51 protein-coding genes and 1 pseudogene (2 of these 52 running past the window's edge) are annotated in these 57,671 nt (G+C 39.4%); 40 read left to right on the top strand and 12 right to left on the bottom strand.

The window, feature by feature from the left end; genetic code table 11:
• The 5 genes from G6053_RS22755 to G6053_RS22735 all read left to right on the top strand — a co-directional run.
• A protein-coding gene (locus G6053_RS22755) for a hypothetical protein (protein ID WP_165308609.1) crosses the window boundary here: on the top strand, nucleotides 1–1,330 show its end. It extends 1,766 nt beyond the left edge of the window; 1,330 of the gene's 3,096 nt are visible here — the last part of the coding sequence; its start codon lies off the left edge, out of view; the stop codon is at nucleotides 1,328–1,330.
• Nucleotides 1,331–1,332: 2 nt separating this feature from the next.
• The gene (locus G6053_RS22750; RefSeq protein WP_165308608.1) at nucleotides 1,333–1,794 is read left to right on the top strand and encodes a hypothetical protein; all 462 of its coding nucleotides are present in this window, start codon (nucleotides 1,333–1,335) and stop codon (nucleotides 1,792–1,794) included.
• A gap of 250 nt (nucleotides 1,795–2,044) precedes the next feature.
• Nucleotides 2,045–3,571, top strand: coding sequence for a hypothetical protein (locus tag G6053_RS22745; RefSeq protein ID WP_165308607.1), 1,527 nt, complete (start codon nucleotides 2,045–2,047; stop codon nucleotides 3,569–3,571).
• A 4-nt stretch (nucleotides 3,572–3,575) separates the two neighbouring features.
• The gene (locus G6053_RS22740; RefSeq protein ID WP_165308606.1) at nucleotides 3,576–4,037 is read left to right on the top strand and encodes a hypothetical protein; all 462 of its coding nucleotides are present in this window, start codon (nucleotides 3,576–3,578) and stop codon (nucleotides 4,035–4,037) included.
• A 264-nt stretch (nucleotides 4,038–4,301) separates the two neighbouring features.
• Complete coding sequence (locus tag G6053_RS22735; protein ID WP_165308605.1) at nucleotides 4,302–4,487, top strand: hypothetical protein; 186 nt, start codon at nucleotides 4,302–4,304, stop codon at nucleotides 4,485–4,487.
• A 69-nt stretch (nucleotides 4,488–4,556) separates the two neighbouring features.
• Here the strand turns inward: G6053_RS22735 and G6053_RS22730 are convergent, their stop codons facing one another.
• Both G6053_RS22730 and G6053_RS22725 read right to left on the bottom strand, forming a co-directional pair.
• On the bottom strand, nucleotides 4,557–7,061 hold the full coding sequence (locus tag G6053_RS22730; RefSeq protein WP_165308604.1) for a hypothetical protein: 2,505 nt from the start codon (nucleotides 7,059–7,061) through the stop codon (nucleotides 4,557–4,559).
• A gap of 33 nt (nucleotides 7,062–7,094) precedes the next feature.
• Nucleotides 7,095–7,577, bottom strand: coding sequence for a hypothetical protein (locus G6053_RS22725; RefSeq protein ID WP_165305118.1), 483 nt, complete (start codon nucleotides 7,575–7,577; stop codon nucleotides 7,095–7,097).
• Between the two features lie 451 nt (nucleotides 7,578–8,028).
• Between G6053_RS22725 and G6053_RS22720 the strand changes: the two genes are divergently transcribed.
• Nucleotides 8,029–8,481: a nuclear transport factor 2 family protein gene (locus G6053_RS22720; RefSeq protein WP_165308603.1), complete on the top strand. Its 453-nt coding sequence runs from the start codon at nucleotides 8,029–8,031 to the stop codon at nucleotides 8,479–8,481.
• Between the two features lie 675 nt (nucleotides 8,482–9,156).
• Here G6053_RS22720 and G6053_RS22715 read toward each other — a convergent pair.
• From G6053_RS22715 to G6053_RS22705, 3 genes are all read right to left on the bottom strand, one after another.
• Nucleotides 9,157–9,552 carry a cyclic-phosphate processing receiver domain-containing protein gene (locus tag G6053_RS22715; protein WP_206531800.1) on the bottom strand — a complete coding sequence of 132 codons (396 nt, stop codon included), beginning with the start codon at nucleotides 9,550–9,552 and terminating at the stop codon, nucleotides 9,157–9,159.
• Between the two features lie 178 nt (nucleotides 9,553–9,730).
• Complete coding sequence (locus G6053_RS22710) at nucleotides 9,731–10,297, bottom strand: metallophosphoesterase (RefSeq protein ID WP_165308602.1); 567 nt, start codon at nucleotides 10,295–10,297, stop codon at nucleotides 9,731–9,733.
• A 13-nt stretch (nucleotides 10,298–10,310) separates the two neighbouring features.
• The gene (locus G6053_RS22705; RefSeq protein WP_165308601.1) at nucleotides 10,311–11,207 is read right to left on the bottom strand and encodes a WYL domain-containing protein; all 897 of its coding nucleotides are present in this window, start codon (nucleotides 11,205–11,207) and stop codon (nucleotides 10,311–10,313) included.
• Nucleotides 11,208–11,348: 141 nt separating this feature from the next.
• On the opposite strand from G6053_RS22705, the gene G6053_RS22700 reads away from it, so the two are divergent.
• The 8 genes from G6053_RS22700 to G6053_RS22665 all read left to right on the top strand — a co-directional run bounded on the left by G6053_RS22700 (nucleotide 11,349) and on the right by G6053_RS22665 (nucleotide 24,864).
• Entirely contained in the window at nucleotides 11,349–11,711 is a 363-nt protein-coding gene (locus tag G6053_RS22700) for a hypothetical protein (RefSeq protein ID WP_165308600.1), read from the top strand.
• 364 nt (nucleotides 11,712–12,075) lie between these two features.
• Complete coding sequence (locus tag G6053_RS22695; protein WP_165308599.1) at nucleotides 12,076–13,830, top strand: DUF262 domain-containing protein; 1,755 nt, start codon at nucleotides 12,076–12,078, stop codon at nucleotides 13,828–13,830.
• Nucleotides 13,817–16,234, top strand: a complete 2,418-nt coding sequence (locus G6053_RS22690) for a DUF262 domain-containing protein (protein ID WP_165308598.1) — start codon at nucleotides 13,817–13,819, stop codon at nucleotides 16,232–16,234. The genes G6053_RS22695 and G6053_RS22690 overlap by 14 nt, the downstream gene beginning before the upstream one ends.
• A 206-nt stretch (nucleotides 16,235–16,440) precedes the next feature.
• Entirely contained in the window at nucleotides 16,441–18,000 is a 1,560-nt protein-coding gene (locus G6053_RS22685) for a type I restriction-modification system subunit M (RefSeq protein WP_165308597.1), read from the top strand.
• Nucleotides 18,001–18,034: 34 nt separating this feature from the next.
• The gene (locus tag G6053_RS22680) at nucleotides 18,035–19,078 is read left to right on the top strand and encodes a virulence RhuM family protein (protein ID WP_165308596.1); all 1,044 of its coding nucleotides are present in this window, start codon (nucleotides 18,035–18,037) and stop codon (nucleotides 19,076–19,078) included.
• Entirely contained in the window at nucleotides 19,071–20,231 is a 1,161-nt protein-coding gene (locus G6053_RS22675; protein WP_165308595.1) for a restriction endonuclease subunit S, read from the top strand. Before G6053_RS22680 ends, G6053_RS22675 begins: the two co-directional genes overlap by 8 nt.
• 15 nt (nucleotides 20,232–20,246) lie before the next feature.
• A complete protein-coding gene (locus G6053_RS22670) occupies nucleotides 20,247–23,396 on the top strand; it encodes a type I restriction endonuclease subunit R (protein WP_165308594.1) in 3,150 nt (1,049 codons plus the stop codon).
• A 46-nt stretch (nucleotides 23,397–23,442) separates the two neighbouring features.
• A complete protein-coding gene (locus G6053_RS22665) occupies nucleotides 23,443–24,864 on the top strand; it encodes a hypothetical protein (RefSeq protein WP_165308593.1) in 1,422 nt (473 codons plus the stop codon).
• A gap of 292 nt (nucleotides 24,865–25,156) precedes the next feature.
• Here G6053_RS22665 and G6053_RS22655 read toward each other — a convergent pair whose 3' ends face one another.
• The 4 genes from G6053_RS22655 to G6053_RS22640 form a co-directional block, all read right to left on the bottom strand.
• Complete coding sequence (locus G6053_RS22655; RefSeq protein WP_165308592.1) at nucleotides 25,157–26,338, bottom strand: hypothetical protein; 1,182 nt, start codon at nucleotides 26,336–26,338, stop codon at nucleotides 25,157–25,159.
• On the bottom strand, nucleotides 26,325–27,344 hold the full coding sequence (locus G6053_RS22650) for a nucleoid-associated protein (protein ID WP_165308591.1): 1,020 nt from the start codon (nucleotides 27,342–27,344) through the stop codon (nucleotides 26,325–26,327). Before G6053_RS22650 ends, G6053_RS22655 begins: the two co-directional genes overlap by 14 nt.
• Before the next feature lie 119 nt (nucleotides 27,345–27,463).
• A complete protein-coding gene (locus G6053_RS22645; protein WP_165308590.1) occupies nucleotides 27,464–28,339 on the bottom strand; it encodes a GIY-YIG nuclease family protein in 876 nt (291 codons plus the stop codon).
• A 10-nt stretch (nucleotides 28,340–28,349) separates the two neighbouring features.
• Nucleotides 28,350–28,865 carry a hypothetical protein gene (locus tag G6053_RS22640; protein ID WP_165308589.1) on the bottom strand — a complete coding sequence of 172 codons (516 nt, stop codon included), beginning with the start codon at nucleotides 28,863–28,865 and terminating at the stop codon, nucleotides 28,350–28,352.
• Nucleotides 28,866–29,793: 928 nt separating this feature from the next.
• Here G6053_RS22640 and G6053_RS22635 point away from each other — a divergent pair.
• Genes G6053_RS22635 through G6053_RS22620 form a run of 4 tightly spaced genes read left to right on the top strand, consistent with a single transcriptional unit; the run spans nucleotide 29,794 to nucleotide 36,239 of the window.
• The gene (locus G6053_RS22635) at nucleotides 29,794–30,177 is read left to right on the top strand and encodes a hypothetical protein (protein ID WP_165308588.1); all 384 of its coding nucleotides are present in this window, start codon (nucleotides 29,794–29,796) and stop codon (nucleotides 30,175–30,177) included.
• Nucleotides 30,178–30,187: 10 nt separating this feature from the next.
• Entirely contained in the window at nucleotides 30,188–31,633 is a 1,446-nt protein-coding gene (locus G6053_RS22630; protein WP_165308587.1) for a TlpA disulfide reductase family protein, read from the top strand.
• Between the two features lie 2 nt (nucleotides 31,634–31,635).
• Nucleotides 31,636–34,854 (top strand): SusC/RagA family TonB-linked outer membrane protein, encoded by a 3,219-nt coding sequence (locus G6053_RS22625; protein ID WP_165308586.1) that lies wholly within the window; start codon nucleotides 31,636–31,638, stop codon nucleotides 34,852–34,854.
• A complete protein-coding gene (locus G6053_RS22620; protein ID WP_165308585.1) occupies nucleotides 34,851–36,239 on the top strand; it encodes a RagB/SusD family nutrient uptake outer membrane protein in 1,389 nt (462 codons plus the stop codon). Before G6053_RS22625 ends, G6053_RS22620 begins: the two co-directional genes overlap by 4 nt.
• A 55-nt stretch (nucleotides 36,240–36,294) precedes the next feature.
• On the opposite strand, the gene G6053_RS22615 is transcribed toward G6053_RS22620, so the two are convergent.
• Both G6053_RS22615 and G6053_RS22610 read right to left on the bottom strand, forming a co-directional pair.
• Nucleotides 36,295–36,675 (bottom strand): hypothetical protein, encoded by a 381-nt coding sequence (locus G6053_RS22615; RefSeq protein WP_165308584.1) that lies wholly within the window; start codon nucleotides 36,673–36,675, stop codon nucleotides 36,295–36,297.
• Between the two features lie 108 nt (nucleotides 36,676–36,783).
• Entirely contained in the window at nucleotides 36,784–37,407 is a 624-nt protein-coding gene (locus tag G6053_RS22610; protein WP_165308583.1) for a hypothetical protein, read from the bottom strand.
• Nucleotides 37,408–37,719: 312 nt separating this feature from the next.
• Between G6053_RS22610 and G6053_RS30960 the strand changes: the two genes are divergently transcribed.
• The 19 genes from G6053_RS30960 to G6053_RS22520 all read left to right on the top strand — a co-directional run bounded on the left by G6053_RS30960 (nucleotide 37,720) and on the right by G6053_RS22520 (nucleotide 51,552).
• Nucleotides 37,720–37,848, top strand: a complete 129-nt coding sequence (locus G6053_RS30960; RefSeq protein WP_277603184.1) for a hypothetical protein — start codon at nucleotides 37,720–37,722, stop codon at nucleotides 37,846–37,848.
• Nucleotides 37,849–37,921: 73 nt separating this feature from the next.
• On the top strand, nucleotides 37,922–38,869 hold the full coding sequence (locus G6053_RS22605) for a hypothetical protein (protein ID WP_165308582.1): 948 nt from the start codon (nucleotides 37,922–37,924) through the stop codon (nucleotides 38,867–38,869).
• Nucleotides 38,870–38,919: 50 nt separating this feature from the next.
• Nucleotides 38,920–39,981, top strand: coding sequence for a histidine kinase (locus G6053_RS22600; protein WP_165308581.1), 1,062 nt, complete (start codon nucleotides 38,920–38,922; stop codon nucleotides 39,979–39,981).
• A 28-nt stretch (nucleotides 39,982–40,009) separates the two neighbouring features.
• Nucleotides 40,010–40,759 carry a LytTR family DNA-binding domain-containing protein gene (locus G6053_RS22595; protein ID WP_165308580.1) on the top strand — a complete coding sequence of 250 codons (750 nt, stop codon included), beginning with the start codon at nucleotides 40,010–40,012 and terminating at the stop codon, nucleotides 40,757–40,759.
• 33 nt (nucleotides 40,760–40,792) lie between these two features.
• Nucleotides 40,793–41,098: a hypothetical protein gene (locus G6053_RS22590; RefSeq protein WP_165308579.1), complete on the top strand. Its 306-nt coding sequence runs from the start codon at nucleotides 40,793–40,795 to the stop codon at nucleotides 41,096–41,098.
• A gap of 352 nt (nucleotides 41,099–41,450) precedes the next feature.
• The gene (locus G6053_RS22585) at nucleotides 41,451–41,978 is read left to right on the top strand and encodes a hypothetical protein (protein ID WP_165308578.1); all 528 of its coding nucleotides are present in this window, start codon (nucleotides 41,451–41,453) and stop codon (nucleotides 41,976–41,978) included.
• A 512-nt stretch (nucleotides 41,979–42,490) separates the two neighbouring features.
• A complete protein-coding gene (locus tag G6053_RS22580) occupies nucleotides 42,491–43,135 on the top strand; it encodes a DUF6266 family protein (protein WP_165308577.1) in 645 nt (214 codons plus the stop codon).
• Between the two features lie 152 nt (nucleotides 43,136–43,287).
• Nucleotides 43,288–43,824, top strand: a complete 537-nt coding sequence (locus G6053_RS22575) for a DUF6266 family protein (RefSeq protein ID WP_165308576.1) — start codon at nucleotides 43,288–43,290, stop codon at nucleotides 43,822–43,824.
• A 28-nt stretch (nucleotides 43,825–43,852) separates the two neighbouring features.
• On the top strand, nucleotides 43,853–44,239 hold the full coding sequence (locus tag G6053_RS22570) for a hypothetical protein (RefSeq protein WP_165308575.1): 387 nt from the start codon (nucleotides 43,853–43,855) through the stop codon (nucleotides 44,237–44,239).
• Complete coding sequence (locus tag G6053_RS22565; protein ID WP_165308574.1) at nucleotides 44,158–44,763, top strand: CHAP domain-containing protein; 606 nt, start codon at nucleotides 44,158–44,160, stop codon at nucleotides 44,761–44,763. Before G6053_RS22570 ends, G6053_RS22565 begins: the two co-directional genes overlap by 82 nt.
• 70 nt (nucleotides 44,764–44,833) lie before the next feature.
• Nucleotides 44,834–45,289, top strand: coding sequence for a hypothetical protein (locus G6053_RS22560; protein ID WP_165308573.1), 456 nt, complete (start codon nucleotides 44,834–44,836; stop codon nucleotides 45,287–45,289).
• 136 nt (nucleotides 45,290–45,425) lie between these two features.
• Complete coding sequence (locus G6053_RS22555) at nucleotides 45,426–45,980, top strand: TetR/AcrR family transcriptional regulator (RefSeq protein ID WP_165308572.1); 555 nt, start codon at nucleotides 45,426–45,428, stop codon at nucleotides 45,978–45,980.
• Nucleotides 45,981–46,050: 70 nt separating this feature from the next.
• On the top strand, nucleotides 46,051–46,806 hold the full coding sequence (locus tag G6053_RS22550; protein ID WP_121122600.1) for an SDR family oxidoreductase: 756 nt from the start codon (nucleotides 46,051–46,053) through the stop codon (nucleotides 46,804–46,806).
• Between the two features lie 92 nt (nucleotides 46,807–46,898).
• Nucleotides 46,899–47,249 (top strand): DoxX family protein, encoded by a 351-nt coding sequence (locus G6053_RS22545; protein ID WP_165308571.1) that lies wholly within the window; start codon nucleotides 46,899–46,901, stop codon nucleotides 47,247–47,249.
• A gap of 2 nt (nucleotides 47,250–47,251) precedes the next feature.
• Complete coding sequence (locus G6053_RS22540) at nucleotides 47,252–47,686, top strand: DUF687 domain-containing protein (RefSeq protein WP_241254809.1); 435 nt, start codon at nucleotides 47,252–47,254, stop codon at nucleotides 47,684–47,686.
• A 19-nt stretch (nucleotides 47,687–47,705) separates the two neighbouring features.
• Nucleotides 47,706–49,079, top strand: coding sequence for an aldehyde dehydrogenase family protein (locus tag G6053_RS22535; protein ID WP_165308570.1), 1,374 nt, complete (start codon nucleotides 47,706–47,708; stop codon nucleotides 49,077–49,079).
• Nucleotides 49,080–49,114: 35 nt separating this feature from the next.
• Nucleotides 49,115–49,774 carry a potassium channel family protein gene (locus G6053_RS22530; protein ID WP_165308569.1) on the top strand — a complete coding sequence of 220 codons (660 nt, stop codon included), beginning with the start codon at nucleotides 49,115–49,117 and terminating at the stop codon, nucleotides 49,772–49,774.
• A 7-nt stretch (nucleotides 49,775–49,781) separates the two neighbouring features.
• Nucleotides 49,782–50,798: a bestrophin family ion channel gene (locus G6053_RS22525; RefSeq protein ID WP_165308568.1), complete on the top strand. Its 1,017-nt coding sequence runs from the start codon at nucleotides 49,782–49,784 to the stop codon at nucleotides 50,796–50,798.
• Nucleotides 50,799–50,814: 16 nt separating this feature from the next.
• A complete protein-coding gene (locus G6053_RS22520) occupies nucleotides 50,815–51,552 on the top strand; it encodes a hypothetical protein (RefSeq protein WP_165308567.1) in 738 nt (245 codons plus the stop codon).
• On the opposite strand, the pseudogene G6053_RS30955 reads toward G6053_RS22520, so the two are convergent.
• Nucleotides 51,527–51,694, bottom strand: a pseudogene (locus tag G6053_RS30955) (PepSY-associated TM helix domain-containing protein); the annotation flags it as partial. The gene G6053_RS22520 and the pseudogene G6053_RS30955 sit on opposite strands and share 26 nt — an antisense overlap.
• 658 nt (nucleotides 51,695–52,352) lie before the next feature.
• Between G6053_RS30955 and G6053_RS22505 the strand changes: the two are divergent.
• The 3 genes from G6053_RS22505 to G6053_RS22495 form a co-directional block, all read left to right on the top strand.
• Complete coding sequence (locus tag G6053_RS22505) at nucleotides 52,353–52,916, top strand: RNA polymerase sigma-70 factor (RefSeq protein WP_165308564.1); 564 nt, start codon at nucleotides 52,353–52,355, stop codon at nucleotides 52,914–52,916.
• Nucleotides 52,917–52,984: 68 nt separating this feature from the next.
• Nucleotides 52,985–54,121 carry a FecR domain-containing protein gene (locus tag G6053_RS22500; RefSeq protein ID WP_165308563.1) on the top strand — a complete coding sequence of 379 codons (1,137 nt, stop codon included), beginning with the start codon at nucleotides 52,985–52,987 and terminating at the stop codon, nucleotides 54,119–54,121.
• 178 nt (nucleotides 54,122–54,299) lie between these two features.
• Nucleotides 54,300–57,671 carry the 5' portion of a SusC/RagA family TonB-linked outer membrane protein gene (locus tag G6053_RS22495; RefSeq protein ID WP_165308562.1) on the top strand. Its footprint extends 210 nt past the window's final position, so only the first 3,372 of its 3,582 coding nucleotides appear in the window; the start codon lies at nucleotides 54,300–54,302; the stop codon falls past the right edge of the window.

Here is a 57,671-nt window from a genome sequence, read left to right as displayed (position 1 = left end):
GCAAGTGGAAGAGGTCTGTGATGTGACCAGTTCGCAATATGATCAGGAAAAATGTATCAATTATCGAAGGCTGGCGGATCTATTTATGTATATCGGTATAGTAAATGGGGTTCTTGATGTTGTTGCGACGCGTAAGGTTAAAAATGTAGCAAAAAAGATTTTGGACTCTCCGATCGCAAATACCCTGGATATTGATGTCTATAAAATCTTGAAAAGGTTTGCGGAACCACTTGGTGATGCTATCGAAGCAACCAACACCTTTTGGCTGTATGTACGGGATCCGAAAAATAAAGAGCTGCTTACTCAAGGATTTATTGATCTGTGGGAAAATACGAATATTTGGACGGAATCCCTACGAACTAAGTTTATTACGGATTTCTCAACTGAAGTGGCTCAACTGCGTTATTTTCAGACCGAAGAAACGCTGGCACGCTGGCGACAGCTCGCGACCAGGGATATCCCATTGTCTGGCAATATAAAGTTTTTGCAGGATCCGGTAGCGGCCAATCGTTTGGTGGAGCTTTTCGATAGCCCTACGCTTAAAAGTGTGTATAATACTCTGTTGGATTCACATGCGAGACCAGATTCGATAAATATGTTTTTGAAAACATATGGAGGAGAAGGTATTGTCGAATTTGAGAAGTTTGCCTCAAAATCAGATCTAGTACACTCTTGGTTCCGATATTTTGATGATGAAAAAATAAAACCGTTCTTTTTTAAATTAAAAAAAGATGGAATGTTTAAATTTGTTGAAAGGTATGGTTATGAAGATGTTACGAGTGAGGTCTTTATGCTAATAAAAGGTAGTCCTGAGAAACATATAAGTCATTTAATGTCATTTTCTGATGCTACTCATAATATCAATTATTTTAATAAGCGAAGGGCTGAAATGCTTCCGAATGTATTTAGAGATCGTGGTGGTAGTGGTGGACTTTATGGAATTCAAGAAGTGGATAGTTTTATTGAATTAGAATTGCGTTTTGGCGGAGAAGCTCGAGCTTCTTTTTCGGAAGAAGCCGGAGATGTAATTATGCAAGGAGGAGTTTTACATGGCTTAAGCTTAGATCCCATGGGTATTTCAAATTCGGCTATTCCTGCTTGGGAATTTAGGTTCACGAAGCAATTTAATAACTTCAAAATTTCTATTGATAGACATTTTCGCAAGATTTACAATCCAAAACCAGGGAAGCCATCTTTAGATAAAGTGGTTATTGATTTCAACCATATGGATCAGATTTCTCCAACATTGAAAACGGAAGTTATGGATTATATAAATAGTAAGTATCCGGATTACAATAATGACATGTATTTAATTAAGTTAAATTTTTAGTTATGGCAACAACATTTATAGATTACAAGGATGATAAGGGATTCTACATCGCAGAAACCTTTATGCAATTGGTCACTCACTATATTTATGAGGAAGCTAAGAAAGAGCAATATATTTTTTCCAATAAAGAGGATATTTTGGAAGATATGGAATGGGATATTAATGGCATTCATGCTGGATATTTAGTATTAATGTGGCACGAGTATTTTAACGGAGCTCCAGATGAACAGGTAATGTTACAGGTTCTTGGAAATGTTAAGAAAACATTGCAAAATAAAGGACCACAAATTTCTGTTGCTGAGCTAATGTCTATCAAAACAGAAGATCACGTATTGAAATATATTCTTGATAAAAAACCTTTTCCGACAGCCGAGTTGATCAGAGTGATAGATGCTTTGATCCAGATGTTGGAAGGAACATGGGAATCTACAAATTATGATATGGATCTAAATTGGAGGTATTAGTGGTTAACCTATTCTTGTAAATCGTATAATTCAATTTTGGCCCAAGACAGGTGTTCTTGGGCTTTTTTATTGATTTGAATAATTTGACCTCCCCCCGCAAAAAAGGATCAGCTTGCTGATGAAGACATCAAAGAAAAAGATTTGAATAACATTCTTTGCATAAATTACAAAACAGACACCGCATTTCTTTTTTTTAACGATACCAATTATTATTTCGAATTTGTGGACAATCAGATTCTTGTTAAGCCAGATGACAGTTCAGCTTTACTTGAAGAGCAATCGCTACATATGTATCGGTGTTGATATTGCTCTTACGTTAGCGCCGATAGGCAATCTTAGTAAATTGAAACATATAACCAGATTGACAAAGTTTGGACGTGCAATAGCCGGAAAAACGATTGTAGAGGGGCCGGGAGAGGTGTTGTTACGGCTTGAGTTGGCTCAGGGAGTCATTTCGGCAGTCGAGATCACAGCAGGATTGGCATCTATCTATTACAACTATGCGAAGCAAGTGGAAGAGGTCTGTGATGTGACCAGTTCGCAATATGATCAGGAAAAATGTATCAATTATCGTAGGCTGGCGGATCTATTTATGTATAACGGTTTAGTAAATGGGGTTCTTGATGTTGTTGCGGCGCGCAAGGTTAAAAATGTAGCAAAAAAGATTTTGGACTCTCCGATCGCAAATGCCTTGGATATCGATGTATATACGATCTTGCGGAAGTTTGCGGAACCGCTTGGTGATGCTATTGAAGCAACCAACACCTTTTGGGTGTATGTTCGGGATCCAAAAATAAGGAGCTGCTTACCCAAGGATTTATCCGAAGTTGTACAACTACGTTATTTTCAGACCGAAGAGATGCTCACGCGTTGGAGACAGCTCGCGACTAGGGAAATCCCCTTATCCGGCAATATTAAGTTTTTGCAGGATCCGGTAGCAGCAAATCGTTTGGTGGAGCTTTTCGATAGTCCGACATTAAGAAGTGTGTATACAGTTTTGTCGGACACAAAAACTAGGACCGAATCTTTGACAGCATTTTTGAGGAAATTTGACGATCTTGGTGCTACGTACTATCAAAAATTTGCTGATGATACTAATGTAGTGAAATCTTGGTTTAGATATTTTGATGAGCCCTTATTGAATCTCGCATTCCTGCAGCTAGAAAGTGAAGCAATGCTTAAGTTTGTGGAAAGATATGGAAAATGCTCAGAAGAAGGTTTTCAGATGATCAAATATAACGCGAAAGTACATATTGCTCGTTTATTGGAGTACCCTGATGCAACACACCATTTAGATTATTTGAATAATAGACGAGCGGAAATGTTACCTCCCGGATTTAAGGAGGCTGATAAAGGTGATTTTTTTAATCTCCATGAGATAGACACTTTTATTGATGTTGAAATTGCATATGGTGGTAAATCAAGAGCCTCTTTAAAGAATGAAGCAGGAGATATAATTATGTTAGGAGGCAATTTTAATGGTCAAAGTTTAGACCCGTTGGGTTTAGCATATAGTGCAATTCCGTCATGGAATTATAGATTCACTAAGGAATTAAATTCATTCAAAAAATCATTAAGCCGACATTTTGGGAAAATAAGTAATCCTAAAGGCAGACCACCTTTAAATAAAGTGGTGATAGATTATAAATTTATGGATGAAATATCAGTCTTAATAGGAGAGAACCCGAACTATTTGCGAGAAGAGGTAGACCAATATATTTTATTGAATTTTCCACAGTACAATAATAGCAATTTTATAATAAAAATAAACTACTAATAACATGGCAAGGACATTTATAGATTACAAAGAAAATAAGGGGTTTGAGATTAATGAATCTTATATGCAACTGGCTTTTTGTTATATTTATAAAGAGGCAAAAAAAAGTCACTATATTTTTTCAAATAGAGAGAATTTATTTTATGACTTTGAAGCAAGCATCAATGGACATAGATACGGATATTTCGTTCTGAATTGGGACGAAGAATTAGTTTCAAATATAGACGAACAAATAATGCTTCAAGTTTTACAAAATGTAAAAACTGCATTACAAGTTAAAGGGACTTATATCTCGGTAGCAGAACTACAATCCATTCCCACTGAAGATAAGGATTTTAAGAGATTATTTAGTCGTAAACCATTTCCTACCGTGGAGTTGGTCAAAATAGTTGATGCACTTATTAAAATGTTGGAGGGCAATTGGGACTCTACAAACTATAATATGGAAATCAACTATTCTTATTAATAAGTTTTGAAAGTAAATTTTGATGATATTGAAATAGGTAATGTTAACGCAGGAGGCGGAAATATGTACTATTATAATGATGAGCCTTTTTCGGGAACTATTGTAGAATATAATGCTGAAGGTGTTTAAATTGGAGAGTATAATTAATACATTCTCATAAACCATATCATATAAGCTTTTTAGCCCGAGACAGCTGTCCCCGGGCTTTTTTATACCTACTTGATTCCAGTAAGCAATTTAACCAAACGTCGAGCTATCTTCTGATTGATAAAGTTTGGACGTGCACCAGCCGGAAAAACGATTGTAGAGGGGCCGGGAGAGGTGTTACTACGGCTCGAGTTGGCGCATGAAGTCGTTTCGGCAGTCGAGATCACAGCAGGATTGGCATCTATCTATTACAACTATGCCAAGCAAGTGGAAGAGGTTTGTGATGTGACCAGTTCGCAATGATCAGGAAAAGATAAAAAAGCAGCGATCCAATTTGGATCGCTGCGGGTGTACTGCATTTGGGCAGCATTGTTATACCAATTCCCTCAGGTTTGCTTCGGGTGTTGTTTCTGAATAATATTCATTGTCACCTCCTGCTTCCGCCGTCGTGTAGGGTCTGTAACTGATTCTTGAGATCTCCAGGTTTAAGGTGGAAAAATCTGCAGGATGCCCTGCCCAAGCTCGGTTAGGGTCGTAAAGCCATGGTGTTTCCGAAGACCGCGCAAATGCCGACGGAAACCAGGCTCCAAAGGTTAGCCTACCGGGAATATAAGGCACAAAGGCCCGGTTTTCCCTCACCAGCACGTCATCAATCCAGAGCTGCGTTTTATCCTTAAACCATTTAATGGTCCATTTATGAAACTGCTCATCAGCATAATTGTGCTCTGTCTTGGTCAGTAAGGCCAGGTATTCTTCATATACATCGTAAGACGACTTGTCTGAAGAGAAGCCCTTGCCCGAATCCTTTTCCCCAATCCAGTTGTTAAACTTCAGATTCGAATAGGACGGTTGATCGCTCGGCTCCCAATCGTCGGATTCCTTTACCCAGGAACTTCTTTGGTTTGGCAGACTCGGATCTATCAGTCTAAAAAGGCCTATGTCGTCGGTAGTAGCCCCAGTTTGCACTGCAATATGAAACTTGGTATCCATAGCTTTTGGATCAAAGTAACAATTTGCCAGCTCAGCCCAGTTTTCCACAACACCCATTGTCAGATGCGACGGTAACTCCATATCTATCTCATGGTTGATCACCATATAGCTGTCTTCTCCGCCGTATGGTTTTCCGCCCTTATCGATCCAGTGTTGCCACAAGGGGTCAGTTGGATAAAACTCCTGGTAGTGAAAGACCCATAAAGCTAGACAGTAGCCGTAGGATTCCTTCGGGATTTTCATCCAGGTAGACCACTCGCCATACCCACAATAGGCTTTGCTCACAGCGACCGCACCAACACGTGTCTTCCAAGCTTGTCCGTTCAATGGATCTTCGGGATGATCGTGCACTTTCGGTACGCCATAGCCTGAATAGGAAGAATCCCTTGCTGGCCGGCCTACACCTTGTACTTCACCATTGTAGCGATCACCGTGGGCTTCAAATTGTACCGTCCTGTCGTCAGGATTAAAATAGATTAGATTTGCATTTACACCACCATTTGCACCGCCCCATTGACCATGGAGTCCGTAAAATGTGTTTTTAAAATCATTGACCCTGTCAGCAAATGCACCTTGGGAAAAATCAATGTCAAAGCCAGTTGTAATCTTGTTAAATTCTTGTATTTGAATACCTGTTTTTAAATTGAGTTTGTTTCCCTGATAGTTCTGTATCCAACAATCATAGGTGCCGGGAATCAGCGTTTCGTCTGGAGGTACAGCAAATGACAGTTGCACATCATCGAGTTTTTTGCGCCAGATCTCGGGCAACTGGATGGTCGTGCTCTCACCATTTTTCTGAAACATGACTTTGGGTGTCTGACCCCATGGATCCGAAAGTTTATTTAAGTTTTGGTTAGTCATTGTCGCCGACGGACTGTAGAAAAATCGAGATACCAGAAGCCCTGCCGTGGTTACACCAGCCGTAACGTCTCTGCCTAGATAAATGGCAGGTTCAGCCGTAGTGACCATCGAATGGGTGATTTGACTTATCGTAGGGAAATTAATATTGCCCGTAGGGTGGTAGAGATAGCCGGTGTTTGCTGATGGGGTTCCTGGAGAGATCTTGATACCCAACATATACCATCGGCCCTGAACGACCTGACTGGCGCTGCTTGCTATGTTGGTAACACCATTTTTGGTCGCCGAGACAACGATGTACCGCCCTGTATGGCTAATCTTAAATTCATTCTGAGCATCATTCACCGTATGGAGAATAACTTTATCATTCTGATCTTCTAAATGAAAGAAAAAGAAAAGGGAATAACTCTTGTCCGAATTATTGCCAAAGAGATCATTAGCACGGATCTGTGCATCTCTATTGGTATTTACATCATTAAATTTGGCGTATTTGCTGCCATCAAAATAGAAGCCCTGTAGCTTTCGGTTGCTGATGGTCGCTTCTGCCACAGTCTTAAAAGATATCCCGTCAACAGGTACCATATTGCCAAAATTCTGTTCCACTTCCCGATAATTTCCATCAAAATTGAAGAAGAACCCGCCTTTAGTATCCGCGAGGGTGGCCTTCATCAGACCTGGATAATACCAGTCGATGGTCTGACCCTTAAAGAAAATCTTGTCTGCATAAGGGTTGTTACCACTGGAGACGTTGAGGGCAGTCCGAAAGTTTTTTGTAAATACCTTCTCAGGATATGCCTTATTCGTGAAACGGAGACTATAGTCTGTGTTTTCCAGCAAGGAAAGAATCATAAAACCATCGGTATTATTTCCTTCCATATCCGTCTGATAATTCGGATGGATCATCGTAAATGAAGAGTCCGGCTCATTTGCCAGTTTGAGTTCCAGTATAAAAATCTGGGGCGTTGACGCTGGACGGTCAAAGCTGAGTTTGGGAATTGTATATTTTATTCCTATTGTTTCAATTGCCATGATACGTTTTCTAAATGTTGTTCGAAAATTTTATTATTTAAAAGTTTTGATTTCCGCGGCCAGGATATTGGGGATGATAAGCTCATCGGGGAGAACCACAATGGGAATCTTGATCCATTTGCCAGCTGGCAGCTGTATAAACTGGCTTTCCTTTGCTAGATCTACGATGCAGGTTCCTACGGGAAGCTGGCCGAAATATTGGTGGAAAGCCGCATTGTTTTCATCAGGAGGTGTGACCTCTACCCGTAGTGCCGTTCCTGCCGTTAAACCGGCCAGTTTTTCTTTTTCGGCCAGTGTAAAGTCCGATGTAGAAAGTCCTTTTCCTGGGACTTTATCTACTTTTTGTTCAAGTACTAGAGCCTGTTCCGCAAGTTCCTGCGCGAGGCGATCGCGCAAGAGTTTGATCAACTCGCGCAGCTTTTTCCCCTGTGTCTTATTCAATGCAGGGTTGTAAGGCAGATTTGATTTGATGATCTCATCAATATACTGGTCATCAAGAAGTGTTATCTGTTCCATAAATTATTAATTTAACTGTTGTGTAATCATTACTTTCTGAGTGTCGATATCGGAGTCTCGCGAATGGCGAGATCACCGTTGCCATCTGTTTTATAAGTCATGTTTTTTAATAAAAGATATTGTCCCATAACAACTTATTTGTCGTATAGGCAAATGTAAGCCGGTTTTGGAGACCAGCTCTTTAAAAAAGGTTGTATGTTATCGGTAGATGATGTTTACCGAAAACTAAGCCCGATAGACTCGTTTCCTACTTGTTATTTCCCCTTATCAATTGTTTTTTCGGGACTTTTCTGTACATCCCCATACTTTCCTTACGCTCACCTCCCCATTTCCACCATTCACCGAGTTTTCCTGATCGTTGGTCTAAAGCCCCTAGGCTAGAGGCGTATTGTGTCGTAGTTTTGAGTCAACAAATAAGAACAAAAAACTAACACAATAAAATAAAGACATTATGAACACGCTAGTAAAAACATTCGTAGCAGCAGCCTTAATCGCAGTATCTACTTTCGCAATGGCAGCTGAAGGCCCAGGTTCAAAAACAGTAAAAGCAAACGTTAACCTTTCCACGGCAGACTTCGCACTAGATCACTATGTTGCGGTTACGACAGTGGGGGAGTCGGCAGGCGTAGAGCAATTATTTGCTGAAGATTTCAGCCAAAAGGTTCAATCGGCAAATGCAAAGACCAACAGCCGCGATCAAGTGGTTAAATACCTGAAAAAACAAAAAGGGGAGAAACTAAATTGTGTAGTAAGCACTGATATCATTGAGGAGTCAGCGGATTACATGGTTGCTAAAGTGACGCTAAAATTTGAAGACTTTACTAAGACTGATCTGGTGACTTTGGTACGTGAAGGTAATAACTGGAAAGTCTCCAGTTCAGTCAACTCCTATAAATATAAATAGTCTCTAATAACTAGTGGTCAGCTCGTTTACAAAAGTTGATCACTAGTGAATCATATGTTTATTTAAGGCCACCTCGTGAGATGTGGCTTTTTTACGTCAAAAGGGCCTGATTCTCATCAGACCCTTTCTCTTAGCGTTTTATTGTACAGTAATTTTTATGTTTCCTATCGTTTCCTCTTTTTTGTTTCGTCATCCAATGTTTTTAAAGACAATTGGATTTTCACTGTACGACGCCAATTTTTATGTCGGCCCTTTCTTTCGAAAGGTAACTAATTGCCGTTTGTATAATAAGAACAACAGCTGAGTTGAAATAGTTTTATTGGAGTGAATAATTTTTGATAACTTGAGCTGACCTATTTACAGTGTATGTTAGCTGTATGAATTGGAGAGTAAATGAATAATATGAAAAAAAATACAACGCGATGGATTATTATAAAGTATTCTTCGATACTAATTTTTTTTTATACAGTTTTGGATCTTGTTAGCGGGGAAATTAAGCCTTCTGAAATTCCATTACATATACTTAACCTTATCATACGCCTTTTTGTAACTATTTTTATTTGCTATATTTTATTTTATATAGCTGTAAAAATATTTCGACTAAAATAGCTTATATGGCGATAGCGATTTTTTACCACAGTGCAGTTGTTATCTATTTAACCTCTAATGCCTTGATTAACCTTTATCAATGGCTTTAATAAAATTGTTCCAGTAAGCTAAGATGTTTGCTTTGCCTACAGGGTTTTGGGAATGACATAAAACCTGTGGGAAAACCTGAGATTGTTGTTCAATAATAAAATCAACGATATACTTTACAGCATCATAACCCGATTCTGCTTCAGTGTTGTCAAGATTTACTCCCAGATCATGATCAAAAGAGATGATGGAAGGAATCCCGTTTTTGGATATATAGGCTACAAAATCTTGATAATTACGAATAACGGTCCAATTGGTTAGAAGATATGGGACTAATTCTTCCTTTGATATATAGTGTGTCAGATCCGATGGGAATCTTATATCATCCAAAAATATGCCCTTAGTGTGATGCTCCATTGACTTCTCTAATTCCATGTTTAAATATAGCTTATAGAAGCGTTATTTCGAATAGTTGCTTTTTGAACCGATGTTCGTTTATGTGTTTCAGTTGTGTCGTGGATATACCCATAATTGGGAGATAGATTGGTCATAAATGCTTTAAAGCCATTTTTTTAATCGAAAAGCTAGGAGTAAGATAAATAGTAAGAATAGGTCATTTAAGTAGCTTCAATAGCTCATACAACGAAGCGTTGACAAACTGAATAGCCTTAACCTTCATCTTACCATAGCCTGCATGATTATGACCAAAAATATGGTACTTCGGTGATCGCGCTGTCACAAACTCACGGATTTCATCGCTACCACAGCCATTGTCCAAGATACCAAGTGGGGGATAGTGTGACACCATAATATCAATTTTTACGTCCGACTCGATATGGTGATAAGAAGGAAAACCGCTGATGCCCATGATCTGCATATCATTTATCCTAATCGAACTGTCGTTTAGCCAATGGATACCTTCGGGTATCAATTTTTTGCTTCGCAACGGTTCCAGTTCGAACGGTAGATCATGATTCCCATGAACAAATACTTTGTGCGGTATGGAAAGCCCCACATACCACACAAAGAAATCCGAGAGCTGATCCATATCACCTGCATCGCAGATATCGCCGCAATGGATGACGATATCAATCCCCTCCGGAATATCTAGCTGGCGATGCATCCCATGCGTGTCAGACAGCGATAAAACGGTTTTCTCTTTTACTTTAATAATATGCATAAAGGCTGTTTATCTAGGACTGATGTTGCAATGCTTTACGGTATTCCTCTTTTATGCTATCTGCTAGGCTTTGGGGGGCAATGACTTTGACTTCGGCACCTACGGAAAGCAGTTCCATGACAAAATCGTGCGTGACATAGATGTTGAGTTTTACACGGAGCTCTTCGTCGTTGTCGACCAATATTTCCTGCGTATGGTGCAAAGGCAACGACTTGATGTAATTGCCCTGAAATTCGGAATAGGAAAGAATCACTTCCTCAATGCGTTGGTCTTCGCGCGGAAGTATAATGCCGAAGCTATGTTCAAAAAGCGTTTCGGGATCTATATCCACTGATTTGAATTTTCCAGCCTTTACAACTTCCAGAGCTAAGATCCTGTCCAATGGAAATATCCGAAGACTATCCTTGTCCAAATCCTGCCCAATGACGTACCAGCGGTTGCGTACTTCTTTAATAAGGATGGGAAATAACCGACGGTGCTCTACCTCGGTTTCATAATATTTGCAATAATCGAAATAGAGTGCACGGTCATTGTGAATGGCATACACAATATCTCCCAGATACTCTGTACCCCGGGGCCTGCGCTGTTCAAAGACAATTTTTTTAGAACTATTATTTCCCAGGCGCATCAGGTTGAATACGTCAAATGCATCCAGTGCACGTTCCGCTTCTTCGGTGTCCTGCTGGATGAAGTATTGTTTTTTCGAACGGTTGTTTTCGATCGATATCCCATATAGGGAGCTGATATCCGCAATATCGCGTTGAAACTGACGCTGGCTGACGGTTAGGTTGTACTCGAGCAAAGCTGATTGCTCTTGTAGGATACGATCAATCTCTATCCAGGAAAGCGGCTTGTGACGCAATTTGCTGATGACTAATTTATGGCGTAATATGGTTTCTCTAACAGACATGATTAAGCTTTTGACAAATATAAGCTGAGAGAACGACAAAATATGGCGCTTTGTATTGAGACGGAAAAAATAATCCTGTTTTTAATATAGCGACGTCCTTTGGCCGTACCTCAGGCTAAGTTTGGACCAAACAATTATTTTATGGAAAAAGAAACCAACCAACAGAACATCGTACAACGGGAGCAACAGATTTTGGCCAATAGCGGAACAGGCATCGGAACTGCATTATGGAAAGCAACAAAGTCATTTATCAAAGTCTCGTCCATGGCAATTGTAGCCTTTAGTTTGAGCTTTCATGTGGTGCCCGACCATGGTTATCGGATATTCCCAAAGGAACGATTATCCTTTGCGTATACTGTGATAACATCATCAGATGTAAATTATCTGATAGATCGGTACAATGAAGCAGCAGGTATGGATCGCATATTGATTCGGCAGGAATATATCTACCAACGGCTATCTGAAGTGGGTATTATCGTTTCAAAGGAAGAAGATGGAGAGTAAATATCGGGCGGCCTCAACTTTCTGGAACCCGATCAGGTCGTAAGATCATATTGCTCACAATTTTCTGGTAGCGGCATACTTTGGCGTTATTGGTATATATATGGAGAAGTTAATCTAGCGTTTCGTTTTTGTTGTAAAACAAATGATATTATTTTTATCTACATAAATATTTATTAATTTACGCATATTATATTACTCTAATGAGCCTATTTTAATTACTGTAAATCACGTCTGGCGGTGAATTTGCCCGTCATGGAAAAAGTAACGAGAGTGGAAGTATCCTGTCGAGATTACGAACTGTTGCTAATGGCTGTCTTAAGGTTAGTGTAGGCTTCGAAAATCAAATTATAACCAAACTATATTAATGACTCAAAAACAGATTGACGTAGATAAGATAGATTTGTTAAATCTTCAAAGTTTAGCAGATGTTAATCCTATATTTTATGTTGCAGATTATCAAAGAGGATATAGATGGGATTACAAACAAGTAAACCAACTGATGAATGACATCCATCAAAATCCAAAAGGGAAAACCTATTGTCTACAACCTATTATGCTTACGAAAAGAGATCATTCCGATCACTTATTAGAAGTAATAGATGGACAACAGCGCTTAACCACTCTGTACATACTTCTTAAGGTATTAAATAATCGGTTAAAATCTTTTGCAATTCCTTTTAGTATAGAATATGCTACTAGGTTAACTTGTATTGACTTCCTGAAAAATATTAATCGACATAGTTTTGTCAATGTGGTAGATCAAATAGAAGAAAGTTGGACTGCAATAGATAAAGCAGAACAAAATGTCGATAACTATCATATTTTTTCAGCGTTCCAGATCATAAATCTATGGTTAGAAACAAAGAAAATTGACGAAAATGTTTTTTTGGAAAAAGTATTGCAAGACATCAAACTGATTTGGTATCCTGTAGTCACTACAGAAAATATGAACGCTAAAAAAATGTTCAGAAATATCAATAGTGGTAAAATCAGATTAACAAGTTCTGACTTGATAAAGGCTCTTTTTGTGCTTAAATACCAAGGGCTTCAACTTCCTTTGTCACAGCGAAACCAACTGAAGCAAGAATTTTCAAATCAGTGGAACGAAATTGAGAAACAGCTCAACGAAGATAATTTTTGGTTTTTCATAACTAATCAAAATCAAGTTAATTATTCGACTCGCATAGGATTGCTGTTTGATTTGGTTACACATTCCACAAAAAACTCAGATTCCTATAGCGCTTATACGAAATATGCTGAGGGGACTGTTCCATTAGAATGGATGAAAATTGTGGACGTTTTTAGGAAGATTCATGAATGGTCAACTGATGAAAAGTACTATCATAGGATTGGTTTTTTAGTCAATTCCGATCGAATGTCTTTTGCAGATATCATTGAAATGTACGAAAAGTATCGGAAAGAGTCTAAATCACGTTTTTATAGGGCTTTAGAAGATGAAATTAAAACATTTAGAGAATTTTTTGTATTAGAAAACATTAACTATAATAGTCATCGTGAGTTATGTAAGCATGTCTTGTTATTGTATAACATCCTAATTTTCGAAAAGGATTTTCCTGCTCAAAAATTTCCTTTTGATAAGTATGTGAATGAAGAATGGAGCTTAGAACATATACATCCTCAAAATCCACAAGATTTTAGTCATATCGAAGATGTAAAATTTTGGTTAATCGATACAAAAAAAATATTAGACCAAAAGCATAATAACCTTGGCGAGAAATTACCAGTAATGGATAAGATAGAGAGTTTCCTGGAACAAATAACTAAAGAGAACTGCTCTTATAATAAAGAACTAAGAGAAAATATTCGAGAAATTAAAGATTTGTTGGAGGTAGAAGTTGCTACACATAAAATAAATAATTTGGCATTGCTTGATAAAGCGACCAATAGTAAACTTGGTAATGGTTTATTTAAGAATAAACGCGAAATAATATTGAAAATTGAAGGCGCTAACCAAGAAAATTATGTCCCGTATGCAACCGTCAACTGTTTTGTGAAAAAATATACGGAGAAAGACTCCTTACAAAATGAATTCTGGAGCGAAGCTGACGCAACTTATTATTACCAAAGCATTAAAGAGATCATTTATGGAAAACAGTAAATTCACTTTCAAAGAGCTTCTGTCTCAAAAAAAAGTGGAAATTCCTATTCTACAGAGAGACTATGTTCAAGGAAATTTAAATGATAAAAAAGCAACTGCTATCAGATTAGATTTTGTCGAGGACTTAATTAATCATCTGTCACAACCTAGCGCTACGCTCATGCCCTTAGATTTTATCTATGGTAAATTAGTAAATGACGATTTGAGTGAGGAGCAAGAAAGACAAGAAGAGCATTTAGAAAGTCTACTTTCTACTGTAAGCGAATATGCGGAAAAAAATGGTTATGAGATTCAACGGAATTTTAAACGCATCAACCGCTTTGGCTCAAAAAATATATTCATTCCTTTTGATGGCCAACAGCGCCTCACCACACTTTTTTTATTGCATTTTCTGGTATATGCGAAACGCAACGAAGACATATCTTTTTTACGCCATTTCACTTATAAAACGAGAGTTAGTTCTCGAGATTTCTTAGAAGCTCTGTTGTCAAGTAGTGCGGAGTTTAGATCCAATGATATTTGGGAAAAGTCATTTATAGAATACGTAAAAGATCGAAATTGGTTTTACGATTTTTGGAAATACGACCCAACTGTGATGAGTATGTTGGTTATGATAGAGGCTTTCCGTAAAAAGCTGACAGAATTTGAAGATTTAGATAATGTTGTTGAAATAGTGTATAAAAATTTAGAAAGTAAAAATGCCTTGTCTTTTGACTTTTTAGATATAGACGAGCACCAGCTGGATGACAAACTCTATGTTAAAATGAATGCCTCCGGAAAGGAGTTAACGGATTTTGAAAAATTCAAGTCTTGGTTGATTGAATACACAGAAAATCCGAAGAACGCGATGGGCGAATTCCAAATAGATTGGGAAAATAATTTGGATACAAAATGGTACGACTTATTTTGGGATGCTGACAAGCTTAAAACTGATATGCGTTTATATCAGTTTATCAATATACTGCTTGGCTATAGCTATTTTAGTGATGAGCCAGCGATTGATAAAGAAGAAGGTAAGGTCGATTTAAAAGATAAAAGATTCATTTACCAGCAATTAAGTGGCAACGAATCGATACCTTTTAGATTTTATATAGAACATAATATTATAGAAAAAGATCGTCTATATTTCATCTGGTATAATCTAAAGATGTTTTGTGATGATGCTAATTACAGCGCATTCGAAAATTGTATCAGAAAAGTTTGGAACTCCACATTTATAAACAATTGGAATGAAAAAGAGTCATTTAAAACTTATGTTATTAATAACATAAATAGTTTAAACTTATTTCATCAGACCTTTCTGTTTGCTATATTTCATTTTATCGATTGTTTAAACAAATCATCGGCAGAATTGAATGAAAACAATTTTTATGGTTGGTTAAGATTAATTCGAAATCTAATTTATAATTCGAGAATTGATGATGACATTCGTTTTTTCGATGCTATTCAAAGCATTAAGACCTTCGGAAATAAATGCCTTGATATTAAAAATAATTTACAAGATGAAAAATTCATGGACTTTTTTCCAGAGCGCCAGCGAGTGGAAGAATTTGCAAAGAATCAAGACTACTTTACAGCTTGGCAAGAAGATTTGATAAAAGCAGAAAACCACGGCTATTTCTATGGTCAAATTGGTTTTTTGATAGAGTTAGCAAAAGATGAAGAAAGACCAAACTTGGATAAGTTTCAATATTTGTATCAACAATTCGCGGAAATATTTAGTGATGAGAATTTAAATAGTAATTTTCTCATAGTAAGGACCCTTTTGAGCATTAGCAAAGAATGGTTATCAGTCGATGGAAGTAATAGATGTTTACTATATCTATCAGATAGAGCTAATGCAAGGGATAGAGATGAGAACTGGCGGAGACTGTTTAATGATCAAGGCAAAAGACACATATTAATTGAACTTGCAGATCTATATAAAGATTTTGGAGATTTGACGAACATAATAGAAATCAGGAAACAAAATATATTTGACTGGCGGAGGTTGTTAATAGAATATCCAGATGAACTAAGATATTGTAAACAGGGATTAATAAACTATTTAAAAGAAGGAGATTACATCCGTTTATTAGGTCAGTCTAGATTAAGTCATTATCACCGCGAATTGAGAACTTCTATTTTATTTAATTATTTTTTAAAGGAGAAATTTTCTTTAAAAAATGAAAGCTATGGTGAAGTGAAATCGGACGAAGACTGTGTTATTTTATTTCCAATAGGAGAAGATACAATTCAAATTTATTTTGATCATGATGAATTAGAGTTTAAATTCTTTTCAAATGCTAACGATAGCAGAGAATATATCAGTAAAACTGAACTTCAAAATTTAAATATTGATTTATTTCAGCAACTTCAAAACATGGAGCTTTATCTATCAACATCATTAAACCAACCACAATAAAATAGAACGTGACTTTAACCGCTAGGGAAAAAGCAGGGAAGAAAGAGGGATATTGAAATATCTATATATTACGGTTTACCATATTAAAAACGTACTTTTTTAAGTATATTTAAAGCGATTATTAACATTGCTTTAATCATAAAAAACACATACTTAAAAGCTGGCTATGTACAGCTTTTTGATGAATAAAATATTAAATATTTCAGATGACAAGAGAACAAGAAAGAGACGAGTTGCACCGAGCGATATGGCAGATTGCTAATGATTTAAGAGGAAGTGTAGATGGGTGGGATTTTAAATCCTATGTGTTAGGTATCTTGTTTTACCGTTTTATATCTGAAAACCTAACCTCTCACATCAATAAAGCGGAATGGGAAACAGGAAATACCGATTTTGATTTTGCAAAAATATCTGATGAAGAAGCTGAATTTGGTCGAAGAGATACCGTTTCGGAGAAAGGGTTCTTTATCCTACCCTCTGAGCTGTTTCAAAATGTACAGCGCAATGCAGAAAAAAATTCCAACTTAAATGTGGATTTGCATCGCATTTTCAAAGACATTGAATCATCGGCTAACGGCACAGATAGCGAAGATGATTTAAAAGGCTTGTTTGACGATGTCGATGTCAATAGCAATAAATTAGGAGGAACAGTTGAACAACGAAATAAGCGTTTAGCCAAAATTCTAAAAGCCATAGCTGGCCTAAAATTAGGCGATTACCAAGATAATAATATCGATGCCTTTGGTGATGCATATGAGTATCTAATGACCATGTATGCAAGTAACGCTGGTAAATCAGGAGGTGAATTTTTTACACCCCAAGAAGTTTCTGAATTGTTGGCTGAAATTACCGTTGTTGGCAAGACAGAGGTCAATAAAGTCTACGACCCAGCCTGTGGGTCGGGATCTTTACTGCTGAAGTTTGCTAAAGTGTTAGGAAAAGAGAATGTACGTCAAGGTTTCTATGGGCAAGAGGTGAATATTACAACCTATAACCTGTGTCGTATCAATATGTTTTTGCACGATATTAATTTCGAAAAATTCAATATTGGTCACGGGGATACCTTGATGGATCCGATGCACTGGGATGATGAACCTTTTGATGCGATTGTCTCTAATCCACCATACTCAATTAAATGGGAAGGTGATGCTAATCCATTATTGATCAACGACCCACGCTTTTCACCAGCAGGTGTGTTGGCCCCCAAATCTAAAGCCGATCTAGCTTTTACTATGCATATGCTATCTTGGTTGGCAACTTCTGGGACAGCTGCTATAGTTGAATTCCCTGGTGTGTTATATAGAGGTGGTGCAGAGCAGAAAATCCGTAAATATCTTATCGACAACAACTATGTAGATACTGTTATTCAACTACCCGCCGATTTGTTTTTTGGAACAACGATAGCTACTTGTATTATCGTGTTGAAGAAAAGTAAAAAAGATAATGCGACTTTGTTTATAGATGCTTCCGCTGAATTTGTACGTGGTGGCAGCAAGAACAAATTAGCTGATGCCAACCGTAAAAGAATTTTAGACACTTTTATCGCTCGTGAAAGTGTAGATCATTTTGCACGATTGGTACAGAATAGTGAAATTGCTACGAACGATTACAATATTGCGGTCAGCTCATATGTGGAGCAAGAAAACACTACAGTAGCTACAGATATTAAGGAACTAAATCAACGCATTACCGAAATTGTAGCTCGCCAGCATGAATTGCGTACGGCTATTGACGCAATTGTGAATGATTTGGAAAATAAGGGTTAATGGTAAACGTATTTCAGCATCTGAAAGTTAAGGTATGAATAAAAAAAAATCAGACACTAGAATAGATGTACGATCTTCTGCGGCAGAATATTTAACATTTATCGCAGCTACGGGCGAAAGTGACGTAAATGTTGTTTACGCTGATGAAAATATTTGGCTGTCTCAAAAGATGATGGGTACACTTTATCAAGTAGATGTAAGAACCATTAGTGAGCACCTTCAAAAGATATTCAAAGACAAGGAACTTGAGGAAGACGCAGTTATCCGGAAATTCCGGATAACTGCGTCTGACGGCAAAAATTACAATACGCAGCACTATAACCTTTCGGCCATTATTGCTGTTGGATATAAAGTCAATTCGGAGCGCGCGGTACTCTTTCGCAAATGGGCGACGCAAATTGTGCAAGAGTTTACTATCAAAGGTTTCGCTATGGACGATGAGCGTTTGAAAAATGACGGTACTATTCTCGGCAAAAAATACTTTGAAGAACAACTTCAACGTATACGGGAAATTCGATTGAGCGAACGAAAATTCTATCAAAAGATTACCGATATTTATATTACAGCCATCGACTATAATGTAACGGCCAAAAGTACCCAGCGTTTTTTTGCTACAGTTCAAAACAAACTGCACTGGGCCATTCATGGAAATACGGCTGCAGAAGTTATTGTAAACAGGGCTGATCATCAAAAGGAAAACATGGGTTTGACTACTTGGAAGGATGCTCCGAATGGGAAAATTCAAAAATTTGATGTCAGTGTTGCTAAAAATTATCTCTCTGAGAAGGAAATGCAACAATTACAACGTTTAGTTTCTGCTTATTTAGATCTTGCAGAAGACATGGCATTGCGAGAAATCCCGATGACAATGGAAGATTGGGAAATTCGGTTGAATAGATTCATCGAAGCTACAGACAGAAAGGTTTTACAGGATGCAGGAAAAGTAACTGCTGAAATAGCCAAAGCTCATGCCGAATCGGAATTTGAAAAATATAGAGTCATTCAGGATCAATTGTTTGAAAGTGACTTTGACAAAGAACTAAAAAAACTACAGCAAAAGGGAGAGAACAATGAGTAAGATAGAAGAGTTAATAGCACAGTATTGTCCGGATGGGGTCGAGTATAAAAAATTAGGAGAAGTGCTACACTTTTTAAATGGAAAGGGGCACGAGAAAGCAATTTCAGATAATGGTAACTATATTGTGGTGAATTCTAAATTTATTTCCACAAATGGAAACGTAAAAAAACATTCAGATACTCAAATCTCACCTCTTTTTGTTGATGATATCTTGATGGTGATGAGTGATTTGCCTAATGGTAGGGCATTGGCTAAAACTTTTATAGTTGATAATGATAATTTATATACGTTAAATCAACGAATTTGTTCCTTATCCGTAAAAGATAAATCAAGTCAATTGCCAAAATATTATTATTATCTATTGAATAGGCATTTATCTTTTCTCCGGTTTGATAATGGAGTTGATCAAACTAATTTAAGAAAAGATGATATTTTAAATGTTCTAATCCCCATCCCACCACTACCTGTACAAGAAGAAATAGTCAATATTCTTGACAAATTTACTGCGTTGGAGAGGGAGCTTGAGGGGGAGCTAGAAGCGCGAACGCGCCAATACGAATACTATCGTAATGAACTGCTCACTTTTGAAGGTAAGGAAGTGGATTGGAAGACTTTGCCTCAGATTTCAGAAAACCTGAACAGTAAGAGAAAACCAGTTAAAGGAGGAAGTAGGGAGAAAGGAAATATACCATATTATGGAGCTTCTGGTATCGTTGACTATGTAAAGGACTATATTTTCGATGGAGACTTTTTATTAATTTCAGAAGATGGTGCCAATCTGTTAACAAGGAATACACCAATTGCATTTTCTATCACAGGTAAATCTTGGGTAAATAATCACGCCCATGTGCTTAAGTTTAAGCATTATGCAACAAGAAGATTGATTGAATATTATTTAAATTCTATTGACTTAGTTCCTTATATAACTGGTGCAGCACAGCCAAAATTAAATAAACAAAATTTAAATAATATTTTAGTCCCAGTTCCCTCATTAGAGGAACAAGAACGCATAGTAACTATTTTAGATAAATTCGATGCTTTAGTCAATGATATTTCGGTGGGGTTACCTGCCGAGATTGCAGCGCGTAGACAGCAATATGAATATTATAGAGGAAAATTATTAACGTTTGAGCCATTAGCAGTAGCTCAGTAAAGAGAATGTAAGTATATGCCAGCCAATTATAACCTTATTTCAGAAAATTCGGAATCTACTGTTGTTTCAGAATACATTGTCGAATATAAAAAGGAAACTAGATACCAAAGTGAAGCCGAATTGGAAAAGGCTTTTATTGCATTGTTGGAAAAGCAAGCGTATGAATTTCTATCCATTACAACCAACTTGCAGTTGGTAGATAATTTGCGCTTGCAATTAGAAAAGTTAAACGATTACCAGTTTACTGAAAAAGAGTGGAAGCATTTTTTCGAGGGTAAATTATCCAATCCCAATAGCAATATTGAAGACAAAACCCGATTGATTCAAGAAGATTATATCCAAGCTTTGCATTGCGAAGATGGTTCCTTACGCAATATTTACCTCATTGATAAAAAGAATATTCATAACAACCACCTGCAGGTAATCAATCAATACGAAACTGCCGAGGGTAAACGTTCCAACCGTTATGATGTAACGGTATTGGTTAATGGTTTGCCTATGGTGCATATTGAATTAAAAAGGCGGGGTGTTTCTTTGCAGGAAGCTTTCAATCAAATTGATCGATACGAAAGACAATCTTTTTGGGCGGATAACGGCTTGTTTCAATTTGTGCAATTGTTTGTCATTTCTAATGGTACACTGACCAAATACTACAGTAATACTACGCGTTATACGCATCTAAAAGAAAAAGAAAAGCAGGGAACGAAGAAATCCAAAACTAGCAATAGCTATGAGTTCACTTCATGGTGGGCTGACGGGAATAATACCCCTATTTACGATTTAATCGATTTTGGGAAGACTTTCTTTGCGAAGCACTCTATCCTAAATATCATTACCAAATATTGTGTATTTACATCAGATAAACTGTTGCTAGTGATGCGTCCGTATCAAATTGTCGCAACGGAGCGTATTCTGCAAAAAATCAACGTTTCAAACAATTATAAGAAATACGGAACAATTGATGCGGGTGGATTTGTATGGCACACGACAGGCTCAGGTAAAACCTTAACCTCTTTTAAAACAGCTCAGCTAGCGAGTAAGTTACCATTTATCGAGAAAGTCATTTTTGTGGTCGATCGTAAAGATCTGGATTACCAGACCATGAAAGAGTACGATAAATTTGAAAAAGGTGCTGCTAATAGCAATACTAATACAGCGGTACTCAAAAAGCAATTGGATAATCCCAATGCAAAGATTATCATTACCACAATCCAAAAGCTTTCTATTCTAATCAAAAAGCAGAAAAATCATCGTGTATTCGGTAAACCTATCGTATTTATATTTGATGAATGTCACCGCTCGCAATTTGGAGACATGCACGAATCGATCACCAATTCATTCAAGAAATACTTTCTTTTTGGCTTCACAGGTACCCCTATTTTCGCTAAAAATTCCAATAGCGGTGGTAAGGCACATTTAAAAACTACTGTTCAGGCATTTGGCTGTTATGTACACGGCGATCCTACAAATTGTCCAGAAGCCAATCATCAATCGGCTATCCATACATATACAATTGTAGATGCAATTTCAGATAAGAACGTACTTCCTTTCCGAGTAGATTATATTCGTACAATTAAAGAGAAAGATAATATTACTGATCAAAAAGTGCGCGATATCGATAGAGAGAAGATCCTTTTAGCGCCGAAATACATATCAAATAATGTGGGTTACATCTTAGATCACTTCGATCAAAAAACGATGCGGAATTCCAAGCCATATTATATGACTACGCTGGCAAATGTCCATGAAGTCTCGACGGCCAAGGATCGCAACAAGATCGAAGAAATAAAGGAGAAGATAAGACTTAGTGGCTTTAATTCGATCTTTGCAGTTTCATCCATTGATGCAGCTAAATTATATTATGAAGAATTTAAACGTCAGCAAAAAGAAGTATCGGAACTACGCAAATTGAAAATTGCTACTATTTTCAGTTTCGGACAAAATGATCCTGAAGAAGATGGTTTAGAGGATGAAAATTCCGAATCTACAGAGGGCCTGAGTGCATCACATCGTGATTTTTTGGATCATGCCATCATGGATTACAATTTAGCGTTTAAGACCAATTACGATACATCTTCAGATAAGTTTCAAAATTACTACAAAGACGTTTCTCTGCGCATGAAGAATCGGGAAATAGATTTGCTCATTGTAGTGAATATGTTTTTGACTGGTTTTGATGCGACTACTTTGAATACGCTTTGGATAGATAAAAACCTGCGAATGCACGGGTTGTTGCAGGCATTTTCGCGTACAAACCGAATCCTGAATTCGATTAAGACCTTCGGAAATATTATATGTTTCCGTAATCTGGAAGATAATACGAATGAAGCATTAACCTTGTTTGGAAACAAGGAAGCTGGTGGCATTGTATTGCTAAAAACATTTGATGAATATTACTATGGCTACAACGATGGGAAGAAAGATATTAGAGGTTATGAAGATTTGGTTCAGGAGCTCTTAGCGAAATTCCCTATCGGTGTAAGAATTTTAGGCGAAGAAGCTCAGAAGGAATTTATTAGACTGTATGGAGCTATTCTTAAACTGATGAACGTCTTGCGATCATTTGATGACTTTGAAGGCAAGGAAATACTTTCTGATCTTGATGTGCAAAATTACCACGGTATGTACATTGAATTGTACAATCAATTTAAAAAGCAAAGCAAGTCGGACCGTGAAAATGTAATCGATGACATTGAGTTCGAAATGGAGTTGATTAAACAAGTTGAAATTAATATTGATTATATTTTGATGCTGATCCGTAAATATTACGAAAGTAATATGAAGGACAAGGAGATTGTCATCAATATTCAAAAAGCTATTGACTCTAGCGTCGATCTTCGGAATAAAAAGGAATTGATAGAGAAGTTTGTTGATTCATTAACACCATCATCCGATGTGGATGTAGACTGGCATAAATATGTAAAAGAACAAAAAGAATCTGAGCTGAACCGAATTATCGTGGAAGAACGCTTGAAAGAAGAAGAGACAAAAACCTTTGTAGATAATTCTTTTAAAAACGGGGAAATTCAATCGGCGGGAACTTCTTTCGCAAAGATATTGCCACCAGTTTCGAGATTTTCACCATCAGGGGATTTAGCAAAGAAAAAGGAAACTGTACTTGAGAAGCTAAAAGCTTACTTTGATCGGTATTTTAATATAAGTTAGGGAGGTAACTATTCTATAATCCATTATAATTATAAACCTAAATTTTATGGCACTATTTGATGACAAGGAATTAAAAAAAAGAGTTCAATATCTTGAAGAAGAGAGAAAGAAACTTTGGGATAGAGTTGTAAAACTAGAAGATGAGGATAAGGCTATCAGGAATGAAATAGTTAATAAAGCTTCAGAATCCCAGAAAGATGCTTTCCAATTCTCTAAAAAAGCAGCTGAGTATAAAAACAAAACCGAGGACAGATTAAAAGAAGCTATTGAAAAAATCGGTGAAATTACTTCGAAAGTCAATGAGGCTGACCGGTTAGTTAAAACAATCACTAGTAATAATGAAATAATTATTGAATTAAAAACAAAAGCTGAATTAACAGATTCAGAATTTGAAGAATCTTATAATAAGCTTAAAGAAAAAGTTGACCACTTAACTTCATTCATTGAGGAATATCCCGAACTGGATGAAAAATTAGCCGATATTAATAAGTTCATTGAAGATATTGAAGGTAACTTATTAAAATCTAGAACATCTTTAACAACAATTAATACTCGTAAAAAAGAAATTGATGAATACTATCAAGAGCTTTTTGGATATGAAGATGAAGACGATAATGGGGAAACTGTCGTAGTGGAAGGTAAAAAAGATGTATTAGATACTACCTATGAAGATTTAGAAGAAAAGCTTACAAAAGCTGAAAATAGGATTATTTCAATAAAAAGAGACTTTGAAGCCAATTATAAGAATTTCGAAGAAGAGCATAAGACTAACTATTCAAAAATCAATGAAGAAATAGCAAGTTTGTTGCCTGCGGCATTAACTGCAGGATTAAGCTCTGCTTTTTCTACAAAGAAAATAGAAGAAGAAACAAATTTAAGTTCAATGCAAATACGGTTTTCAAAGGGAATTTATTTGCTCATAACCGCCAGTTTAATCCCTTTTGTAGTAAGCATTGTGCTGATGTATCGAGGCGAATCATTAGATCAAGTAATTTTTAAAATCCCTCGTATGGTTTTAGCCATTATTCCTATGTACATTCCTATCCTATGGTTCACTTATTCCGCCAATAAAAAATTAAACCTTTCTAAAAGGCTGATTGAGGAATACGCGCATAAAGAAGTATTAAGTAAAACCTACGAAGGACTCTCCAAGCAGATAAACAACTTGGATAACGATGAACAAACATCAGAACTAAAATACAGGCTATTATCTAATTTTCTTCAAGTTACATCAGAGAACCCTGGAAAACTCATTTCTAATTATGAGTCCTCTGATCACCCGGTTATGGAAGCTCTGGAACAAAGTTATAAATTCCAACTCGCTATCGATAAATTAGATGGAATTCCTGGATTAGGAAAAGTAGCAGCAATCCTTGAATCAAATTCTAAGAAGAAACTTGAAGAAAAAGGACAAAAAATTGAGAAAATTCTTTCTGGGAGTAAGGAGGAAAGTTCACCAACTGATTAGTAACTTTAACGATATTGTGTAAGTACCCCATTTTTCCGACAGCTGAATTGGCGACTTATAAAAGCTCCATTATTTGTAATTGACTACCTCATCGTACATGAATTGATTCATAGTTTGGTGATGAATCACATTCATAAATTCTGGACGTTGTTAAGATCCTACTATCCAGTCTATCGCGATGCGATTAATTGGCTGAACAAATATGGAAATAGTTTATAAAGCGTTTAAATATATATAGGTATTGTCTATTCTTTGAGAAAAAATAATTTATGATCGTGCCAGTTGTTAAAATTTACTTTACTGATGGATTGAAAAAAAAGTAAATTAAAATTAGAGAAATTATCAATAATACAATTATTGACCAAGCCATTATCAGTATTAATTGTGCTTTAACGTCAGATGACTTAAATTGATTATCTATATCTTCGTAAAGTGAAGGATATAATTTGTTAAGCTTCTTCCTATCATTTTTAGATTCCTTCTTAATACTCTCCAGCTCATAAATATATGTAGCAATGAGGTAGATAATAAAAAAACTATATAAATTAACGATTAGGATTATTGTATTTATTTGATTGGCTTTTTCAAGTTGAAAAAGAGCAAATAAGGAAGCCCCTAGAGTAAGTGGAATTGAAACTATTTGGTTCCCAATTTTTTCCTTTACGGAACTTAAATTTGAAAAATATTTTTCCTTTTGATCCTTGTATTTGTTTAAAACGTTTTCAAAAGAGAAATTTGTTATAAATAACTGGAAGTTCTTTTCTGCAATATTAAATAAGTAATTAAAATTATGATAAAGCCTGTCGAATGTAGATATATTCTGGTTGTCTGCAAATTTACATACCTCTTCTTTAAAGCAACTTAACCACTCATCACTTTTTATCTTCTCCGAAAATAAAACTAAGTCAATTTTTTCAAATTCTGCTTCTAAAAAATTTATACAATTCTTCTTAAACAAAATGGAGGATACAGTTTTATAAGTAGACTTATTTACTATTATTAGTTTTTGACCATCAGATGCTGGAATTTTGTGTTCTATTAGATTGATATTTGAGTCGAATAATTCGTATAATTCAATATATTGATGAATGTGTTTTGTTATCGTTGTTACATTCTTTTTCTTTGTGTTGCTAATAGTTTCTTCATTCTGATCAATTAACAAGTATGTTTTTTCGGAAAGTAAGATTGCGCATCTTTTTTCAGCTTTACGAATTTTCTTATTTTTATACTTGTTGAAGTATGATAGCTCTCCGCAAACTAAAATAAAATCTTCATTGTATATAGGTGTTAGAATAACTCTATCGCTTACTGCTTTAAAATCTTTTATACTATCAAAGCGTTGAGCAAATTTTGCAGCTATATTATTGGTGAATTCTATCTTTATATCTTCGCCATCTTCAGTAATAGCACATGAGGATGAAACCAGTTCATTCAGAAGAATAGCCAGAATATCTCGATTTTTATTCTGTTCCATTTTCTATTTGAGAAAGTAATTTATCAAAAATCGACTTATTTGTTATTACTACGACCTGATTGTTTGCATCAATGGTTATATCACCACTATCAATATCTTCGACATTGAAACTAACATTAATCCCTTTTGATTTTGCACTGTACTTCACTAAGGATCTAAGTTTGGCGCTATTAACCTTTAGTTCTGTTTCAATTTCATATCCTAATTCTTTAGCATAATTTTTTATGGTATTTTTATCTCCAAATAAATAATCACTGAGTTTGTCAATATTTACATAGCCCTTATTAATTTTCTTATATTGAGTCATCCAAGAAAAGGCGTTTCTACGGAACTCATTTTCATCGGTATCGATGGGTTTTTTAATAACTCGAAGAAGATTAACTAGATGTTGAGTAGATTTAGTTGAGTCGTTCGTTATATCTGTATTAGTCCAAGTCAGGAAATAATCGGAAAGACTTTCACCCTGGTTACTAACTAAAGCGATATAATTCCGATCAGCGGTTATATTATCTAATAAGCTGCAATTTAGCCTGAAACCCATTGCTATTTTATCGATATTGATATTAGCTGTTTCATCAATAGTAAAGGTTCCATTTTCCCAGTCAATCTTAAATGCTTCTTTATTTCTTACAATAAGCACTAAAATAAAGGGAGTAGAATTCTTTTCATAATCGACAAAGAAATAATATCCTCCTGTTGCGAGAATTACATTTTCTAAAATAAGAACTAATTCATTTAAGCTCAATCTGGTAAAATCAAAGAATGTTTTTTTATCAATACGGTTAGCTGAAATGTACTTTATGGCATTTAAGCTAAATGCATTTTCATGCCCATTTCGAAATCTCCCATATTTAATATTCGAATCATCAAAGGAATTGACTAAAAATTCAGTCATTCTTACAATATTGTCGTCTATATTGATCTCGCCTTTCGAGATGTTTCTATTTACATTTTTATCTTTACTTTCTTTAATAATTTCGTGAATTATTAGGCGGTTTACTTTCATTGGTCAATTAAGCTATATTTAGCAATTAAAATAATAAAAAAGAATGAATTTATATTATGAAAAATACTTTTAACCATTATACTGGAAAAACGTATGCAGTTATTTGATGACAGATCTAGTTATTTCTTCCCAATTTTCAACTCCTCATTTTCCTTAATTGTCACCCCGTTTTTATCTTTCCAAGCTGTACGACCATTGACGGAATATCCAAGTATGACAGCTCCAGCTGTTGAAGGACTCGAAAATTCGTAATTCTCGTTGAATATATTTTTCCCATCCTTAAGGATGACAATTTCTTTCTCTATTAAAGTACTCCTAAGATTTCCATAAGTACCGGATAGTGCCTTAAATTGTTTCTTGCTCATTTCACTTCCTTTTAGCACTTCAATACCGTTTGAAGTTAATATAGCTTTCGCTGTAATTCCACTCATGGATAATGAATATTCTACCGATGGCAAACGGGATTTTTTATCTAACCTGTCATCATGTGTTAATACGGAATAGCCTAATGTCGGTAGTATAATCTGCATGTTTTCGAAATAGGTATCCATTTCATCCCTCACCATGATCGGAAGGTTTACAGTTGTTCCAATGGTCCTATTTGTTAAGCGGTATTCACTTGATTTGCTAATCTTTGAGATAGTCTTTTGTTCTAAATATTTTGTATGTGAAACCGTAAGGTTTTCGTCCTTTGAGCAGAAACATATAATTAATTCAAATGATTGCTCGGAATTTTTAAGGTGCTGCCCAATTCTATCTGCCAATGAATTTGCTTCTCCGACGTACACCAGTTTATCATCTGGGTTTTCATCGTTTTGGCCGAAAAGGAAATAGATACCAGGTTTCTTTAATTCTGGCAGTTCTTTAGCTTCCAAAAATAAGTTTCTTGGTATCTTGATAGCTTGTCCAGTCCAATTAGACATGTATGAAAAAATTATTCCCTCGGGATTTCCAGAAGCTAAATAATTGGTTACCGTAATTCCTCTTTTGCTCATGTTTTCCAACTCAATCCCCCTTCTTCTTAATCGGATACTTGAGAACAAATTTTTTAATCAATTCCCCTGTTTCTCTTCCTGTAGCTTTTTCAATAAGTATAAGCTCATAAGGCTCAGGTGCACCGCCATTGTAATAAATGTCAGTTAGTCTCTTCTTATCAATTCCTGTTTTTTTCAAAATAAAATCAAAAGCGTTCTGACCCTGAACTTCAACTTCATCTCTCATGAAAATACCAAAGTTGGTTCTTTCTTCAATTTTTTCTCCAGTTTTTAGTTCTAAATTTCTATGTTTATACACGGCTTTGATAGCATTTTCAATAATATCACCCGAGTATATAGCAATCTTATAGAAGGAGTGTACAGAAACACTTTTTCTCTGTTGATTTGTAATTTTACTAATTTCCCCCCTGGTCATATCAACCATCTTTGCAAAATTTTCAATTGCCAATCCTGATTCCGCTTTTCTTGCTAAAACATACTCTGCAAAATTTGCTATTTCTATAGCTAGGAGTTCCTTTTCATCCATAATATTAAAAATTTCACAGGTTTCCTTTATTTTTATTTTGTTTTAATGGAAACCAATTCTTATCTTTGTTTAGCGATTAGACAATAAGGCTATTAGCCATATTGAACGATGTTTTCTCGACCCACAAACGACTAAAATTCCATCGAGAGAACCGTTAAGATCGCCTCATGCTTAAAAAGTTTTATTACTTTTGTTAATAAAGCATGTGGGTGGTCTTGCGATACTTTAGATGGATAAGTCAAAATGTCCTTTGAGACATAGATGAATGGGCTAGTCACCCGTGGGTCTAAAGTGCAAGCCACCCCTTGTATTTTTAATAGGTGGTTATACTTGCTGAGAAACGTCGTTCTTAAATAATCAAAAATTATGAGAACGACACCATTTAAAACTCTAACCCACCAGTATCAGATCAAGGATCGACTTACTCGGTATTCCGCCAAACAGCATTTCAAAAATCTAATCCGAGCGCCGGATTAAAGGTTGTGTTAAGATAATCAGTACGTAAAAGGAGAGGAGCTAATAAAAATGGCTTAGTATGGCTTATTCACACGAATAACCAAATTCTCCTTTCGCGTGTCTGCCACCGACCCTGCACATCAATATATAAAATAGCGATTGAAGGCAATGAAGATGGCTTTTACTAAATAATTGTTTCGCAGCTTAAATTTAGTCAAACTTTTCTTCGAAGACAAATTTCTATCCCAAATATTGTTGTGATACAACAAAGGGTCGGTTCTTCCTATTAGTATGGATGCCCGTGATGAACCATATATAACCGAGTAATTAAGAGTAAAACGGCATTCTGAGGTTTAGTTAATTTAATTTTTTAACAGCGTGATGGATTGGGTCTTTTGACCCGATAGGGGATCTTTTTTGCTCCTTTTTTCAAATGACTTTCTACCATCATGCGCCCTCAAAAGCCAAAAAAATGAAAGAGCTTTTTCACAAATTGATCGCCATAGATAAGGCGATTTACGAGATCCATCATTTGGAGTACGATCCTGTAGCATGTATTAAAGAGTTCTGGAGTCACTATGACATGGATAGCTGCCGCAACCATATTGTCGAACTCCTGACAATTTACTTGGATAAGGAACGAAAGGCAAATCCTGCGATCAGTACAGCTGATGTACAACACTTTACTATCGCCTTGTTTCGCATGCTAATGGCCTATTTTATTGTCCATTACAAACGGATCAATCTATCGGGAATTGAAATCTCCTTTCTGCGTAGTAACAGATTTATAGCCTGCGAACTCGAAAGTAGTAAGGAAATCTACGACTTTTTTTATCAGCTCTCACAAAAACACTAACTATCAAATTATGAGTACGTTAAAATTATTGACACTAGTCAAGATATATATAAATACCTACATCTGCCAAGCACTGACCAGATACTCGAGCAGATCATACTGTAAGAGTACTGGTCGGGTACTTCTGACATGCATTACTTTAGTTTTTCAATCATCTAATTTTTCTTCTAAAGCATTGAAGAGCATCAGAACTCTTATGGTATTAGCTCTGATGGTTTCTATGTTTAGTTTATCGGCTCAGACGCCTCGCAAGGACAGCGGGGCCGATGGGCTAAAAGAAGCCGCGATGCTGACTGTAGGTCAGAAGGTGCCGGATTCATTTTGGACCTATAAATATAAGTTTTATAGTAATGGCGATACGCAGACAAAAACGCTAGAACATCTAAAAGGTAGCCCTATCATATTCGATTTTTGGGCCAGTTGGTGCTCTCCTTGTATTAGTTCATTAATAGAGACAAATTCCTTTATCGGCAAACTGACCGAAAAAGGAAATTTTATTGCTGTCACTTCTGACAACAAAACCACCGCCCTTAATACTTGGATAAAACAAGACCTACATTTGCCAACGATTATCGAGGACAAGATATTGAAGAAGTTTTTTCCGCATGCTTCGGTGCCGCAGGTAATATGGATAGACGCGGATGGAATGGTCAGATATCAAACTTCACAGGAGCCGCTTAGCCAAGCTAATCTGAATAGCTTTTTCGCGGGACAGTCATTGGATCTCAAAGCTAAGCCTGTGTTCGATAAAAATCTTCCTATTTTACCAGGTATTCAAGCTGATAAAAATGTATTACAGTGCTATCAATTGGTGCTGAAAGGTTATCAGGATTATCTCCCTGTGGCTAAATACTCGAGAAATTTACAGGAAGGATATTTCAGTACGAGCTTTGTCAATTTGCCGCTGATAACCATTTATCGGGATCTAGCACCTAGGTTATTTTCGGCGATTGGTGAACCGTTCTTTAGGGAGAATTTTCAAATCAAAACGGATGATTCAATTGAGCTGAATAGGCCTTATACCTTAGACCTGATCGTCCCCACAAGAGACCAGCTCATCATGAATAAAGGTATGGTAGAATTACTGAATGCGGCTTCGGGTTACAATGCTGGTCTGCAGAAAGAAACACGGCAATGTCTTGTGATGAAACGCATCGGCCAAATTCCTCAGTCAATTGCCTCTAATGGAAAACTGAATCGTTCGATTGACTGGGAGAAAAAAATCCAAATCGATAATGCGCCAATAGCCTATGCACTGGGAATCCTCACCGACCAGCGACTAGCTGGAAAATACATTGTCAACGAAACTGGATATAAAGGCAAGATTGACCTCAATATCAGGGTGACCAATGATCTTGGTGAGCTCAATGCGCAGTTGGCTAAATCGGGTATGAAGCTTGAAAATGCAATCCGGGATATAAATGTATTTGTTGTTGAAAAAGCGAAAGGGAAATAATCATGAGATCTATAAAAATCTATGGGTTATTGCTGTTGGCAACAGTCATTTTCCCTTTATTTATTCAAGCCCAAGAGAAGAAGGTGAGTGGAATCATCATTGAACGTGGCTCTGGTAAGGCAATCGCTGGTGCTGCGGTCAAGTTGCTAAAAGGAAAAGCTGGGACAACGACAGATGCAAAAGGCATCTTTGAGATCGATGTAAAAGATCGAGATAATACCGTTTCATTACAGATCTCTTCAATCGGATTCCGTGCGATTGATACGTTGCTGACTTTTGGAGCAGGACATCGGATCGAACTGGTCTCGGCGGCAATCGGTATTGATGAAGTGGTGGTATCAACGGGTTACGGTGCGATTCCTAAGGAAAGGGCCACGGGTTCCTTTTCTTTTGTCGGAAAAGATCGGATCAATGAACAGATCAATTTTAATATCATGGATCGCCTGCCAGCGGTGGCATCTGGATTGGTCGTGGACCGCAATGCAAAAAGTGCGAAGGATCAGTTCTTGGTCCGGGGAATGAGCACCATCCAAGGGGAAACCCAACCCTTGATTGTGCTGGATAATTTTCCGTTTGAAGGTGACCTAAATAGCATCAATCCGGATGATATTCAAAATATAACCATACTACGGGATGCCGCTGCTGCTTCAATCTGGGGCGCTCGGGCAGGTAATGGGGTTATTGTCATCACGACCAAAAAGGGGACGGCCGATCAAAAGCTGAAAATAGATCTCAACCTGTTGACAACGGTGCAGCAAAAACCGGATCTGTTTTCATTAGATCGTATTTCTTCGTCGGATATGGTTAATGTGGAAACCATGCTTTTTGATAAGGGCTATTACGATGCTTCCATCAATTCGGCCCAACATCCGGTGCTTTCGCCGATTGTCGAACTGTTGATCCGAAAAAAAGCAAGTCAGGATCAAAATGAAATCACAGCGATCGAACAGGAAATCAACCGTCTTAGAAATGTCGATGTAAGAAATGACTTCGAGAAATACCTCTATCGCATAGGGCTACAGCAGCAGACAACAGTGGGACTATCTCAGGGTACGGATAGGCTCATATGGAATGCCTCTGTCGGAAACGGTCTGCAGATCGATAATTTGGATAATCGGGTCAGGCGTAATAATGTATTGATGAATGCCAAGGTTCTGCTTTCGAAATCGCTCACACTCGAAGGCGGCATGAATATTTCCTTTCAGAACATGCGGAGTGGCAGGCCGGGTTTTGGCAGTGTTTCGGCATATAACGGCGGACTGTTTCCTTATGCCGAGCTCGCTGATGCCGACGGCAATGCCTTACCGCTGCTCAAAGATTGGCGTGGGACGTATCTTGAGCAGCAAGCAGATAAAGGATTATTGGATTGGCAATACTATCCGCTCGAAGATTATAAGCACAGTGTGCAAAAGCAACAGATGCAAAATACGATCTTGTCTACCGCTTTGACTTATAAATTGCCCAAATGGTTTGGACTCTCGCTCAGATACCAATATCAATCCGAATCGGGTAGGACGGAAAATTTGAGTGATATCGATAGTTATGAAGCCAGGAATACGGTCAATTCTTATGCCGTGCTAAATGCGGCTACAGGAAAAGCAGACTTTAAAATCCCCAAGGGTGGAATATTTGATCAGTCAAATAGCATGCTCAGAAGTCACAATGTACGCGGGCAACTGGATTTTAACTGGGAAAGAGGGCCGCATAAAGTGTATGCCCTTTTGGGGTCAGAGTTGAGAACTGTCAGTTCTAGAGGTAATGGCAATAGGTTGTATGGCTATAACGAAGATAACTTATCGTATGCGCTGTTTGACCTCACCGTTCCTTATGTCCATTATGTCACCGGAGCCAGAAACTACGTGATGGATGGCCTCTCGATCAGCCAGAAAGAGAATCGGTTTATTTCGACATTTTTAAATGCTTCTTATTTGTTTGAAGATAAGTATACTGTCACTTTCAGTGCGCGGCGTGACGCATCCAACTTGTTTGGACTCAACGTCAAAGACAAGTGGAATCCATTTTGGTCAGCAGGTCTGGGCTGGACGGTGTCAAACGAGAAGTTTTGGAATAAAGATCTGATTTCTTATCTGAAATTGCGGGGAACCTATGGCAAAACAGGAAATCTCAATCCAGCCATGGTAGCACTTACCACCATTAAGTATGCAGGGCCGAATCCCTATACGCAGACCCCATATGCAAGGTTTGACAACTATGTCAATCCTGAATTAAAATGGGAGAGTGTGTCGACGGTCAATATCGGTCTTGATTTTGCCCTGAAAAACAAACGGATATCGGGTACACTGGAGGGGTATATAAAAAATGGTAGCAATCTCTATGGAATAGCACCTTTGGACTATACCAGCGGTATTGGACCATTTGTAATGAAAAATGTTGCTGCCATGCAGGGCAAAGGTTTGGACCTGAATCTGGGCACGATTAATACCACAGGGCAGCTGCGTTGGACCTCGGATGTTAACCTGAGCTTCAATGCCGACAAAATAACCAAATATCATATGGAAAGCAGATCTGCAAACCAATTTATTAGCGGGATTAATCCAATCTCCGGCAAAGAAGGCTCTCCTGTTTATTCGATGTACTCCTACAAATGGATGGGGCTTGATCCAAAAGATGGCGCGGCACTTGGGCTTCTCGATGGTCAGCCTTCCCGTGAATACCGCAAATTTACAGGTACTAACGCTACGGTAGATGACCTGATATTTCATGGTAGCATTCTGCCCAAGATTTTTGGATCTTTTGGCAACACGATAGCTTGGCGGGACTGGGCGCTGACCATGCGTTGGACTTTCAAGTTTGACTATTATTTCCGCAGGGAGACCGTACGTTATAGTTCACTTTTTTCAACTTGGAATGGTCATGGTGATTTTAATAAGCGCTGGCAGCAACCTGGCGACGAGCACAAAACAGATATCCCAGCAATGTTTTACCCCGTATTGTCTGGTGCTGAAAATTTCTACCCTTATGCTGAGCCATTTGTCGAAAGGGGAGACCATGTAAGGTTTGAGTATTTGAACCTTGCTTATCGGATCAAAGGTGCTCCGAAGAGCTGGTTTAAGGATGTACTCCTTTCGTTCAATGTCAATAACCTGGGATTGATCTATCGGAAAAACAGAGCGGGTATCGATCCTGATTTTAGCAAATCTTCGAATACGGGCTTTTCACCCTCAAAAATTTATTCATTTAATATCAAGTGTTCGTTATGAAAAGATCTATCATCAAAGTATTGAGTAAGCTATCGCTACTTTTTATAGCTTGTTGCTCGTTACTTTCCTGTGAAAAATACCTCGATGTCAAACCGGACCAAAAGCTGGCCGTACCTGAAAGTCTGGATGATTTGCAGGCGCTGATCGACAATTATCCGATTCATATTTTCCAAAGTGATGCCTTAGAAGTGAGTGCGGGCGAGTTTACAGTGATAGACGCCAATCTTGCTTCGCTCTCGTCCGATTTTCACCGTAGAATGTACCAATGGGATTCGTACAATTTGTTTCAAGAAGGAACGATAGTTTCCGATTGGGCACGCTACTATACTACGATTTACAATTGTAACACGGCTTTAGAAGGATTAGCAAAAATTGAACGCAACAACGTGAATGCTGCGCAATATGATCAGATTAAAGGAAGGGCGCTATTTGTTCGTGCGGAAAAATTATTTCATGCTAGTTTGGTTTGGTGTCTGGCTTATGACAAAAAAAATGCTTCAAATACACTGGGGATGCCAATCCGTCTCGATACGGATTTCAATAAACGATCCGCTAGATCATCTTTGGAAGATACCTACAAACAGATCCTTGCGGATGCCACTTTGGCGGTACAACTTTTGGTCAAACAAACAGGAAGCCCTGTTGAACCTAATCGATGTATAGCAAATGCGCTATTAGCCAAAGTGTATTTGTATATGGCAGATTATGAAAATGCTTTTAAATATGCCGATGCGGCACTGGCATTAAATAATCAATTGTTGGATTACTCCACATTGGACGCAACAAAACCATATCCCATTCCACAATTCAATAAGGAGGTTATCTATCACTGCTTAGCGGGCTATCCTCAAATATTAAATACCACTAGAGCCCAGATTGTTGAAGATCTGATTGCAAGTTATGAAGCGAATGATCTTCGGCTTGACCTATATTTTACAAAAAATGCAGATGGAACTAATGGTTTTCGGGGACTATATACGGGCACTACATCATTATTTATGGGCATTGCTACTGATGAACTTTATTTGATTCGGGCAGAAGCGGCAGTGAGGTTGAAAAGAACTGATATTGCCCTCAAAGACCTGAATACACTTTTGGTAACGCGCTGGAAGAAGGAAAACGGAAAAACGACCTATCAGGAAATCAAAGACATGGGTAGCGAGGAATTGCTCGCACGCATCTTGTTAGAACGACGAAAAAGTCTTGTTTTTAGGGGAATTCGTTGGTACGATCTAAAACGGTTAAATCGCGACGGAGCAAATGTTGTATTGAAAAGAAAAGTTGAGGGGAAGGAGTTTGTTTTACAGCCAAACGACCTGCGTTATGCACTACCAATACCTAACGATATTATTGAGTTGTCTGACATTGTTCAGAACCCCAGATAGAACAATAGACCCTTGCGAAAAAGGGTCTATTGTTTTTTTGAAACCCAGATTCGCACTATAGTATCTCAGGTTTTTGAGAATCCGCATGATTGCGGACTTCATCAGCGGTGTCTGATGGGTATGTTGCTTCAAAATAATCCATCAGTTCTTCAGAATCCGCGATAGTCTGGTCAGTCACCGTGTATTGGCAAGGTAACGGCTGGAATGGGTCGTTCTGACAGTTTGGATCGGAAGAAGCGCCTTGTTCCCATTTATCCGCTTGAAGAATCTCACTCGAATTTGTACCTATAAAACGCCAAACCGTTGCGGTCACTTTGGTTGTTGAAATAGGTTTCACTTCTTCTTTTTCGGTGAAACTTTGGGCTCCATAAGCGAGTCCCAATCCTAATACTGCTAATGTGCCGGTGCGTAACCAGCTGTTTCTTTTTGTAAGCATAAGCTTAAAATTTAGTTTATAAAAATGTTTATTAAGCCAGCATTCTTCACTGGCGCTAATACAAAGTTGGATATAAACTATAGCCGTTTTTTGCCTGTCCTATGGGTGCTATTTTGGGAGGAATTTCCCTGTTAAAAGAAAATATTGTGCCTCCTGTACAGCATGACGTGAAATACCGAGTAGATCGGCCTGCTCAATCTGGGTGGTGGCAGCCTTGATTTCGGGTAGTAGCTTGGCAAAGTGCAGGTAGCGCTTAAAAGGGGAGTGGCCTAAAGTTGCGCGTCTCAATAGCGCAAGCTGTCTTTTCTTTTTATTGCTCAAGACGTCTATCAGTGTGTCGATAGATTTCTCATTTTCTTGAAATTGCCGGAGGATGAGGTGCGGGATCGTAATAATGATTCCCGAGCGGAGCGCTACGATATTGCCCGGATGCAAATTGTGGGTGTAAAGATGATTGGTCGTCATCAAGGCCATATTGGGAATGGCGATGCTCATAATCTTGCGTTTGCCTGTATCGGGATTTACCTCAATCCGGGCCAAGAGTCCGGTAGCCACAAAATAGGTCATCTCCTGGTGATGATCAGTTGAGTTAAGCTGTTCGCCACGTTTGACAGTCTTGACTTTGAGATTGTCCTTGGCCCACTGATAATGAAAGTTGTCTATTGTATGATATTTTCCCCAAAAATCAAACAGTAGTTTTAGTCCAGCCTTGTGGCTGCGCTTATCCGTCATAATGTGTTGTTTTTAGTTTATCTGGTTTATTGTCAATGAAATAGGTCTGTGGACGAAGTTACACCTATTAAAAACCAATATCGAATCTCCCCCTAAAATGGTCTTTGCTTCCAGCAAAACCTAATTTGCCTATCAAAATCCAAGGCAAAAACCAACCTATGCCAAGCAACAGGTAGATGACCATGCTGTCCTTCAATACCTCGATAAATAGTTGTTTTTTTACTCCCGATCGATCTGCAGTCTTCAGTGCCTGAAGCCGTAAAGCTGTTGCGAGAACAGCCTATGGTGTATCTTATTTAAAACGTAAATACCGTGGAAATAACATTAATATTAGCACAGTATGGTCTTTACGATCTGTTGCCGCTAAGCTACAATGAGCTTATGTTGGGCAGCGAGGATGTAGAGGAAGGACGGAAATGCAATATCGCAATTCCTTTATAACCAATTAGCGGAAGTACTGCGCCATAGCGATATGGTGCAGCACTTTCCATAGATTAACCTTAACGTATTTTATATGGATTTTACTTACAAAGATGCCATGCAGACCTATGCTGAAAAAGACTGGATGGAATTTGTGTTTTTTGCGGCCAATGTGCAGCACCTCCTCTGGATCAATAACTTCAATATCCAGCAGCAGCTTTACCTTCAGACTTGCAATTATGCCATTAAGCAGGCTAATACAATCGGGAATAAGTTTCGGTTTGAAAAAAAGTGGATGAGATTTTTTCCAAAAGAGGCACCTAGTTTTATCCTGACCTTTCACTTCGGGCAGTATCGGGCCATACCGGCTTTTCTGATCCAGCAGGGATATAAGCTTTGTATTCCGGTTTCCAGAGAAGTGATTGTACAGCAAGAGCAGTATTATTCGAAATTAGTGGGGGAGGACTGGGGCGCTCAGCTGCTATTTCTGGAAGCCGAGGATCCGCACTTATTTTTCAAAATCCGCCGGCAGATGGCGTTGGGGTTTCATGTGCTCTGCTATCTGGATGGTGCTGTGTCTGCTGTAGCAGATGAACTGCGTAAATTGGTCAAGATTCCCTTTCTCAATGGCACCATCTCCGTACAGCAGGGGATTATCAGAATGGCTTTCCTGCTCAAAACGAAAATAAGCGTACTGATCGCTGATCCCCACAGTGACAATGAAGTATTGGCCATCCACGGCCTGGATTTTTGTGATACGGACTGGTATCGTTACGACAAAGACTTTGCTGGATACTACCTTAGGAAGATTTATCTGGACTTTGAGGATGTCCTGTTGCGGGAGCCGCAGGCCTGGGAGCCCTGGTTATACCTGCACCGGAACATGAGACCGGACTCGGAACAGGGACGGTGGAATGGCAGTTCCCGCTTGATCCCATTTAAGCATAACGGAAGTTATCTATTGCTTGATAAATTTACGTATTTAAGTTATTCAGTTTCGTGTAAAGATTTCGATAGATTAAACCAGCTTATTTGCGTATAAATACGGGGCTGATTATATTTAGAATTCCAGTTATTAATTAATTAAATTTTATGCTTAAACGATTCTATCTTGAGTGGAATACCCACATTTATTTTTGGCTCTTTTACATCCTCTATTTTTTTGGTGTCAATTACCTGGGAAATGACAACATGTCTTTGAAGTCTTCGATCTTGACTGTGCCGTACTTTATGTTCATCTTTTATTACGTGAATTGCATCCTCAAATACTTTTACAGAAATGGACGCATTGTGCTTACGGTAATACTACTCGCAGCCTTCTATCTGCTTTCAAGCGTAGTGGTGTATTTCGCGGTATATAGTAAATTTTCAATCAATCTCATCAATGGGGCTTATGTGGTCCAAAATTATAAGTTTCATTGGGGCCAGTATATCCAATCGCTGTTGGTGATCAACGGCAATTTTACCATCCTTGCTTTGCTCTACTACCATTATAAGGGCAAGCTTGCTGAACTGGATGCAAAGCTGGAGGCCGTCAATAAGCAGCTGGAGGCCGAGACCAAAATGAAATCGTATGAATATGCTGCCTTCTCGGCGCAGGTGACCCCACATATGATGGGAAATATCTTTATCAATTTGCGGAAGCAATTGCAGCATGTAGACCCTGCGCTGGCACGGCAGGTCAATGAAACGTACAAGCTGATGAAGTTTTATATGGATGCACATCAGGTCGAAGGAAAAGAGCGCATATTGTTGTCCGACGAGGTGGATGCATTGCAGCGATATCTAGCCATCCAAGGGAATGTAGAGGAAGTTCGTTTTTACATCGATGTACAGCTGACCGGCAACCTGATGCGGTTTACCATTCCGCCCACCACCTTGCAGACCCTTGTCGGAAACTTATTCAAACACGCCGAGATAACGGATCCCGCTGAGCCAGCGCGTATCGCAATCGAAGTGATGGATAGGGGATATACCATAGCGGTCAGCAATAGAAAACGACGCGGTGCCTTGACAGGTGTCAGCCATGGCAAAGGGATGCGCAATTTGCATGCACGGATGCGGTATGTCTATGGGGATAATTTTTCAATGCGCGAAGAGAAGGGCGGGGACTATTATCAGTTGTGCATCAACGTACAATTTGTAACCGATTAAAAACAGATAAACACTAAACTAAACACATATGAAACGAATATGGATCGGGGTGATCATTGACGATCAGCAGGGCTGCATAGACTACCTGCTGCAATTAATGGAGGATATCGCCTATGTAAAGATCATCAAAACATTTAATGATCCAAAGGAGGCTAAACTTTTCCTGCGGGTCAACCAGGTGGATTTTATGATCCTGGATGTGGAGCTTGGCTATACCAATGGGTTTGATTTTATCAGGACATTGCCCAATACAAATTTAAAGACAATCTTGTATACCGCCCATGAGCAATACGAGGACTGCGGCTATGATTTCGGTGTGGTAGATGTCCTGCTCAAAGAGGTATCGATGAGCCGCCTCTGTGGTGCATTGCGCCGGCTGGATACAGAGCTGGCCAAGCTCCTGCCTGTATCAGCGAGCGATTCACTCGATAATTATTATCACCATTTTATGGTTCGGGTGGGCTATCGTTATGTACGGAATTTGATCTGGATGAAAAATATTATCTATGTGGAGAGTGGCAATGGTGCTATTACATTCCATATGGTGGATGGTACGTCCAAGAAATGCAACAATAGCATGCGCGAGGTGTTAGAGAAGCTGCCCATAAAGTGGTTTAAGCAGATCCATCAGAGTTTTGTGATCAATATCAGTTTTTTCTATAGCTACGAAAAAGGAAAGGTACGCATGACGCTGGATAATATCATGCTGCCCACCGGTGATAAAAAGATCTATAGCGATTTCTTCACATTCATTAACTCCAACGTGCTTGGCGATTAAAAACCATTTTATGATGATAAACCTTTAAAAAATATGAGAAAATACGCTACTAATGCGACAGACCGAAAAACAGATGCGCATCTGCTCAGGGCCCTACATCTACTCTTTAATGAAATTCAAAAATTGAAAAAAGCAGTGCTGGACAGTCTTCCCCCCGAAGATGTGGAACCCGAACTGCGCGATACCGATTTTGTCAAGGATACGGTCGGCGTATCGGACCGTACCCTCCTGCGGTATCAGAACCTGGGGCTGATCGAAGTATATCGGCGTGATAAAGGCGGAAAAAAGTACTTTAAGCTCGACGATGTACTTCGCCTCAAACGTTATCTACACCCATAAATCGTCACGGTTGTCCAAAACGCTGGACAACCTTTTTATTTTAAATCTTCTACATAGTGGTCCCCACATTCTTTTTAGGTATGCTATTACCTCAGCAACTTGATAATATATTTTTTTATAAGCGAATCATGATTTCCATCCTGCGAATATGAATTGAATAATGAATTGACTTCCATAATTGGTAGATTTAGAATTAAGATGGTGGATTTGTCTGATTTTATTGATATAAAGATTAAAGATATGCTATTGGATATTATTAGAGAAACTAGAGAAGAGTTGTTCAAAAATCTTCATGGACATTTACCTTTGGCCAAGAGAGACTATATATCCAAAGAGTTAATAGAGGAGAAATATGAATAAAAATGAGATAACAATAGCTACTTTTAATAGTAAATATACTTTTTGGGCGGCGCTAACGACCATATTTGTTTTATATCCTATTGCTATAGTATTGATCAAAGCTTGGTATGTCAGAACCACTGTAAACCAAACTCAACTGATTATCGCAGTACTGAGTATAGTTTTTGGCTTTTTAATAATTGTCATGAAAAGCACCATGCGAAAAATTACCTTTACGGTATGCGAGAATAAATTTTATTTGAAAGATGATAAAGGAGATAAAGTGCACCTACCCGATGATACAACTTATAATATGTACAATTATAACTCGAGAAAAGCCTTTATGCTGCGTGTGACTACGCAGGCTGGAACGAGATATTTTTTGTCGCCTGACATGAATATGAAATCCAGCGTCGAAATTTTTTTTGAAAAATTCTCCAAAGAACCTTCATGTAAGGACATTTTTGCCAAAGGTCTTCCGATAATAATCTGTTTTGCTTATGTGATCATAAGTATTGTTTTGGTGTTGTTCACATCGTGAGGACAGCATTCGCACCAAACAGCTCCTTTCTTTGCTTTTTTTCCTGATGTTGTTCGCACGCTATCCTGTTATTGACCTACAGTTTGCCTACAGCCGGCCTACTTCAGTAGGCCGGCTGTAGGCAAACTGTAGGCGAAAAGTAGGTAAATGGTAAACTAATCCCTAAACCTGATACGAAGTCGGTGGCAACTTTTCTTATCGATGCCTCGATGCTGAGTTCCTGACATATCCCAACCGGGAGATTCTATAGTATGATCCAAGATAACCATTCGACTTATTTACCTGGTTAGGAAAGGTCTTCTCATGCCTTTTTATAAGCTAAATAATGGACGTTTGTCAGAACCAGCAAGTCCGGTGTCAGACAACATGTAGGTGACCGCCGGACAAGCATCGGACAATCGTTTTGCAAGTGTATGTTTCTGTTTTTAAGTGTTTTATGTTTGTATTGTCAAGCGAGAAATACCGGTATAAAATCTTGACGATTTATTTTTTTAACATTTAATTTTTTAAAAATGGGAACAATAATCAATGGAATAAATGGAGGTTTCCGGGGTAAAACCGGGGCAGTAATAGGCTCGAGCTGGAAGAGTATTAATTACATCAAAGGTCTCTACAAAAAGAGCAATAAGCCCTATACAGAGGCACAGTTGATCGTGCAGGAACGGTTTAAAATCATGATGCGATTCTTGCTGCCGATCAACAACTTTTTGAAGATCGGATTCGGGCAGAAAAAGACAAATCGTTTTACGCCGATCAATTACGCTTTTCAGTTTAACCAGGACCTGGCTATTCAGGGGATCCATCCCAACCTGACGCTGGACTATAGTAAAATCAGAATAGCTGATGGCCTATACTACGGCGGCGGGACGGTAGCCGCCAATTTTGCCGGAGGAGAGATCACTGTCACCTGGTCTACGGATAATAATGAGGTGTACGATACCAAGAACGATGATCTGGTGTACATTGTCTGTTATCATCCGGTATTGGATGAGTTTCTGACCTCAGCCACGGTGCCGACGCGGCAATTGGGTACGGTAACCTTCGGGGTACCCGAACACCTTTTGGGTGAATCGGTACATATCTGGTACTTTATGTCAGACCGTACCAAGGTCAAGGTGAGCCGCAGTAGTTATCTGGGCGAGATCACTCTTACCTAATGCTTTTGGTAATGGGCGCATTTAATTGTGCCCATTCCTGTCTTTTAATCAAATAATATAAACAGATGGAAGATCCAGCTCCCCTGCTTGGTACACTGTTTTGTACAGCTATGAGGTCTGGCTTGCTTTCATCATCAATTTCAGAAAATCAGATGAAACGTAACTCACAAAAAACTTCCGTCGGGCAACTTATCATGCAACGCAAATTTTGCCTGGCAAATGAATTTCTATCCCCACTGGCGAAAATTATACAGGAAGGGTTTGCACACCGGGCGAAGCAGGGAAAGCGCCTGACCCCACGTAATCTTGCCCTGGGACATGCGATCAAGTATGCGATCAAGGGAGAATTTCCAAATTTCCATATTGATCCGGCTTTGGTCCTCCTATCAGACGGGCCAATAAGGGAAATAACCATTCTGAAAGTGCGAAGGATGGGCAGCAGCGTGTCGGTCAATTTTGACGGCGGTGCATTGACCAAGATGAATCATGACGATGAGATCCAGCTGATCGCTTATCATCTGGAGGATCGGGTGGCCATCCGGAGCCACCGGACTGTGAATCGCTCCATGAAGCTCATCTCCCTGTCCTTGCCCGATTACCTGCTGGATGCGCAGCTCTATTTATATATCCTCGTGTGTGACAGGGATGGTGTCTGCTATGCGCGGAGTCAGTACGCCGGGGTAGTTTAACATTGGTAGAAAATTAAATTTTATTCTTATGAAGACTTTAGAAACTGGATTGGGCTGGCTTGGCCCAGGTCAAAAAATCGAAATAGACCGCAAGTATATACTCGGTTTAACAGGTATTTTATTATTGGTAATATTCTTATTTGTAGGCAGTATACTTCAATTTTTAGACCCCACAGCGGGTATATTGGATCTGGGGGCTTTATCGCTGCTTTATTTTGGGCTGATGGCGGGCCTGGTATTTATCTGCTGCTGTACCTGGCTGCAGGAATACCTCTGGAAGCCTTTCAAATATTACAGGCAGGACATTTATTATCACTTTAATCAATTAAACTCATGGCAACAATCTATTCTTTATTTCTCGGTATTCTTTCTTTTTCTCTTTGCTTTTCTACAGCTGTTAAAAATGCTGTTTTAAATAGCAGGACTATAGGGAGTGAGTCAATCTTTAGTGCATCTGACCATCTTAGCCGGCAGGTCGATGGCAGGGAATTATCGGCAAAAATAGCGATACGGGATCGGCTCATTCAGATAGCTGTAGCCGAACTGGGCGTGCGGGAAGAGGGGGGTGAAAATCAGGGGCAAAGGGTAGGGGAATACCTGGGCTATGTGGGGCTGGGGGCGGGGTACGAATGGTGTGCTGCATTTGCCAGCTGGTGTTATGGGCAAGCTGGACTTTTGGCGCCGCGCAGTGCATGGAGTCCCGCGCTTTTTCCAAAGGCACGCCGATATGCTGCACCGGATATACGAAGGGGAAGATTCGAGCGTGCTGACCTATTTGCGATCTACAGTAGCCAGCTCCGGCGTATCCACCATGTTGGCCTGGTGGAGGCGGTCAATGGTGGGCTGATGATTTCCGTCGAGGGCAACAGCCATGACCGTGTGGAATCCCGCAGAAGGCCCTTGTCTACCATCTATGCAATGGCTAACTGGGTGGACTGAGGTGCGATCTATTGTTTTCAGGCACAGACCATAGGCTGTGCCTGAAATTATTTAATTAAAAACCTGTACTATGAAAGAGAAAAGAATGCATATTATAGTGAGTTTATTAAGCTGTTGGCTGATCGCAGCTTGTGCGATATTCCGTGGTCAAAAACAACTGGAGAAAAATTCCTCAACGCGTGCCAGTCAATACGAAAATCGGAATCTGCTTTTTCATTACAAACAGCAGGACAGTCTGTTCACCTATTGGTATTTTCGAACGGATAGCCTATTGTCTTTTCGCCCGGACAGTGGATTGAAAGCGAGGGGTGGGCAGCTGTATGTGCAGCAATCGCGAAGCTCTTCCGCTGAGCAAAAATTAGCGGCCGATCAACAGCATACACGGGCAACGGAAACATTGGATTCGGTTACAAGAAGGGAACGATGGGTCCTTTCTTTGGATGCTTTACGAATTGCGTCAGTTGTTTTTCTGGTCTTGCTGTACCTGATGTGGCGAGTTTGGAAGAAAAAACGCTTTGAGTCTTGAAGATCATACTTCTGCCTTTAGAGACATAGAAATGCCCGAATAATTTCGGTTTACACAATGCCGTAGTGCGTAATATATATCATTATAGTTTATTTAAAATGTATTTTGTTAAATTTGAGACTATATTTATTTTATTTTGAAAAGAGAACAGATATTAAAGGCGGGCCTTAAACTCTTCGTAACCCAAGGGTTGCATGCAGTGACCATTGCCCAGATAGCAGCCGAAGCAAACGTAGGTATCGGTACCGTATACCGAAACTTTAATAGTAAGGAAGAGATCGTACAGCAGATTTGGATACGGCAAAAATCCAGAGAATCGGCCTATGTTTTCAAAAATTACAAGAAACAGGGCAGTCTACATGATCAGTTCAACTTTCTCTGGGAAAGGGTGATTCGGTACTTTCTTGAGCATCCCCTGGAATTCCAGTTTTCTTATCAATTTGCAGCATCACCGATTTTGACAAAAGAAATCCATGAAATAGCCATGACGGACTTTCTGAAATTTGACGAATTATATGCGCTGGGCCTGGATCAGAATTTGTTCAAGCCATTAACGGCAAGACGCCTAAGGCTGTTTACGTTCAGCACGATCAACGGATGGCTCCTGTGGGCGATAGATGAAAAGATGGATATAGACGATGCTACAATAGCCCTATTTTTACAAATGTGCTGGGATTCAATAAGAGCGTAAAATTTTTTTACAAAAACTGACGGAATATTCCGTCAGTTTTTGTAAATTTAATTACACAAGAAACAAAATTATGGCACACAACGATTTAAAAGGGAAAGTAGTCCTGATTGCCGGAGGTGGAAAAAACCTTGGCGGCTTATTAAGCAGAGATTTTGCAGCAAAAGGAGCAAAGCTGGCTATTCATTTTAATAGTGAAAGCTCAAAAGCAGAAAGTGAAAAAACATTGGCTGATGTCAAAGCCTTGGGTGCTGAAGCATTTTTATTTCAGGGAGACCTGACCCAGGTAGGTAATATCACCAAATTTTTTGATGAAGCCATAAAAACTTTCGGTGGAATTGATATCGCCATCAACACCGTGGGTATGGTTTTGAAAAAGCCATTTGTCGAAACGACAGAGGCAGAATATGATACCATGTTCGGAATCAATTCAAAATCGGCTTATTTCTTCCTGCAGGAAGCTGGTAAAAAAGTAAACGATCACGGTAAAATCTGTACGATTGTGACTTCCTTGCTTGCTGCATATACCGGATTGTATTCAACATATGCTGGCGCTAAGGCACCGGTAGAGCATTTTACAAGAGCGGCCTCGAAAGAATTCGGAAACAGAGGCATCTCTGTGACGGCAGTGGCTCCGGGTCCTATGGACACACCTTTCTTTTACGGACAGGAGAGTGATGATGCGGTAGCTTATCACAAATCAGCTTCTGCGCTGGGCGGACTGACAGATATCAAGGATATCGCTCCTTTGGTAGAATTCTTGGTAACGGATGGTTGGTGGATCACCGGGCAAACTATTTTTGCCAACGGCGGTTATACCACAAGATAATAGTTGATTAACCAGAAATAATTGATCAGATAATGGATAATGGTAATTTTAAATAAAACCCATTATCCATTTTTACTTTTAAGCCTAAAATTATGATACTCAGATTGATTAATTCGATATTGATCCTCATCGCTGTATTTATGGGAATAAAACAGGGCTATGCCATGCTGATGGGGAAACCCGCAATGATGGACATGTTCAGTAAATGGGGTTTTAACAAAACAGCACTGGCAGTAAACGGTGCGGTTACGATGATTGCCGCTTTAATGATCTTGTTCCCGAAGACTTTTGTCTGGGGAAACTTTTTAATGGCAGCTGGAATTTTGCTGATCATTTGTCTGCATCTGCTGGATAAAGACCTGAAAGGGGTGCTGATCGAACTGCCGTTTTTACTATTGAACCTGGTGATTATCTACCTGCAATATCCCTTAAAAAATACATAGTCATGAGAAATATAATGACGGCGATCGCAATCTGCGCTACTGGATTTACAGCCTGTGGACAGCAGCCCCCTTCTTCGGCTAATAAAACGATCAAAACACAACAAAAGAATAATAATATGGATACCACTAAACTAACAGATAGCATCGTAAAAAAGGCTTTCGACGCATGGCAAAAAGGAGACAGTCAAGCTTTTTTGTCTTTCTTTACCGCGGATGCAAAATTGTACGATGACGGAAGCCCGAGGGACTTTCAGAAATTTGTAAAGGAAGCCTGTGGGCATGAACGCTTTACCAGCATTGATAAAGTAGAGAATAATGGAAAAGATATCTATGGAAACTTCCATACAGATAGCTGGGGCGACTTTAGGACCTACTTTAAATTTCATTTCAACACAGAGGGAAAAATCTCGCGTCTCGATATAGGACAAGCTGATTAGCCCTCCAAAACGTAAGGTTATGAGCAATTATCAATCAATTTTTGATGTACAGAAAGAATTTTTCTTTACAGATGGCACCAAAACCTATGAATGGCGCATTGATCAGCTCAACAGGCTGGAAAAAATGCTTGTCGAAAATCAGGAAGCATTTTGCCTGGCATTAAAGCAGGATTTTAATAAACCGCCTTTTGAACAGCTATTTGAAATTACCGTACCGCTGGGCAATATAAAATATTACAAAGCAAACCTCCAGAAATTAATGGAGCCGGAGCCGGTTGCCATACCGGAAGGACTTGAAAAAACTGGTAATAAAGGGATCATTTATAAAGAGCCTTTCGGCGTAACATTGGTTATTGGACCGTTTAATGCGCCTGTCTTACTGCTTTTGGATCCTGCCATTGCGGCCCTTGCAGCTGGGAATCCGGTTATTCTCAAACCCGCCAATACCACGCCTACCGTGGCTGCACTTTTTGCGGAGCTGATCCCCCGATACTTTGAACCGCAGGCGGTCAATGTGGTGACAGGGGGGCGGGAGGAAATTACGGAACTCCTGAAGCTGCCCTTTGATTTTATCTTTTTTACCGGAAGTTCATCCGTGGGAAAAGTGATCATGAGGGCTGCCGCGGAAAACCTTACTCCGGTTATTTTGGAACTGGGCGGACAGAACCCTACCGTCGTCGATGAGACTGCCAATCTTGATATTGCCGTAGACAGAATCGCATGGGGGCACAATGCGATTTCGGGACAGTGGTGTATTGCGCCGGGCTATGTATATGTCCATGAAAGTATTGCAGACCAATTCATTGATAAATTGAAAAAGTCGACCTTGAAAATGTACGGCGAAGATCCGCAGCAAAGCCCTGATTTTGCACGAATGATCAGTGAGCATGACACGGAAAGAGTCGCTTCTTATATCATTCCCGAAAAAGTAGTTTTGGGCGGCAGATATGACATCAAAGCGAGGTACGTCGAGCCCACAATATTGTATCCAAGTACTTGGGAAGATCCAGCTTTGCAACAGGAAATCTTTGGCCCGGTTTTACCTGTGATGGTCTATGCTGATTTTAAAGAAATGGTGGATATCGTCAAAAGAAAACCTAAATCGCTCGCTGCTTATATTTTCAGCAAAAACCAGAAGAATATTGACCATTTCCTGAATTCGGTTTCATTTGGCGGAGGCTGTATCAACCAGACAAACCTGCACTGCTGGATCGACAGTCTTCCGTTTGGCGGAGTAGGATATTCCGGGATGGGAAAATATTACGGCAAAGCCGGCTTTGACGCATTGAGTAACACCAAAGCCATGTTGATCGGGAATCCTGATCTTGAATTGGATGTTTTTCCGCCCTATGCCAACAAGGATATTGCTAAAAACCTGAGTATCTTCGGTTAATAATGACCAGCTTTCAATTTTTATTAAAATCGCCGATGATCATTCAAAAGTTGCAGAAAAGAAAATATGAAATTCTTCTGCTCGTCCTGATGCAGCATTTATTTGTAGGAATATTTCTTACGGATCTGGATTTTTATACCCGTGTCATATGGCCGGTCAACATGCTCATATTGGGAGTAGGGTCTATCTTGTTGTTTACCGGAAAACATAGCTGGGGCAACTGGTTCAGAAATCTGCATTTCATCATCATTTTGTTATTACCTGTTGGCATCCCATTTTTTAAGGACCTATCCTGGTATTTTACCTTTTTGAATATCAACTATGTGGTGTTCTTTAGCTTTCTTTTTATGGAGGTACTCCGGTTTCTGATAAAACCCGGATATATCAATACGGATATTATTTCGGCAGCCATATGCGGGTATATGTTGCTGATAGAAATCTCGGTGTTTGCACTGCAATATTTCCAGTACCGCGATCCTGCATCTTTTAAAGGAGTTGATCTGTCCTCCCCCGCACTTACATTTATGGATCTGGTCTACTTCTGTTCGATTACTTTCACCAGTATCGGATTCGGAGATATTACGCCCAATACCCATGTTACCAAATTGGTCACCGCATTTGTGGGAATAGCCGGTCAATTTTACACGGTTGTACTCGTCGGGATTCTGATCAGCAAATTTTCATCAAAAAATTAATTTATTTATGAATATAGGCTCACATTACAAACTTTACCATTTCATTCCCTGGACCCGGATGAAGATTTATAAAATGCTTATTCTGAGTGTTATTCCAACCTTACTTTTTTATTTTATGGGCTGGAAATGGCTGGCTATCCCCTGGGTTCCGGTCGCATTGCTGGGGACGGCGGCGGCATTCATTTCGGGATTCAAGAATACGCAGACGTACAACCGGAGTTGGGAAGCCCGTCAGATCTATGGTGCGATCATCAACAACAGCCGCAGTTTGGGGATCTTGGTACGCGACTTCATAAGAATGGACGATAAGGTACAGGAGCAGGCTGTGCATCAGCAGATCATCTATCGCCATTTTGCCTGGCTTACGGCATTGAGGTTTCAGCTCAGGGAAACAAAAAGCTGGGAACATGTAAAGACAAAAAGCTACAATAAAGAATTTCTCAGGCACTATGAAGTTCCTGAATGGAAAGGTAAACTTGATGAGGAACTCATAAACTTTTTGAGCGATGATGAGCTTACCTATGTGCTTTCCACAAAAAACAGGGCGACTCAGATCATTGCCTTACAGTCTGCGCAGTTAAGGGAATTAAATGAAGCAGGTAAAATTTCGGCTTATAATTATACTGCACTTGAAAATCAATTCAAGGAATTGTATGATCAGCAGGGAAAATGTGAAAGAATCAAAAATTTTCCCTATCCACGCCAGTTTTCGAGCATCAATCTCTATTTCACAAATGCACTCTGCATTTTGCTTCCTTTAGGGTTTTTGGGGGAGTTTTCTAAAATGATCGAGAAATTTGGCGAACCTATCGTCTGGCTTACCGTTCCTTTCAGTATCCTATTGGGCTGGGTGTTTCTGGTGCTGGAACAGATCGGGGAGAGTACCGAAAATCCATTTGAGGGGAATGCCAATGATATCCCGATCACACAGATCAGCAGGAACATCGAAATTGACCTGCGTGAAATGTTGGGTGAAAAGGAGCTTCCTCCTGCGATACAGCCCGTTAATAATATCGTTATGTAAAAAAAATAATAAAATTATGAGTATAGAATCGGTAAGAAAATGGTATCCAAAGGCCTTAACGTCTATTGATACGGTCAATCGTTTATTGGACACGATTGAAAAATACCTGGAATTAAAACCTAAGCAGTTGATGCATGCAGACAGTATGTGCTGTGACGACGTCAATGCCATACAATATCCACCTAGAGCCTATGAAATGCTCGGTCCATTTCACCTGGGCGGACTAGACGGTTTTCCTTTTGCCGGACTGACAGGGATGGGAGCATTTGCGCACCATGTCCCTGAAGATGGGGCTGTAATCATTTTTTATGCGCCGCACATCGGGATTACCCGGGATGGGCAGATAGGGGAGATCAGCAGAATAGGACAGGCCGCCAATTCTGCCTGCTGTGGGGCAGCAAAAGGCGCTCTTGCCAAACTGGCCGCCGGACAGATCATTGAAGGAAATATCACTTCGCTGGATTTTCAGATGAATACCATTGAGCAGATTTTTCTCCACAGTAAAGAAAGAATACTGAATGCGGAGAACCAAATTTTTGAAGCGACAGAAGTCATGTATGAAGCGATAGATGAACGCATCGAAGTATTGGTAAAAGAAACCCGATACCCCTGCAAATATGTGATTCTGGTAGGTGGTATCTTTATCAATGGAGATAAGGATATGGGATCATTCTGTCAGTATAAAAAGTTTGAATATATCAACGTTGCTACCATGGAAAGGAAGAATCTTATGGATGCCTATTTTTCTTCTTAAATTTTCGGCCATACCAGATGTAGAAGCCTGTAACCGGCAGGGAGGCGCAGATTAAGCTTGCTATAAATGCGATCCACATACCTGTCCTCCCGGCTATTTTTCCGACATGAATGTCGTAATTGGAATTTCTCCATTTCATGCCTAATGTTTTATCATTTTGTAGCCAGACGCTACTTACACAGGACGATCGGCCAATAAATGAAATTTCACGCTTTTTAGGTTATAACAATCCTGCGCATTTCTCAGCGAGGTTCAAGAAGCATTTCGGCGTTAAACCAAAAGTAGTACAGTCTTCTTCGAAAGAATAATGCCTCAGGGTAGGTTTCGGGAGATTTTAAATGTTTGTAATTTACAATTTCTGGATGAACAGCCTAGGTCGGCGACATAGGTTTCCTTATTGTTCAAAGAAACAGCGATACCATCAATGCCGATTTCAGTCAGGAGCTCCTGTAGATGATCAATTGACGGCATAGGTTCATAAACCTCCCATATAACTCCATTGTTTGTCTTGCGTTATCGCGGACAGGCAGCTGGTATTTTTTGCGGCCTTTTGTGCAAGGGAAAATACAAAATTATCCGGAGAGCAGCATTACTTTTTATCGATTGCAATTTCTTCGTCGTTCCACTTAAAATTATGCGATTTAAACATGGCAATCGCGCCATCGTAAAAAACCGCCATTTCTTCATCGCTGAGGACGCAAGTGAATTCCCTTCACCTAGTTAACACCCATAAATCACAACCTGAGAATTTGTAATTTGTCAATTTTAACGTAAGTTTGATTTCAGGTTCTGACTAACGAATGTATTGCCAAACAGATTTATCGGATAAAGAATTGCTAGCACTTGTTTTAAAAAAAGATGAACAAGCGTTTGGCCACCTATATGAACGATATTTCCCGCTGTTATTTATCTATGCCCATAAAATCATATCCGACGAAGAGGTTGTCAAGGATATTCTTCAGGATGTATTTGTTTCCCTCTGGTCAAAAACTTCGCTGGAAATAAACACGAGTTTTTCTTCTTACATCTATGCGGCGGTGCGTTTCCAGTTATTCGACTATATCGATAAGCAAAAGGTTAGAAAGGGCTATGCAGATTCGCTACAGCATTTTTTAGATCAGGGAGAATATTCGACTGACAACTACCTCCTCGAAAAAGAACTGCAACAACAGATCGAAAAAGAAATCATGAATCTTCCGCCCAAGATGCGCGAGATATTCATCCTGAGCCGTCAGCAAGAAAAAAGCTATGAAGAAATTGCAAAACAAAGCAATGTTTCCCTAAATACTGTACGTAAACAGGTCAGTAACGCCTTGAAAATCATGCGTTCAAAATTTACATTGCTGTTTTTTACTTTTTTTTAAATTCCATCTACTACTTTTCTACTCTTTAACCTACATATAACAAAGAAACGTATTAAACCTTTGTTATCATGGAGACCAAAAACGCAAAAGAAATTCTTGAACGTTACCGCTTAGGCATCTGTTCCGAAGAAGAGAAATCTTGGGTGGAAACCTGGCATCTTCAACAACTCAAAGAAAGCCGATATACCGTAGATCCGGAGGATATAAAGCGTGTTCAGGAAGAAGTAAAAAACAAAATAGACTCCGATATCTACACTAATATCAAGCGGATAAGAAGGAAGAATCAGATGCTTAAAATAAGTGCGATTGCAGCGTCCTTAGTCTTATTGCTAGGTGTCAGCTACTTTTCCATTAGACAATCCGAGACGATACCCATAGACAAGGATACTTCGCAACAGGTTGATATCCGGCCGGGAGGCAACAAAGCTATTTTATTGAGCAGCGACGGAAGTGCCATCCAATTAAGTGAAAATAGGAATACCATCCGCGTGGGAGCAAACATCAGTTATGTCGACGGTCCGGACGTACGGCAGGGTTTCGGTACTACTTCATTATCCGAAGCGCCCATATTTCATACACTACAAACCCCCAGGACCGGAGCATACAATATCGTACTCTCAGACGGGACCAAAGTATGGCTTAATGCCTGTTCCTCCTTAAAATTTCCGTCCAGATTCGACGGCAAAGAGCGCGTGGTAGAATTACTCGGTGAAGCTTACTTTGAAGTGGCCCCCAATAAACAACAGCCCTTTAAAGTACGCAGTCAAGAGCAAACCATAGAAGTACTGGGTACACATTTTAACATATCCGCTTACGAATCCGAATCCACGGTAACCACACTATTAGAAGGCTCTGTTAAAGTAAATAGGATTGCCAATAGCCGTTCGGTCTTACTAAAACCCGGTCAACAAAGTACAATTGAGGAAGATACTGAACAGATACAGCTAGCCCATATCAATACCGAGCATGCTTTAGCATGGAAAAACGGCTATTTTAATTTTGATAACGAAACCTTACCCAGCATCCTGACCAAGATAGAACGCTGGTACGATGTCGAATTCATTTATGAAAAGACGCCTTCCAAGAAGACCTATATTGGTGCTGTATCCAGATCCCGTAACCTATCCGCTGTACTACGTGCATTGGAGGCGGCGGCCAATGTTAAATTCAAACGTACGGGACGAAAGATTACCGTCACATCCTAACCAAATAAAATAATATTAATCTTTTTAAAGCAGAAATGATGAAACACCCTACCTAGTAAAAACTAAAATCGGGCATAAAAAAACCGAATGTGCTGCGAACACATCCGGTCGATTTTTGGGCCCCGATCATTAATTCCAACAAACTAACAATAACATCTAACCCAAATTACTCAAATGTATGAATTTTTACCTTGAAAAATGGAGGGAGACGCCTGTCTATATCCTCCGCAAAACGCTCGTCGTGATGAAACTTATCATTATGCTACTGACATTCGGCCTTTGCCAGGTATATGCCAGTGGCTTTGCTCAAAAAATAACGCTAAGCGAAAAAAATGCTTCTTTAGAGCATATTATCAATAAAATCCGCAAACAAAGTGGTTACGATTTTATTGGAGATGCACAACTGATCAAAAAAGTCAACGGTCTCAGCCTGACCGTAAAAGATGCTCCGTTAGTTGACGTCCTAAATCAGATTTTTAAAAATACCGATATTGCGTATCGTATAGATACCGATATTATAGCATTAAAACCAAAGACTGAGGGTGCAGCAGCTATGCAGCAATTCGTCATCAGAGGTAGAGTCGTTAATGAACATTTGGAGAACTTATCCGGTGCTTCCATCCGCGTGATTCAGAGCGATAATACAACCACAACAGGCAAAGACGGTACGTTCAGCCTTCAGGTATCCGATAGAGATGCCATGATTTTGGTATCCTACGTCGGTTATGAGCCCCTCACCCTCAAAGCCAGAGAAACCATGGGGCTGATCCAGCTGACTCCCAGTTTATCGACATTGGATGCTGTCGATATCACGGTCAGTACAGGATATCAGACTATTTCGAAAGAACGGGCTACAGGATCATTCAGTCAAGTCGGACAATCTGTACTGGGCAAGCGTCCTACATCCAATCTTTCCAGTGCTTTACAGGGTACAGTAGCCGGTATGCAGGCCAAGGAAAATGAAGACGGCAGTGTAGACTTTCTGATCCGGGGCAATAGCACCCTTTATGCCGATAGTAAACCACTGATCGTGGTGGATGGCTTCCCGATATCCAGTAGCAACTTCTCGGATATCAACCCCAATGATGTCGAATCCGTCACGGTACTGAAAGATGCCGCAGCGGCATCCATCTGGGGTGCGCGTGCCGCCAATGGTGTTATTGTTATTGTCACCAAAAAAGCAAAAAGCGACAACAGACTCACGATCCAGGGGAGTGCATTTTCTAGAATATCGCGGAGACCAGACCTAAACTACATCCTTACCCGGGCCAATTCGGCCGATCATGTTGCCTACGAACGCAAGGCCTACGAAAACAACTGGACTTTCTACCCTTATGCGAATTCGTTTGGTGATATTACCAATTCGTTGACATTGGCGCAGGAAGCGCTATACGCCAATCAATATGGCACAATGTCTACAGCCGAAATGAACGCCGAGCTAGACAGATTGAGCAAAATCGACAATCGGAGTCAGCTCCGGGACCTGCTGACGCAAAGAGCCGTACTCAATCAATACAATGTCAATTTGCAGGCAGGCAACGAGCGTGTACGCAACTATACTTCTGTCCTGTATGAAAACAGGAAAGGCTCCTTTCAGAAAAATGGTTATGACCGTTTCAACTTGAATTTCAACAACGATTTCAACATTACCTCTTTCTTAAAGTTCAACCTAGGCGCCAACCTGCAGTATAAAAAACAACAGTACGGCGGTGCTACCATTGCAGAAATAGAGCAACTATCGCCTTATGAACTTCTATTGAACCAAGACGGTAGCTACGGGGTCAATCTAAAAGACTATAACCGCGAGCAGCTGGGACTGATCCCTACAGGAAAATTTACCTATTCAGATTGGTCGTACAACCTGCTACGCGAAGTACGTGGCCGCGATTTTACCGATGAGCGCATCAATGCCCGCTTACAGACCGGATTTAATCTAAAGATTATTCCGGGGCTTACTTTCGATACTAAGTTTCAATATGAGCGAAACAAGATCGATCGCGAGCGTATCTATGATGAGAGTACCTTCTACGTACGGAGTCTGATCAATAGCAAAACACAGTACGACGATGGCACCAAGACTGTAGGTAAGGCTTATATCCCTAAAGGCGGAATCCTGAGACGTGGAATGGTACAATACGAAGATGGCTTCAATGCTGAAGAACTGGGGCAGGAGGACATACAGAGTTTTGTCTTTAGAAATCAATTGAATTTTGACCGGGTTTTCGGTTCTGATCATCATATCTCGGCTATAGGGGGTATGGAAATGTCCCAGTACCTGACAAAAGGCACGATCAACCCGGCTGTATATGGCTACTATGGTGATAAGCTCCAGGCCACGACACCGCCTTACGGTTACGGCAGCTCGGTAGACCAGTTTACCGATTTTGAAGGTTCCCCAACCACCATTCCGGGGGGCAACACAACATTCAGATGGCAGAAAAACAAGTTCATCTCTCTTTATGGAAATGCGGCTTATACCTATCTCAGCCGTTACACCCTATCGGGTAGCATACGGAGCGATGCATCCAATTTCATTACAGACGACCCCAAGCTGCGTTGGTCACCGCTGTGGTCTGTGGGTGCCAAATGGAATGTCGCCAAAGAAAACTTTATGGCGGCACAGGACGCGGTAGACCGCCTGGAGATGCGCCTAACCTACGGGAAAAACGGCAACATGGAAAATTCGACTTCCACAGCGACCTTGCTCAATGTGGGCGGGAGCTTAAATACCTCAACAGGAACCATTACCGCTACCATTGCCGATAACGGAAACCCGAGACTGCGCTGGGAAAAAACCGCTTCGACCAACTTCGGAATCGACTTCTCCTTTTTCAAGAGCAAGTTCTTCGGTTCATTGGACCTATACCGCAAAAAAGGTTCGGGTATTATTGGACAGATTGCGCTGCCTACAGCGACCGGAACCAAATCGCAGAAATTTAACAATGCCGAGATCACCAACAAAGGATTTGAGCTCGCTTTGGGTACCAATTTGGCGATAGCCAAGAATATTCAGTACAGCACAAATTTCAACTACGCTTACAATGCCAACAATATTGATGCGCTGTACAATCCGTCGCTCTATACCTATCAGTTGATCTCTGGGGCTTTCGTCGAAGGCCGCCCCGTTGGTTCGGTTTACGCATTCGATTATATCGGCATGATCGATGGTGTACCGCACGTGGCCGGGCCAAACAATAGCCCGCAGACATTTAATGATGTCTCTATTTACAACAGGGGCCTAGGACTTCCCTTCCTTCACTATATGGGTACAAACGTACCGCCACATACACTGGGCTGGACCAATACTGTACAGGTAGGCAACTTCAACATCATGTTTATCCTATTGGGCAAGATGGGAGGGGTATACCGCAATCCTACCTTCAACTACGCGTCACTTGTAGGGTCGGACAAGACTTTCGTCAATAAGTATGTTAATGATGTGCTTGCCGGAAATCCGGATATTCCAGGATTTGCACGGCCGGATGAGACCAAACTATACCTTTGGAACCGCTACAGTGAGGCTTTGAGCAGCCAGGTCGAAAAATCATCT

This window comes from Sphingobacterium sp. DR205 (genome assembly GCF_011064245.1).
Lineage (GTDB): Bacteria > Bacteroidota > Bacteroidia > Sphingobacteriales > Sphingobacteriaceae > Sphingobacterium > Sphingobacterium athyrii.
This window is presented reverse-complemented; position numbering and strand designations above follow the sequence as displayed.

Coding starts and splice junctions, on each gene's coding strand:
- G6053_RS22750 (WP_165308608.1), top strand. CDS start 1,333: ATGGCAACAACATTTATAGATTACAAGGATGATAAGGGATTCTACATC.
- G6053_RS22745 (WP_165308607.1), top strand. CDS start 2,045: ATGACAGTTCAGCTTTACTTGAAGAGCAATCGCTACATATGTATCGGT.
- G6053_RS22740 (WP_165308606.1), top strand. CDS start 3,576: ATGGCAAGGACATTTATAGATTACAAAGAAAATAAGGGGTTTGAGATT.
- G6053_RS22730 (WP_165308604.1), bottom strand. CDS start 7,061: ATGGCAATTGAAACAATAGGAATAAAATATACAATTCCCAAACTCAGC.
- G6053_RS22725 (WP_165305118.1), bottom strand. CDS start 7,577: ATGGAACAGATAACACTTCTTGATGACCAGTATATTGATGAGATCATC.
- G6053_RS22720 (WP_165308603.1), top strand. CDS start 8,029: ATGAACACGCTAGTAAAAACATTCGTAGCAGCAGCCTTAATCGCAGTA.
- G6053_RS22715 (WP_206531800.1), bottom strand. CDS start 9,552: ATGGAATTAGAGAAGTCAATGGAGCATCACACTAAGGGCATATTTTTG.
- G6053_RS22710 (WP_165308602.1), bottom strand. CDS start 10,297: ATGCATATTATTAAAGTAAAAGAGAAAACCGTTTTATCGCTGTCTGAC.
- G6053_RS22705 (WP_165308601.1), bottom strand. CDS start 11,207: ATGTCTGTTAGAGAAACCATATTACGCCATAAATTAGTCATCAGCAAA.
- G6053_RS22700 (WP_165308600.1), top strand. CDS start 11,349: ATGGAAAAAGAAACCAACCAACAGAACATCGTACAACGGGAGCAACAG.
- G6053_RS22695 (WP_165308599.1), top strand. CDS start 12,076: ATGACTCAAAAACAGATTGACGTAGATAAGATAGATTTGTTAAATCTT.
- G6053_RS22690 (WP_165308598.1), top strand. CDS start 13,817: ATGGAAAACAGTAAATTCACTTTCAAAGAGCTTCTGTCTCAAAAAAAA.
- G6053_RS22685 (WP_165308597.1), top strand. CDS start 16,441: ATGACAAGAGAACAAGAAAGAGACGAGTTGCACCGAGCGATATGGCAG.
- G6053_RS22680 (WP_165308596.1), top strand. CDS start 18,035: ATGAATAAAAAAAAATCAGACACTAGAATAGATGTACGATCTTCTGCG.
- G6053_RS22675 (WP_165308595.1), top strand. CDS start 19,071: ATGAGTAAGATAGAAGAGTTAATAGCACAGTATTGTCCGGATGGGGTC.
- G6053_RS22670 (WP_165308594.1), top strand. CDS start 20,247: ATGCCAGCCAATTATAACCTTATTTCAGAAAATTCGGAATCTACTGTT.
- G6053_RS22665 (WP_165308593.1), top strand. CDS start 23,443: ATGGCACTATTTGATGACAAGGAATTAAAAAAAAGAGTTCAATATCTT.
- G6053_RS22655 (WP_165308592.1), bottom strand. CDS start 26,338: ATGGAACAGAATAAAAATCGAGATATTCTGGCTATTCTTCTGAATGAA.
- G6053_RS22650 (WP_165308591.1), bottom strand. CDS start 27,344: ATGAAAGTAAACCGCCTAATAATTCACGAAATTATTAAAGAAAGTAAA.
- G6053_RS22645 (WP_165308590.1), bottom strand. CDS start 28,339: ATGAGCAAAAGAGGAATTACGGTAACCAATTATTTAGCTTCTGGAAAT.
- G6053_RS22640 (WP_165308589.1), bottom strand. CDS start 28,865: ATGGATGAAAAGGAACTCCTAGCTATAGAAATAGCAAATTTTGCAGAG.
- G6053_RS22635 (WP_165308588.1), top strand. CDS start 29,794: ATGAAAGAGCTTTTTCACAAATTGATCGCCATAGATAAGGCGATTTAC.
- G6053_RS22630 (WP_165308587.1), top strand. CDS start 30,188: ATGAGTACGTTAAAATTATTGACACTAGTCAAGATATATATAAATACC.
- G6053_RS22625 (WP_165308586.1), top strand. CDS start 31,636: ATGAGATCTATAAAAATCTATGGGTTATTGCTGTTGGCAACAGTCATT.
- G6053_RS22620 (WP_165308585.1), top strand. CDS start 34,851: ATGAAAAGATCTATCATCAAAGTATTGAGTAAGCTATCGCTACTTTTT.
- G6053_RS22615 (WP_165308584.1), bottom strand. CDS start 36,675: ATGCTTACAAAAAGAAACAGCTGGTTACGCACCGGCACATTAGCAGTA.
- G6053_RS22610 (WP_165308583.1), bottom strand. CDS start 37,407: ATGACGGATAAGCGCAGCCACAAGGCTGGACTAAAACTACTGTTTGAT.
- G6053_RS22605 (WP_165308582.1), top strand. CDS start 37,922: ATGGATTTTACTTACAAAGATGCCATGCAGACCTATGCTGAAAAAGAC.
- G6053_RS22600 (WP_165308581.1), top strand. CDS start 38,920: ATGCTTAAACGATTCTATCTTGAGTGGAATACCCACATTTATTTTTGG.
- G6053_RS22595 (WP_165308580.1), top strand. CDS start 40,010: ATGAAACGAATATGGATCGGGGTGATCATTGACGATCAGCAGGGCTGC.
- G6053_RS22590 (WP_165308579.1), top strand. CDS start 40,793: ATGAGAAAATACGCTACTAATGCGACAGACCGAAAAACAGATGCGCAT.
- G6053_RS22585 (WP_165308578.1), top strand. CDS start 41,451: ATGAATAAAAATGAGATAACAATAGCTACTTTTAATAGTAAATATACT.
- G6053_RS22580 (WP_165308577.1), top strand. CDS start 42,491: ATGGGAACAATAATCAATGGAATAAATGGAGGTTTCCGGGGTAAAACC.
- G6053_RS22575 (WP_165308576.1), top strand. CDS start 43,288: ATGAAACGTAACTCACAAAAAACTTCCGTCGGGCAACTTATCATGCAA.
- G6053_RS22570 (WP_165308575.1), top strand. CDS start 43,853: ATGAAGACTTTAGAAACTGGATTGGGCTGGCTTGGCCCAGGTCAAAAA.
- G6053_RS22565 (WP_165308574.1), top strand. CDS start 44,158: ATGGCAACAATCTATTCTTTATTTCTCGGTATTCTTTCTTTTTCTCTT.
- G6053_RS22560 (WP_165308573.1), top strand. CDS start 44,834: ATGAAAGAGAAAAGAATGCATATTATAGTGAGTTTATTAAGCTGTTGG.
- G6053_RS22550 (WP_121122600.1), top strand. CDS start 46,051: ATGGCACACAACGATTTAAAAGGGAAAGTAGTCCTGATTGCCGGAGGT.
- G6053_RS22545 (WP_165308571.1), top strand. CDS start 46,899: ATGATACTCAGATTGATTAATTCGATATTGATCCTCATCGCTGTATTT.
- G6053_RS22540 (WP_241254809.1), top strand. CDS start 47,252: ATGAGAAATATAATGACGGCGATCGCAATCTGCGCTACTGGATTTACA.
- G6053_RS22535 (WP_165308570.1), top strand. CDS start 47,706: ATGAGCAATTATCAATCAATTTTTGATGTACAGAAAGAATTTTTCTTT.
- G6053_RS22530 (WP_165308569.1), top strand. CDS start 49,115: ATGATCATTCAAAAGTTGCAGAAAAGAAAATATGAAATTCTTCTGCTC.
- G6053_RS22525 (WP_165308568.1), top strand. CDS start 49,782: ATGAATATAGGCTCACATTACAAACTTTACCATTTCATTCCCTGGACC.
- G6053_RS22520 (WP_165308567.1), top strand. CDS start 50,815: ATGAGTATAGAATCGGTAAGAAAATGGTATCCAAAGGCCTTAACGTCT.
- G6053_RS22505 (WP_165308564.1), top strand. CDS start 52,353: ATGTATTGCCAAACAGATTTATCGGATAAAGAATTGCTAGCACTTGTT.
- G6053_RS22500 (WP_165308563.1), top strand. CDS start 52,985: ATGGAGACCAAAAACGCAAAAGAAATTCTTGAACGTTACCGCTTAGGC.